At 63.0% G+C, this 56311-nt stretch carries 56 protein-coding genes and 1 tRNA gene (2 of these 57 cut by a window edge); 25 read left to right on the forward strand and 32 right to left on the reverse strand.

What is annotated here, in order from left to right:
• From FQV27_RS09980 to FQV27_RS10015, 8 genes are all read right to left on the reverse strand, one after another.
• Positions 1-638, reverse strand: the 5' portion of a protein-coding gene (locus FQV27_RS09980) for a carbohydrate ABC transporter permease (protein ID WP_246133062.1). The gene continues 235 nt to the left of window position 1, outside the view; only the first 638 of its 873 coding nucleotides appear in the window; it begins with the start codon at positions 636-638; its stop codon lies off the left edge, out of view.
• A 9-nt stretch (positions 639-647) separates the two neighbouring features.
• On the reverse strand, positions 648-1532 hold the full coding sequence (locus tag FQV27_RS09985; protein ID WP_147097932.1) for a carbohydrate ABC transporter permease: 885 nt from the start codon (positions 1530-1532) through the stop codon (positions 648-650).
• Positions 1532-2689 (reverse strand): Gfo/Idh/MocA family protein, encoded by a 1158-nt coding sequence (locus FQV27_RS09990; protein WP_147097934.1) that lies wholly within the window; start codon positions 2687-2689, stop codon positions 1532-1534. The genes FQV27_RS09985 and FQV27_RS09990 overlap by 1 nt, the downstream gene beginning before the upstream one ends.
• Positions 2690-2820: 131 nt before the next feature.
• Positions 2821-3735, reverse strand: a complete 915-nt coding sequence (locus FQV27_RS09995) for an ROK family protein (protein ID WP_147097935.1) — start codon at positions 3733-3735, stop codon at positions 2821-2823.
• Entirely contained in the window at positions 3732-4880 is a 1149-nt protein-coding gene (gene nagA / locus FQV27_RS10000) for an N-acetylglucosamine-6-phosphate deacetylase (RefSeq protein ID WP_147097937.1), read from the reverse strand. Before nagA ends, FQV27_RS09995 begins: the two co-directional genes overlap by 4 nt.
• Positions 4881-4886: 6 nt before the next feature.
• Positions 4887-5975 carry a D-TA family PLP-dependent enzyme gene (locus FQV27_RS10005; RefSeq protein WP_147097939.1) on the reverse strand — a complete coding sequence of 363 codons (1089 nt, stop codon included), beginning with the start codon at positions 5973-5975 and terminating at the stop codon, positions 4887-4889.
• Positions 5972-7480: a M81 family metallopeptidase gene (locus FQV27_RS10010; RefSeq protein ID WP_147097941.1), complete on the reverse strand. Its 1509-nt coding sequence runs from the start codon at positions 7478-7480 to the stop codon at positions 5972-5974. Before FQV27_RS10010 ends, FQV27_RS10005 begins: the two co-directional genes overlap by 4 nt.
• A gap of 2 nt (positions 7481-7482) precedes the next feature.
• Positions 7483-8022 carry a hypothetical protein gene (locus FQV27_RS10015; RefSeq protein WP_147097943.1) on the reverse strand — a complete coding sequence of 180 codons (540 nt, stop codon included), beginning with the start codon at positions 8020-8022 and terminating at the stop codon, positions 7483-7485.
• 145 nt (positions 8023-8167) lie between these two features.
• On the opposite strand from FQV27_RS10015, the gene FQV27_RS10020 reads away from it, so the two are divergent.
• From FQV27_RS10020 to FQV27_RS10045, 6 genes are all read left to right on the forward strand, one after another.
• Positions 8168-9079 (forward strand): MurR/RpiR family transcriptional regulator, encoded by a 912-nt coding sequence (locus tag FQV27_RS10020; RefSeq protein ID WP_147097945.1) that lies wholly within the window; start codon positions 8168-8170, stop codon positions 9077-9079.
• Between the two features lie 69 nt (positions 9080-9148).
• Entirely contained in the window at positions 9149-9919 is a 771-nt protein-coding gene (locus tag FQV27_RS10025) for an SDR family oxidoreductase (protein ID WP_147097948.1), read from the forward strand.
• Positions 9920-9941: 22 nt separating this feature from the next.
• A complete protein-coding gene (locus FQV27_RS10030) occupies positions 9942-11846 on the forward strand; it encodes a beta-N-acetylhexosaminidase (RefSeq protein WP_147097949.1) in 1905 nt (634 codons plus the stop codon).
• 14 nt (positions 11847-11860) lie between these two features.
• Positions 11861-13312, forward strand: a complete 1452-nt coding sequence (locus FQV27_RS10035) for a M81 family metallopeptidase (RefSeq protein WP_147097951.1) — start codon at positions 11861-11863, stop codon at positions 13310-13312.
• Positions 13309-14601 carry an MFS transporter gene (locus FQV27_RS10040; protein ID WP_147097954.1) on the forward strand — a complete coding sequence of 431 codons (1293 nt, stop codon included), beginning with the start codon at positions 13309-13311 and terminating at the stop codon, positions 14599-14601. The genes FQV27_RS10035 and FQV27_RS10040 overlap by 4 nt, the downstream gene beginning before the upstream one ends.
• On the forward strand, positions 14598-15347 hold the full coding sequence (locus tag FQV27_RS10045; RefSeq protein ID WP_147097956.1) for a copper homeostasis protein CutC: 750 nt from the start codon (positions 14598-14600) through the stop codon (positions 15345-15347). Before FQV27_RS10040 ends, FQV27_RS10045 begins: the two co-directional genes overlap by 4 nt.
• On the opposite strand, the gene nagB is transcribed toward FQV27_RS10045, so the two are convergent.
• The 5 genes from nagB to FQV27_RS10070 all read right to left on the reverse strand — a co-directional run bounded on the left by nagB (position 15317) and on the right by FQV27_RS10070 (position 19865).
• Positions 15317-16096, reverse strand: a complete 780-nt coding sequence (nagB, locus tag FQV27_RS10050) for a glucosamine-6-phosphate deaminase (RefSeq protein WP_147097958.1) — start codon at positions 16094-16096, stop codon at positions 15317-15319. The two genes, FQV27_RS10045 and nagB, sit on opposite strands and share 31 nt — an antisense overlap.
• Complete coding sequence (locus tag FQV27_RS10055; RefSeq protein ID WP_147097960.1) at positions 16093-16485, reverse strand: RidA family protein; 393 nt, start codon at positions 16483-16485, stop codon at positions 16093-16095. The genes nagB and FQV27_RS10055 overlap by 4 nt, the downstream gene beginning before the upstream one ends.
• 200 nt (positions 16486-16685) lie before the next feature.
• Positions 16686-18065, reverse strand: a complete 1380-nt coding sequence (locus FQV27_RS10060) for a Dyp-type peroxidase (protein WP_147097962.1) — start codon at positions 18063-18065, stop codon at positions 16686-16688.
• Positions 18065-18763 carry a hypothetical protein gene (locus FQV27_RS10065; RefSeq protein WP_147097964.1) on the reverse strand — a complete coding sequence of 233 codons (699 nt, stop codon included), beginning with the start codon at positions 18761-18763 and terminating at the stop codon, positions 18065-18067. Before FQV27_RS10065 ends, FQV27_RS10060 begins: the two co-directional genes overlap by 1 nt.
• Positions 18764-18785: 22 nt before the next feature.
• Positions 18786-19865: a catalase family protein gene (locus FQV27_RS10070; RefSeq protein WP_186827274.1), complete on the reverse strand. Its 1080-nt coding sequence runs from the start codon at positions 19863-19865 to the stop codon at positions 18786-18788.
• A gap of 346 nt (positions 19866-20211) precedes the next feature.
• On the opposite strand from FQV27_RS10070, the gene FQV27_RS10075 reads away from it, so the two are divergent.
• The 7 genes from FQV27_RS10075 to FQV27_RS10105 are packed head-to-tail and all read left to right on the forward strand — an operon-like array spanning position 20212 to position 28018.
• Positions 20212-21261, forward strand: coding sequence for a transporter substrate-binding protein (locus tag FQV27_RS10075; RefSeq protein WP_147097966.1), 1050 nt, complete (start codon positions 20212-20214; stop codon positions 21259-21261).
• Complete coding sequence (locus FQV27_RS10080; protein ID WP_147097968.1) at positions 21258-21854, forward strand: ANTAR domain-containing response regulator; 597 nt, start codon at positions 21258-21260, stop codon at positions 21852-21854. The genes FQV27_RS10075 and FQV27_RS10080 overlap by 4 nt, the downstream gene beginning before the upstream one ends.
• The gene (locus tag FQV27_RS10085) at positions 21851-22753 is read left to right on the forward strand and encodes an ABC transporter permease (protein ID WP_147097970.1); all 903 of its coding nucleotides are present in this window, start codon (positions 21851-21853) and stop codon (positions 22751-22753) included. Before FQV27_RS10080 ends, FQV27_RS10085 begins: the two co-directional genes overlap by 4 nt.
• Positions 22753-23673, forward strand: a complete 921-nt coding sequence (locus FQV27_RS10090; RefSeq protein ID WP_147097972.1) for an ABC transporter permease — start codon at positions 22753-22755, stop codon at positions 23671-23673. Before FQV27_RS10085 ends, FQV27_RS10090 begins: the two co-directional genes overlap by 1 nt.
• A gap of 16 nt (positions 23674-23689) precedes the next feature.
• Positions 23690-25309, forward strand: a complete 1620-nt coding sequence (locus tag FQV27_RS10095) for an ABC transporter substrate-binding protein (RefSeq protein ID WP_147097974.1) — start codon at positions 23690-23692, stop codon at positions 25307-25309.
• A 1-nt stretch (position 25310) separates the two neighbouring features.
• A complete protein-coding gene (locus FQV27_RS10100) occupies positions 25311-26270 on the forward strand; it encodes an acetamidase/formamidase family protein (protein ID WP_147097976.1) in 960 nt (319 codons plus the stop codon).
• Positions 26267-28018 carry an ABC transporter ATP-binding protein gene (locus tag FQV27_RS10105; RefSeq protein WP_147097978.1) on the forward strand — a complete coding sequence of 584 codons (1752 nt, stop codon included), beginning with the start codon at positions 26267-26269 and terminating at the stop codon, positions 28016-28018. The genes FQV27_RS10100 and FQV27_RS10105 overlap by 4 nt, the downstream gene beginning before the upstream one ends.
• 24 nt (positions 28019-28042) lie before the next feature.
• Here FQV27_RS10105 and FQV27_RS10110 read toward each other — a convergent pair whose 3' ends face one another.
• Positions 28043-29260, reverse strand: a complete 1218-nt coding sequence (locus FQV27_RS10110) for an MFS transporter (protein ID WP_147097980.1) — start codon at positions 29258-29260, stop codon at positions 28043-28045.
• 174 nt (positions 29261-29434) lie between these two features.
• Positions 29435-30691 carry a urate hydroxylase PuuD gene (locus FQV27_RS10115; protein ID WP_147097981.1) on the reverse strand — a complete coding sequence of 419 codons (1257 nt, stop codon included), beginning with the start codon at positions 30689-30691 and terminating at the stop codon, positions 29435-29437.
• Positions 30692-30791: 100 nt separating this feature from the next.
• On the opposite strand from FQV27_RS10115, the gene FQV27_RS10120 reads away from it, so the two are divergent.
• From FQV27_RS10120 to FQV27_RS10125, 3 genes are all read left to right on the forward strand, one after another.
• A complete protein-coding gene (locus FQV27_RS10120; protein ID WP_147097983.1) occupies positions 30792-31712 on the forward strand; it encodes a LysR family transcriptional regulator in 921 nt (306 codons plus the stop codon).
• Positions 31713-31751: 39 nt separating this feature from the next.
• Positions 31752-31901 carry a hypothetical protein gene (locus FQV27_RS18880; RefSeq protein WP_186827275.1) on the forward strand — a complete coding sequence of 50 codons (150 nt, stop codon included), beginning with the start codon at positions 31752-31754 and terminating at the stop codon, positions 31899-31901.
• Positions 31902-32055: 154 nt separating this feature from the next.
• Positions 32056-32544: an ureidoglycolate lyase gene (locus tag FQV27_RS10125; RefSeq protein WP_147097985.1), complete on the forward strand. Its 489-nt coding sequence runs from the start codon at positions 32056-32058 to the stop codon at positions 32542-32544.
• 2 nt (positions 32545-32546) lie between these two features.
• Here the strand turns inward: FQV27_RS10125 and bhcR are convergent, their stop codons facing one another.
• Positions 32547-33383, reverse strand: a complete 837-nt coding sequence (bhcR, locus tag FQV27_RS10130; RefSeq protein ID WP_147097987.1) for an HTH-type transcriptional regulator BhcR — start codon at positions 33381-33383, stop codon at positions 32547-32549.
• A 168-nt stretch (positions 33384-33551) separates the two neighbouring features.
• Here bhcR and bhcA point away from each other — a divergent pair, with 168 nt between their 5' ends.
• The 4 genes from bhcA (at position 33552) to bhcD (ending at position 37953) form a co-directional block, all read left to right on the forward strand.
• A complete protein-coding gene (bhcA, locus tag FQV27_RS10135; RefSeq protein ID WP_147097989.1) occupies positions 33552-34742 on the forward strand; it encodes an L-aspartate--glyoxylate aminotransferase BhcA in 1191 nt (396 codons plus the stop codon).
• The gene (gene bhcB / locus FQV27_RS10140) at positions 34742-35707 is read left to right on the forward strand and encodes a beta-hydroxyaspartate dehydratase BhcB (RefSeq protein WP_147098170.1); all 966 of its coding nucleotides are present in this window, start codon (positions 34742-34744) and stop codon (positions 35705-35707) included. Before bhcA ends, bhcB begins: the two co-directional genes overlap by 1 nt.
• 10 nt (positions 35708-35717) lie before the next feature.
• Positions 35718-36881, forward strand: coding sequence for a 3-hydroxy-D-aspartate aldolase BhcC (gene bhcC / locus FQV27_RS10145; RefSeq protein WP_147097991.1), 1164 nt, complete (start codon positions 35718-35720; stop codon positions 36879-36881).
• 106 nt (positions 36882-36987) lie between these two features.
• A complete protein-coding gene (gene bhcD, locus FQV27_RS10150) occupies positions 36988-37953 on the forward strand; it encodes an iminosuccinate reductase BhcD (RefSeq protein WP_147097993.1) in 966 nt (321 codons plus the stop codon).
• Positions 37954-38241: 288 nt separating this feature from the next.
• Here the strand turns inward: bhcD and FQV27_RS10155 are convergent.
• From FQV27_RS10155 to FQV27_RS10220, 14 genes are all read right to left on the reverse strand, one after another.
• Positions 38242-38317: transfer RNA gene (locus FQV27_RS10155), tRNA-Phe, on the reverse strand.
• Positions 38318-38383: 66 nt separating this feature from the next.
• Complete coding sequence (locus FQV27_RS10160; RefSeq protein ID WP_147097996.1) at positions 38384-38542, reverse strand: DNA gyrase inhibitor YacG; 159 nt, start codon at positions 38540-38542, stop codon at positions 38384-38386.
• Complete coding sequence (locus tag FQV27_RS10165; RefSeq protein WP_147097998.1) at positions 38542-39582, reverse strand: ribonuclease E/G; 1041 nt, start codon at positions 39580-39582, stop codon at positions 38542-38544. Before FQV27_RS10165 ends, FQV27_RS10160 begins: the two co-directional genes overlap by 1 nt.
• The gene (locus tag FQV27_RS10170; protein ID WP_147098000.1) at positions 39583-40179 is read right to left on the reverse strand and encodes a Maf family protein; all 597 of its coding nucleotides are present in this window, start codon (positions 40177-40179) and stop codon (positions 39583-39585) included. It lies immediately after the preceding gene.
• Between the two features lie 96 nt (positions 40180-40275).
• Positions 40276-40494 carry a translation initiation factor IF-1 gene (gene infA / locus FQV27_RS10175; protein WP_010397442.1) on the reverse strand — a complete coding sequence of 73 codons (219 nt, stop codon included), beginning with the start codon at positions 40492-40494 and terminating at the stop codon, positions 40276-40278.
• 228 nt (positions 40495-40722) lie between these two features.
• Positions 40723-41928, reverse strand: coding sequence for a FliM/FliN family flagellar motor switch protein (locus FQV27_RS10180; protein WP_147098002.1), 1206 nt, complete (start codon positions 41926-41928; stop codon positions 40723-40725).
• 60 nt (positions 41929-41988) lie between these two features.
• Positions 41989-44634 (reverse strand): ATP-binding protein, encoded by a 2646-nt coding sequence (locus FQV27_RS10185; RefSeq protein ID WP_147098004.1) that lies wholly within the window; start codon positions 44632-44634, stop codon positions 41989-41991.
• Positions 44624-44935, reverse strand: a complete 312-nt coding sequence (locus FQV27_RS10190) for a hypothetical protein (protein WP_186827276.1) — start codon at positions 44933-44935, stop codon at positions 44624-44626. Before FQV27_RS10190 ends, FQV27_RS10185 begins: the two co-directional genes overlap by 11 nt.
• On the reverse strand, positions 44932-45306 hold the full coding sequence (locus FQV27_RS10195) for a response regulator transcription factor (RefSeq protein WP_246133063.1): 375 nt from the start codon (positions 45304-45306) through the stop codon (positions 44932-44934). The genes FQV27_RS10190 and FQV27_RS10195 overlap by 4 nt, the downstream gene beginning before the upstream one ends.
• Before the next feature lie 50 nt (positions 45307-45356).
• Positions 45357-46649: a short-chain fatty acyl-CoA regulator family protein gene (locus tag FQV27_RS10200; protein ID WP_147098006.1), complete on the reverse strand. Its 1293-nt coding sequence runs from the start codon at positions 46647-46649 to the stop codon at positions 45357-45359.
• A 75-nt stretch (positions 46650-46724) separates the two neighbouring features.
• Positions 46725-47567, reverse strand: coding sequence for an ATP-binding protein (locus FQV27_RS10205; protein ID WP_147098008.1), 843 nt, complete (start codon positions 47565-47567; stop codon positions 46725-46727).
• A complete protein-coding gene (gene tatC / locus FQV27_RS10210) occupies positions 47560-48414 on the reverse strand; it encodes a twin-arginine translocase subunit TatC (protein ID WP_377768768.1) in 855 nt (284 codons plus the stop codon). The genes FQV27_RS10205 and tatC overlap by 8 nt, the downstream gene beginning before the upstream one ends.
• A gap of 1 nt (position 48415) precedes the next feature.
• On the reverse strand, positions 48416-48904 hold the full coding sequence (gene tatB, locus FQV27_RS10215) for a Sec-independent protein translocase protein TatB (protein ID WP_147098012.1): 489 nt from the start codon (positions 48902-48904) through the stop codon (positions 48416-48418).
• A gap of 24 nt (positions 48905-48928) precedes the next feature.
• Positions 48929-49183, reverse strand: coding sequence for a twin-arginine translocase TatA/TatE family subunit (locus FQV27_RS10220; protein WP_147098014.1), 255 nt, complete (start codon positions 49181-49183; stop codon positions 48929-48931).
• Positions 49184-49359: 176 nt separating this feature from the next.
• Between FQV27_RS10220 and FQV27_RS10225 the strand changes: the two genes are divergently transcribed.
• Together FQV27_RS10225 and FQV27_RS10230 are read left to right on the forward strand one after the other, a co-directional pair.
• Positions 49360-49974, forward strand: coding sequence for a MarC family protein (locus FQV27_RS10225; RefSeq protein WP_147098016.1), 615 nt, complete (start codon positions 49360-49362; stop codon positions 49972-49974).
• Positions 49971-50543, forward strand: coding sequence for a retropepsin-like aspartic protease family protein (locus FQV27_RS10230; protein WP_147098018.1), 573 nt, complete (start codon positions 49971-49973; stop codon positions 50541-50543). Before FQV27_RS10225 ends, FQV27_RS10230 begins: the two co-directional genes overlap by 4 nt.
• A gap of 1 nt (position 50544) precedes the next feature.
• Here FQV27_RS10230 and FQV27_RS10235 read toward each other — a convergent pair whose 3' ends face one another.
• Both FQV27_RS10235 and FQV27_RS10240 read right to left on the reverse strand, forming a co-directional pair.
• The gene (locus FQV27_RS10235; protein ID WP_147098019.1) at positions 50545-50997 is read right to left on the reverse strand and encodes a DNA polymerase III subunit chi; all 453 of its coding nucleotides are present in this window, start codon (positions 50995-50997) and stop codon (positions 50545-50547) included.
• A 7-nt stretch (positions 50998-51004) separates the two neighbouring features.
• Positions 51005-52633 carry a leucyl aminopeptidase gene (locus tag FQV27_RS10240; RefSeq protein ID WP_147098021.1) on the reverse strand — a complete coding sequence of 543 codons (1629 nt, stop codon included), beginning with the start codon at positions 52631-52633 and terminating at the stop codon, positions 51005-51007.
• Between the two features lie 146 nt (positions 52634-52779).
• On the opposite strand from FQV27_RS10240, the gene lptF reads away from it, so the two are divergent.
• The 3 genes in view from lptF to FQV27_RS10255 are tightly spaced (each overlapping or abutting the next) and all read left to right on the forward strand, a layout consistent with a single transcriptional unit that may run on beyond the window.
• Complete coding sequence (gene lptF, locus FQV27_RS10245; RefSeq protein WP_147098023.1) at positions 52780-53934, forward strand: LPS export ABC transporter permease LptF; 1155 nt, start codon at positions 52780-52782, stop codon at positions 53932-53934.
• The gene (lptG, locus tag FQV27_RS10250) at positions 53931-55031 is read left to right on the forward strand and encodes an LPS export ABC transporter permease LptG (RefSeq protein WP_147098025.1); all 1101 of its coding nucleotides are present in this window, start codon (positions 53931-53933) and stop codon (positions 55029-55031) included. Before lptF ends, lptG begins: the two co-directional genes overlap by 4 nt.
• A protein-coding gene (locus FQV27_RS10255; protein ID WP_246133064.1) for an LPS-assembly protein LptD crosses the window boundary here: on the forward strand, positions 55031-56311 show its 5' portion. It continues 1068 nt past the right edge of the window; the window shows 1281 of its 2349 coding nt (coding positions 1-1281); it begins with the start codon at positions 55031-55033; its stop codon lies beyond the right edge, outside the window. The genes lptG and FQV27_RS10255 overlap by 1 nt, the downstream gene beginning before the upstream one ends.

Here is a 56311-nt window from a genome sequence, read left to right on the forward strand (position 1 = left end):
ATCGCCACGACGATGATGCCCGGCCGCGCGATGGGCAGGATCACCCGGCGGAAGGTATAGAACTGGCTCGCGCCATCCATATAGGCGGCCTCGTTCAGCTCTTTCGGGATGCGCATCATATAGGTGCGCAGCAGCCAGATCGCCGCCGGGATCAGGAAGGCCGCACCGGGGACAATCATCGCCCAATAGGTGTTCAGCATCCCCAGCGTCCGCATCAGCCGGAACAGCGGGATCAGCAGCACCGCGCCCGAGAACATGCTGACGGCCAGAAACGCCGCCAGCACCAGACCCATGCCGCGAAAGCTGAACCGCGCGAAGGCATAGGCCGCGGGCACCACCAGCAGCAGCACGATGACCGTGGCGATGGTCGAGATCAGGAAAGAGTTGAAGATATAACGCGCAAAGCCCGGCACACTTTCCCACATGGTAAAATAGGCTTTGAACGACCCATTTTCCGGCCAGAAGCTGTAGGGCGTCGAGAAGAGCTGCGACAGCGGCTTCAGGCTGACCAGAAAACCCTCGATAAAGGGGGACAGCATGAAGAACAGGAAGACGAAGATCCCGGCATAGATGCCGATGATTTCCCACCAGCGATAGCGGTCGATCATGGGCGTGTCGTCATTGCGAAACAGGGCCATGTCTCTCTCCTATGCCTTATCCATGGTGTGGAGGCGCCGTGTGACGCGGAAATAGGCAAGGCAGAACAGCGACAGGAACAGGCAGATGACCACTGCGCGTGCCGCACCCTCGCCGTATTTCTTGGACCCGATAGCGACCTGATAGGTGTCGATGATCATGGTCGTGGTCTGCCCGCTGGGACCGCCCTGCGTCAGGATCCAGATGATGTCGAAGCTGTTGAAGGTCGCAATCAGCGACAGCATGGACATGGTGATGATCGCCGGCGCCATCAGCGGCAGGGTGATGCGGCGAAAGCGCGTCCAGCGGCTGGCGCCGTCGGTCCATGCAGCCTCGTACAGATCCTTGGGGATGGCCTGCATGGCCGCCAGGAAATAGATCGTCACCATCGGCACACCGATCCAGACATCGGTGATGATCGTGGCCCAGAAGGCGGAGCCGCCATAGGCCAGAAACGCCACCGGCCCATCGACGATGCCAAAGCGCTGCAGCAGGCCGGAGATCATCCCGAACTGGCCGTTATACATCCAGCCCCACATGAAGATGCCGATGGCCATGGGCACGATCCACGGCGGCATGGTCAGGATTCGGAACAGGTTGCGCCCCGGAACGGCCGCGTTCAGCATGACCGCCCCGCACATTCCGATGACCATTTTCAGCAGGACGGAAAAGAAGGTCCAGATGAAGGTCCGGGTAATGACGGTCAGGAACGTCTCGTTGAAGATCTTTTCATAATTGCGCCAGCCGACATAGTTCACCGTCTTGCGCAGCGAGGCGTCAGTAAAGGACAGGCGGAACGTCTCGACCAGCGGCCAGGCCACGATAATCAGGACATAGATGATCGCCGGGGCCAGCAGCAGCCAGGCGAATACCCATGCAGATCGGGAACTTGTCATCAGGCGGCCCTCCGCAGCAACGCCTCGTCATAGCGGTCCCAGATCGGCGCGAGGTCGACCACCCTGCCCTGACGGCGCGCATCGTCCATCGCCATTGCAAGAATGCCGGCTTCCAGCGCGTCCAGCGGCGAAACCGGCAGAGGGCCGCCACGCATCACATGGTCCACCACTTCCGCCGCCATCTTTTCGTCTGCGCCATAATGCTGCGACAGCGCGGTTGCCTGATATTCGCGTTCCACGACGCGGGCCTCGCTCATCACGTCGGTCACGTTCAGGAACCCGCGAATGAAGTCGCCCTCGGCCTGCCCTTTCGTGCCAAAGACCGCGAAACGCCGGAACTGGTCGGGCGCATTCAGATTGGTGTGGAAATTCATGCCGACGCCATTGGCATATTCGACGATTGCGACCTGATAATCGATAATATCGGCATCGGTATCGAAAACCTTGTCGGTTCCGTTCCAGCCAGACGGCTTGCTGTGGAACAGGCTCACATCATTGACGCCCTCAAGACGGGGATCGTTTTCCGGGATGAATGTCTTGCGCCCGCCAAAGCTGGCCACGCGCGCAGGCCGCGCCCCGATCAGCCCGTTATACAGGTCGAGGTCGTGGCAGCACTTTTCCAGCATGAAGCTGCCCGACCATTTTTCGTAACGCCGCCAGTCGCGCATGAAAAACGCGCCGTGATAGGGAAAGATATGCTCGGCCGCTTCGACCGAGACGATCTTGCCAAGCTGCCCCGCATCACGCGCCGCCAGCAGGTCGCGATACAGCGGCGCATAGCGCAGCACCAGCCCGACCAGCAGACGGTCATGGCCATACCGGCCCATCAGGCGGGCCAGCTCGACCGTCTGGTCGATCGTCGCGACGATCGGCTTCTCGGAGAAGATCTTGTCGCCCGCTTCCAGTCCCAGCCTGATATGGTCGAGATGCATGTGATTGGGAGAGCCGATCATCAGCAGGTCATAGCCACCTGCCTTCACCAGATCCTCGGCCGACGCATATCGCTTGCCGGGCGAAATACGGTGTTCTTCAAGCGTGGCAAGGCCAGCGGGTTCCGGATCGAAATACCCGACGATCTGAAAATCCGGGTCCATTTCCTGGAACACGTGGCCAAGATAACCCAGTCGATATCCAAGACCGATAATCGCGACTTTCATTGCCTTCCCCGTATGAGAAATTCTTTTTCTTCAAAATGCGTGAAACATGACGTTCAGTCAAGAAATATCCGCATTTTTCTGACGTCGGTGTAATCAATTTTCATGCAATAGGCATTTGAACGCCGTTTCCATCACCGCTGATCCTGCCGGAACGCCAGAATCGCTGCGCCGACAAGTCCCGGCTCGATCCGGCATTCAGCAGGAACAATCAGCGGGCGGGTGATTCGGCGCAAGATTCGTGCGCGGGTCGCGCGGTCGAGGCCCGCGATCAGCGGCGCGGAATTCGACAGACCGCCACCAACCGTCATGACGTCCGCGCCGATCAGGTTCTGTATCATCGAAAGCGGTCCTGCCAGCAATTCCGTCCAGATTTCGATGGTGCGCATTGCGTTGGGGTTGCCCGCCTGCCAGCCCTCGACAATGGCGCGGCTGTCCAGGGATTCGTTGTCGTGAAGGTGGCGGTGCAGCGCCTCCATCCCGCGCGCCCCGCAAAGCGTGTCCAGACAGCCGGACTGGCCACAGCCGCAGGCAAGCACGGGCAGGCTGACCGGCGGCTGACCGAGGGTGCGCTGCGCCACAGGTCCATGCCCCCACTCGCCCGCAAAGCCACCGCTGGCGTTTATCAGCTCTCCGCGGATGACCAGCCCGCCGCCGACCCCGGTTCCCAGGATCAGCCCAAGCACAACGTCATGCCCGCGGCCCGCCCCTGTCACGGCCTCGGCAAGCGCGAAGCAGTCCGCATCATTGGCCAGATCGACAGGCAGGCCGAGTTCGCCTTCCAGTTCCGCATGCAGCGCGCGTTCGTTCAGGCACGGGATATTCGCAACCTGCGCCCGCCCGGTATCGGGGTCGATCACGCCGGCGATGGACACAGCGACGCGGCGTGGCGGTTGCGGCGCATCCTGCAGCGCCTGTTTCAACACCGCCATGAATGCATCGCGGTCACGGCCCGGTGTGGGGCGGGTTCCCGTCGTGCGGATGTCGTCGACGGCATGAGCATGCGCGATCTTGATCGCGCTGCCGCCGATATCGAAGCAAAGGATCACGTGATCTGCCCCGAGCCCTGCCCGACACGCCGACCGCGTGACCAGACCTCGCCCACCGCGATGTCCGGGGTCAGGGTCAGAAAATCAGCCCGCGCACCGGGGCGAAGATGGCCGCGATCCGGCAGGCGCATGGCCTCTGCCGGGAAAAGCGACGCGAGCTGCAATGCCTCTGCCAAGGGCAGCCCCAGGCTGCGATGGACGTAGCGCACCGCGTCGATCAGCGCGATGTCGGCGCCGGCCAGCGTCCCGTCCGCCAATGTCAGGCGTCCGTCCTTGCGATAGATCCGGCGTCCGTTCAGCGAGAAGCCCTCAAGATCCGTGCCGATGGTGGACATCGCATCCGAGACGAGGAACATCCGGCCTGGGCCAGCCTTACCGCGCAAGGCCACGCGCATGGCCGCATCATCGACATGAAATCCGTCTGCGATCAGCCCGGCCCAGACCCGCCCGTCATCCAGCGCGGCGCCGACAAGGCCGGGGGCGCGATGCGCAAGCTGGCTCATCGCGTTGAACAGATGCGTGACCATGCGCGCGCCCGCATCGAAGGCCGTTCCGGCGGCAGCGGCGTCGCAATCGCTGTGCCCGAGGCTGACGGTTATGCCCGCATCGGCAAGCGCCGCGACCTGTTGAGGGGTAATCGCCTCGGGCGCGACTGTCACGATAAGATGCGGAACCCGCTTCGCCGCGGCGACCAGCAGCCCCAGATCATGTGCGGTCATGGGCCGGATCAGCGCGGGGTCATGTGTCCCCTTGCGCGAGGCGTCAAGGTGCGGACCTTCAAGATGCAGGCCGATAAGCCCGGTCGCGTCAGACGAGGCCGCGGCCTCGACCGCGCGGGCTGTCACTTCGGGCGTGTCGGTAATCAGCGTGGCCATGATCCCGGTCGTCCCGCAGGCCATATGCGACGCGCATATCTGCGCGATCCCGGATGGCGTCGGGTCGTTATTCAGCAATACGCCACCACCGCCATTCACCTGCAGGTCAATCAGTCCGGGCACGATCCAGCCCGGAACGCGCTTCCCTTCGGGCAGGCTGGCGGACGCTTCGATCGCATCGACCTTACCGTCGCGAAGGATCAGGGCCGCATCATCGTGCCAGGCATCGCCGTCAAAAATACGCTCTGCATGAAAAACCGTCTGCTCCATCCTGCCCTACCACACTGTTCCGCGCGCCAGCAGCGGCTCGACCCGCGTCACGATGCCGTCGCGGTGGAAGACGACCCTGTCGAACAGGTTCGAGACGACGCAGCAATGGTTCGGCACGATCCTGACCTGCTGGCCGACCTCTGGCGCATCGCCCGCGTGGGGGCCAAGATCGACGACGGCGTGTTCTTCGGACAGGGCGATAATCCGCGCATCGGGCAACCCCTCTATCGTGCCGTATTCGCTGAAGCCCAGCAAATCCGAGGTCAGCGCCTTCGATCCCGCGTCAAGCACCGCCCGATCCGGCGTCGGTCGCGACACGACGGTCGCAAGAACGTTCATGGCCAGATCGTCGGGGCCGCATTCGCCCGCGCGCAGCATCGCACGATCATTATAGACATAGGTGCCTGCCCGGTACTCGGTCGCTGCAGGCACCAGATGCGCGGACCACAAATCAGGGCTGCCCCCGGTAGAGCGGACGGGACACTCGATCCCCTGCGCTGACAGAAGCGCCATCGTCTCGGCCAGGAAATCCTGCACCTTTGCCGCGCCACCCGGCGACGGATAAGTCATCAGGCCGCGGAAAATCAGCCCCGGCACATCGTCGATCAGTGCCGCAAGTTCGGCCGCGTCGGCGGGCGTCTGCACCCCGCATCGCTGCCCGCCCGTATCGCATTCGACCATTACATGCAGCCGCTTGCCGGTTTCGAAAACCCCGGCATACCCGGATATCGTCGTGTGGCTGTCGGCACAGACCGTGAGCAAATTCAGCCGGTCGTTCAGCGCGCGCAGCCGCGACAGACGTTCCGCCCCGAGGATGTTATAGGTGACAAGGATATCGTCGAAACCCGCATCCGCGAAGGCTTCCGCCTCGGTCAGCTTCTGACAGTTCAGGCCGACAGCGCCGGCGTCAATCTGGAAGCGCGCAACCGAGGCGAGCTTGTGCGTTTTGATATGCGGCCGGAAAATCAGGCCGTGATGTTCCATATAAGCCTGTGCGCGGGTCAGGTTGTTGGCGAGCCGCGCCTCGTCGATCACCGGCATCGGCGTGATGACATCGGACAGCGGCGCGCCCAGCTGAGGCCAGGGAAAGGTCATGACACATCTCCGAAAGGATATTCGCTGCGCGGCCATATGTCGCTGCGCACAAGTCGGTAAGGATTGGTTGCGGGGTCGTTGGGATATGGCTTTCCCGCCGAGCAATAGATGATCTCGGACGCGATCGGCTGGAAGGCGGCATAGAAATGGTTGGTGGATTTGACCACCAGGATGCGCTTCTGCTCGGGCACGATTCCCATGACCGAGAAAAGCGACGGATCATAGCTTTGGGCGCGCACCGTATTCAGGATTACCTCGATGCCGAGATCTTCGCCCTCGGGCGTCAGCAGAGCAATGCGCGCCGCAGGACCGAAGGGCACGACACTTTGCCCGAACTGCATCTCTGCCCGAGGGGCGATGCGAAGCACGCGCACCAGCGCATCGAAGGGCTCTCCGGTCAGGGGTGCGGATTTGCCGCCGAAGCGCAAAAGCAGCTCTGCCCCCTCGCCCGCGACCATACAAAGCTGAACGGCGATAGGGTCCCATATGGTCCCGACCGCGACGCCCCTTGCGCCCCTCGCGACGAGTTCGCGCAGCAAAACGGTCGCGTCGCCCGCAGTCCCGCCGCCCGGATTATCCCACATGTCGGCGATGACGACCGGGCCAGACCGGTCCGATGCCATCGCCTTTTCAACCGCCTCGCGCTCATCAAGTGCGGGCATGATATGCCGCCCGCGATTGGCATACAGCGCTGCCCCAAGCTCCTCGGCGATCCGCTGGCCCAGTTCGGCATCATCGTCAGTCACGGCGATCATCCGGGTTCCCATTTCCGGAACATCGCCCGCCATGAAGCCGTGTATCGCCGAAAGCGACAGCAGCTTCGGCATCTCGGTTTCCAGTCGCATCATCCTGTCGACGAAGCTTCGCATCGGCTCTCGGGAGGTGGGGAAAACGTCGATCATCCGGCAATCGTAAACCGACATGACCGGCCGCACACGCCCCTCCAGCGCATCGACCGCAATGCGCCAGAGATCCTCGGCACGTTCGACGAAGTCGGTATGCGGAAACTCCTTGAATGCGACAAAGAAATCGGCGGCGCGGACCCGTTCGGCGGTCAGATGGCTGTGCGGGTCAAGGCTGGCACAAAGCAGTACATCCGGCCCGACGATCTGACGGACACGGCTCAACAGGTCGCCTTCGGGGTCAAGATAACCCTGCGCCACCATCGCACCGTGCAGCCCAAGCACCACGGCATCGACCGGCATCGCCTGTTGCAATTGCTCAAGGATTTCGTCGCGCAGCCCCTCATAAGCGCCGCGCGCGACCAGTCCGGCCGGATCGGCCCACGCGGCCGTCCCTTCGATCAACTGCCACCCCAGTTCCGCACAGACGCGCCGTCCGACGGTGATTGGCGCGGTGCACAGCGTCGGGGTCGGCGGATGCTGGCCCGGAGGCGCGTAAAGCGATGCCTCGAACCCCTGCCGGTCAATGACGATCGGCGAGAATGTATTTGTCTCGGTCGCGAGGGCCGCGACAAAGATACGTTTTCCACGCGCGCCCGTCATGCTCACTCCGGCAGATGCGGCAAATAGCCAAGGAAACCCGCGATCTTCCAGCGCCCGCCTTCGCAGCGGCACACGTAAAGCGTCTGCCAGTTCATGCGGTCGGAACTGCCGTCGGTCTTGGCCAGACTGCCGTCGAATTTCTTGCGGACAAGCGCGGTTTCGCCGTCGATCTCGATCTCCTCCAGCCGGGTTGCCGCGAAAATGCCGTCGCGCGGATTGCCGGCAAATTCACCGGCGTCGCGTGCTGCGGTGAAGTCCTTCGCCTGACGCATCCATTCACGGCGATAGGCATCAAGCGTCGGAAATGCGAGCGTGTAGCCCTGCGGGTCGGGCTGGAAATTGCCGCTGAAGCCGGTGAAATTCGTCGCGACAAAGTCATCTGCAACCGCTTCCCAATCGGCGCTGACGAAGGCATCAATGTCGCGTGTCACCAACATCTCCCACATCTCGCGGCGATCCGCGTCATCTGGGGCGAACGGGTTCTGAAAGGGATCGCGAGCTGACACCGGTATTGCGCCTTCCGTGAAAATAAATTTCTGCATTCTGCGGAATGCGCTAGAATATTCCAAAGAATCATGCCTAAATGTCAAGCTGAAACGAAAATAAATTTCGGGAGAGAGCTGTGAAGCAACGACAGAGGTCACGCGCCGTCAATCTGATCTGCAACGCAGCGCTTGGATTTGGCGCATGACGGACGCAAAGCCGAAGGGCGAAGATCAGGGCGCGGTCAATTCGACCGATCTGATCGCGGCGCTGAGCAATGGCGAGGGGCTGGTATCTTCGCTGGAACGCAAGCTTGCAGCGGTGATCCTGTCTGACGTGAATTTCGCCACCGCCGCCTCGATCACCGAAATCGCGGCCAAGGCGGGCGTCTCTCCGCCGACGGTGACGCGGTTCTGCCGCCGTCTCGGCTGTGCGTCCTTTTCGGATTTCAAGGTGCAGTTGGCCAAAAGCGCCTATGTCGGGCTTCGCTATCTGCATCCCGAAACCATTACCTCGACCCCGGCCGAGGTGGCCGAGGACATCGTGACAAAGGCGCAGAACGCGCTTTTCGAACTGCATCGCGGTCTGGATATGGCCAGCTTGTCCAGGGCTGCGGAGCTTTTGGCCGGGTCGAGCATGATCTATGCCTTCGGTGCCGGCGGGAATTCGTCGCTGATCGCGAACGAGCTTCAGAACAGGTTGTTCCGTCTGGGCTGCCGCATCACGGCATCGACCGATCATGCCTTTAACCTGATGCTGTCCGCCGCGGCAGAGCCGGGCGCGGTCGTCATCGGATCGTCGCTCAGCGGCCGAAATACCGAGATCGTGCGCTGCTTCGATCTGCTCCGGGAAAGAGAGATACCGACAATCGCATTGACCCGCGCTGGCTCTGAGGTCGCGGCGGCGGCTGATATCGTCATCGCGATCGACCTGCCCGAAGGCAAGAACATCTTCCGCCCGACCTCGACGCGCTACGCGTTTCTGGCGGCGGTCGATATCCTTGCCAACCTTGTCGCCTATGCCGACCGGGAAAAGTCGCGCCGATTGCTGCGCAGCATCAAGGAACAGCTCGTCAGACACCGCGACGGCGACGACCGCCAGCTTCTCGGGGACTGAGACAGGTGGCGCGCGGGCCTGCGGCAGCCCGCGTGCCGACGGATGGCCGCGGGATCGTGAAGGAAGAAGATGACGAAACGACTGGCCATCGTGACCGGCGCCGCCGGCGATATCGGGGGCGCGATTGCGCAAAGACTGCAGGCGGATCACGACGCGGTCGTGATTGCGGATCTGGATCTGGCTGCGGCCGAAGCCGTCGCCCGAGATCTGGGCACGGACTGCATAGCGGTCGAACTTGACGTCACCGACCCCGAAAGCTGCGCGCGACTGGCACGGGTCGTGCATGCCTTGGGTCGCCCCGTCACCCTTGTGAACAATGCCGGCGCAGCCGTTGCGCCAAGCCTGCAGTCGACACGGATCGAGGCGTGGCAGGCGGACCGCGCGCTTAATCTCGACGCCGCCTATTATGTCTTCGCGGCGCTTGTCGATCAGATGAAGGAAGGCGGTGGATCGGTCGTCAATGTTGCCTCGGTCAATGGTATGGCGGTCTATGGCCACCCGGCCTATTCCGCCGCGAAGGCCGGCATGATCCATCTGACGCGGCTAATCGCGGTCGAATACGGCGCCTTCGGAATTCGCGCCAACACCGTGGCACCCGGGACCGTCCGCACGCGCGCCTGGGAAAAACGCGCCGCTGACAATCCGAAAGTTTTCGACGAGGCGGCTGCCCATTACCCCCTTGGCCGCATCGTCCGCCCCGAGGACGTCGCCGAGGCTGTCGGCTTTCTGGCCTCGCCGATGGCTGGGGCGATTACCGGGGTGACACTGCCGGTCGATTGCGGACTGACGGCCGGCACGCCCGCGCTCGCGCGGACCTTCAGCCAATCACAGGACTACTGAGCAATTCCGAGGGAGGCCCGCAATGACCCTGTTTCTGGAAAACGCATGGATGCCCGATCCTGCGCCTGACGGCACATGGACGGTCACACTGCACAATCTCGGCACCGAGACGCTTGCTGATTTCACGCTTTCGATCACGACGATCACCCGGATCATGCCCGAACATGTCATCACGGGCGCGCGGCTGCTTCGCAGGGTCGCGAATTTCCACGAATTTGCCCCGCCAGAGGGTATGCGCCTTGCCCCAGGTGCGCGCTGGCAGTTCAGTGCCGACGGTTTGTTCCGCATGCCGTTCCATCGCAACGATGCGGCAAAGACGGCATGGATCACGACTGCGGATGGGCAGCATCACGAGGTGCAGATCGGCGACCTGATCCGTGCGGATGGCATACCGCCCGCGCCGCCACCCCGCCTGCCCGAGGGACGCCTGACCCTGCCATTCGCGCTGCTGCCCTGGCCAAACGAGATCACTGCGACACCCGGCCCCGCCCCGGTATTGATCCACGCCGAAAGCGGCACCTCGGACGATGACCGCCGACTGATGCTTTCGGTCGATGCCCTGCATCGGCGCCTGTTCCCTGCGGCGCGCAGCCTGTTCCAGCTTTCGCCCGCGCCGGGAAGCCGCGCGCTGGCATTCGCCGAAGACCCGGCTCTTCCGGCCGAGGGCTATCGGCTGGATTTCGGCGAAACGATTACGCTGTCGTCCAGCACCGCCAGCGGCCGCCGCTTCGGACTGGTTGCGCTTGCCCAGATGCTGCATGGCGCGTTCACCGACCCGGCTTTCGCCTTCCCCGCCACGGGGCATATCAGCGACGCGCCCCGCTATGGCTGGCGCGGATGCCATCTGGACGTGTCGCGGCATTTCTGGGGGGCCGATCAGGTCAAGCGCGTCATCGACATTCTGGCCTGGTACCGGATGAACCTGTTTCACTGGCACCTGACCGATGACGAGGGCTGGCGCGCCGAAATCCGGGCCTATCCCGAACTTACCTCGACCGGGGCGTATCGTGGTCACGACTGCGAGGGAATGCTGCCGCAACTGGGCGACGGGCCGTCGCGACGCGGGGGGTTCTACACCCAGGACCAGATGCGCGACGTGGTCGCCCATGCCGCAAGCATCGGCATCGAGATCATGCCAGAGATCGAAACCCCCGGCCACGCGGCTTGCGTTCTTGCCGCGCTGCCGTTCCTTGTTGACCCTGACGAGGTGCCGAACAGCTATGCGCCCGTTCAGGGTTATCCGAACAATTCCTGGAATCCGGGCATGCCAGCCACGTTCGAGGTCCTCGACACGATCATCGGCGAGCTGTGCGAAATCTTCCCGTCCAGGCTGTTCCATATCGGCGGCGACGAGGTGGCAGGCAACGCCTGGCTGCAATCACCCAAAGCACGCATTCTCATGCAGCGCGAAGGGCTGGCGGGCACGTTCGAGCTGCAAAGCTGGTTCGCCCGTCGCGTCAAAGACATGCTGACCCGGCGCGGAAAGATCATGGTCGGCTGGAACGAACTGGCCAATGGCGGCGGTGTCGACCCCGAAAATACGGTCCTGATGGCATGGGAAACGCCCCAGGTCGGGATAGAGCTTGCGAGGCAGGGCTATGACGTCGTCATGACGCCAGGTCAGGCCTATTACATGGACATGGCGCAGGGTGCGGACTGGCTGGAAAATGGGGCCGCATGGGCGGGAGCCGTTCCACCCGAAAAGACCTATGATTACGAAGCCGAGGGCGATTTCCCAGACGATTTGCGCCCGCAGATGCGCGGCGTTCAGGCCTGTATCTGGTGCGAACATTTCACCACGGATCACTGGTTCAACGATCTCGTGTTTCCGCGCCTGCCCGCCGTAGCGGAATCCGGCTGGACGCAGAAGGCGGAAAAGGACTGGCAGCGTTTCGCGGCGCAGGTCCGGCTTCATCCTCGGCTGTAGAAAAGGGACCACGAATGCCACGTATCGCCGTGGGCGGCATTCATACCGAATGCTCGACCTATTCGCCGCTTCTGATGCAGATGGAAGATTTCAGGGTTCTGCGCGGCAGCGGTCTGTTGTCGCACGACCACTTCGCGTTTCTGAGGCAGTTTGATGCCGAATTCGTGCCGCTTCTTCATGCGCGCGCGGTTCCGGGCGGGCCAGTCTCGGCGCAGGTCTATCAGGCACTGAAGGCGGAGTTTCTGGATCTGCTTCGCGCCGTGTTACCGGTCGACGGGGTTCTGCTGGCCATGCATGGCGCGGTGAAGGTCGACGGCATGTTCGACGCCGAGGCGGACTGGATCGGTGCCGTCCGTTCCCTTGTCGGCCCGGATATTCCGGTCGCCGCCAGCTACGACCTGCATGGCAACGTTTCGGACGGCGTGGTTGACGCGCTCGACATCTTCGCGGCCTACCGCACCGCGCCGCATGTTGATACGCAGGAAACGATGGCCGCGTCTGCCGCGATGCTGCTGCGCGCGCTGGAATCGGGCGAACGCCCCGGCATCGTTTATGTTCCCGTGCCGCTGCTGCTGCCGGGCGAGCGATCCTCGACCGAGGATGAGCCGGCCCGCCGCCTTTACAGGGCGCTGCCTGCGCTGGAAGGGCCCACGGTCTGGCGCACGGATCTGATGATCGGCTATGTCTGGGCGGACGAGCCGCGCGCCACCGCCGCCGCAATCGTGACCGGAACCGATCGTGTCGCGGCCTCGGCCGCCGCAGAAGGGATCGCATCCGAGTTCTGGGCCGCGCGCGACGAATTTGCCTTCGGTCCCGTGACAGGCCCCCTCGACGAAATGCTGGATATCGCGGAACGGACCTCGACCCGGCCCGTCATCCTTGCCGATAGCGGCGATAATCCGACCGGCGGCGGCGTCGGTGATCGCGCCGATGTGCTGGCCGCGCTGATCGCGCGCGACTGGTCCGAGGCGATTGTCGCAGGCATCGCGGATCGCCCCGCGACCGAGGCGTGCTTTGCCGCCGGCGCAGGTGCGCAACTCGACTTGCGGATCGGTGCCAGCCTCGATCCTGCAGGCGTTCGGGTGCAGCTGCGGGCAGAAGTGGTCACGCTGGATCACGGCGAAAGCCCCGCGGACCGGCAGGCGGTTGTCCGAAGCGGTGGACTGATCGTGGTTCTGGCAGCACGCCGAAGGCCCTATCACGACATTGCGGATTTTACGCGGCTTGGCCTTGACCCTTCCGGGACGCGGCTGCTGGTGGTGAAGTCAGGTTACCTTTCGCCGGAACTTGCGCCGCTCGCCAATCCCAACCTCATGGCCCTGACAGACGGCGCGGTCAATCAGGACATCCGCCGTCTTGAAAACTGCCATCGACCTGCCGGAACCCTGCCCTTCGACAAGCGCGACAGCTTCACCGCGACGGCGCGGCCCTCGCGGCGCTTCGCAGGACGAAAGCCCGGCGCATGAACCCCTGGGTCGCCATTCTGCGCCGGCATCCGGTGGTGCGCGCCTCGGCTGCGGCAATCTTTCTCTATGGATTGGCCGGTGCCGCGACCTCCCCCTATCAGTCGGTGATCGGCATTCGCGAGCTTGGGCTTTCCGACGCGGAATATGCGACCATCGCGCTGGCGGCCTCGATCACCAATGTCTTCATGGCAATCGCTATCGGTGCGCTGTCGGATCGCTTTCAAAGCTATCGCCGCCCGCTGATCGTCGCCGCCGCTTTTGGCATTCTCGGCTATGGCACGATCTGGGCCGCTCCTTCGGCGATTGTCTTTGCGCTGGCCACGGTCGGGCCGCTCGCGCTGTTTCACGCGACGAACTCGTTGCTGTTCGGCAATGTCAGCGCCCAGACCGCGCGCCTTCACGCAGATGACGCGCAGATCGTCAATGCGCTGATGCGAATGGCGATTTCGCTGTCATGGGTGCTTGTGCCGGGGGCTGTCGGGCTGCTGATGATCGGGCGTGACAGCATGATCGGCGCTTATCTGATTGCGGCGCTGGCAGCGGCCGCCTGTCTTGCCACCATCGTCCTAGGACTGGCACCGGATCATCCGCGCCGCCCGCTGAGACGAAGCGAAACCACCCCCGATGCCATCCCCGAAGGCGGCACCGGCACGGCAAGGGTCGCGCCCAGTTCGGGACGCGCCGACCGGCCGGTGCAGGTTCGTCTGCCCGGATCGGTGATCGGCGACATGGCGCAGATTTTCCGCCCGAGCCTTCTCGCCCCGGTCATCGGCATCGCCCTGATAAGTCAGGTTCTGCATGTCAACGGCGCGGTGCTGCCGCTTATCATGACCGGACAGGCAGGCGGCCAGACCGGCGATGTGGGCTTTGCGGTCGGCATGGTTGCGCTGCTTGAGGTTGTGTTCATGTTCGGCTGGACCTGGTCGCTTCGCTATCTGCGCGTCACCACGGCGCTTGGCCTGTCGATTGCGATCTATATGGGCTATCTGGTCGGCCTCGCGCTTGCGAGCGACCCGGCTCATATTTTTGCGGCCAGCCTGCTGGCCGGCATCGGGGCGGCGGGCATCATCTCGATCCCGATTTCCTATCTGCTCGATCTCATTCAGGACCGGCCCGGCCTGTCCGCCTCGCTGATCGCGGTCAACATGTTCCTTGGCGGCGCGATCGGCGCCGGAATTTTTGCGATGGGCACAGCGCTTCAGGGCTATCCCGCGGCCGCGATCCTCAGCGGCATCGGGGGGCTTGCGGGGGCCGGGTTGCTGATCTTGCTGGAAAGGAAATCGCGATGAACCGCATCACGCTTGAAATCTGCGTGGACGATGCCGACGGCATACGCGCGGCAGAGGACGGCGGCGCGGACCGTATCGAACTTTGCGCCGCGCTTGGCCTTGGCGGGCTGACGCCGTCCGCAGGGCTCGTGGCACTTGCGGCCAGATCGCGCCTGCCTGTCATGGCGATGATCCGCCCGCGTGCCGGCGCCTTCGTCTGGAGCGCGGATGAGTGCGGCGCGATGCTGGCCGAAATCGACGCCATGCGGGACGCAGGACTTGCCGGTGTGGTGATCGGGGCATCCCTGCCCGACGGACGGCTGGATGCGGCCACGCTGGCCAGGCTGATGCGCGCCGCAGAAGGGATGGAGGTCACATTGCATCGCGCCATAGACCTTGCGCCAAATCCGGCAGAGGCAATGCAGGTCGTCGCGGGGCTGGGGATCAGACGTGTTCTGAGCTCGGGCGGCGCGCCGAATGCGCTTGCGGGATTGGACCGGCTGGCTGCCATGCAGACCGCCGCACCCAACGTCGCGATCATGCCCGGTGGCGGCGTATCGGCCGAGAACGCAGCGCAGATCGCGGCGCATCTTCCCGACCTTCAAGAGCTTCACGCCTCTGCTTCTGTCGCGGCAGACCGACCGGCACTGGACAAGGTTGAAAGCTTCGGCTTCCTGCCGCCTGGCGCAAGGCGCACCGATGCGGGCCGCGTCGCCGCCCTGCGCGCGGCGCTGGATCAGATTGCCCTTTCGCGTCCGCCCGGATGAACCTCGGCGTAATAGTCGCGAAGCTTCAATCGGCTGGCGGCGGCACCATCCAGGATGACGGTCGCCTTGCGATGCATCTGCAACGCCGAGGCGGGGCAGACAGCTGACACCGGCCCTTCGATCATCGCTGCGGCGGCGTCAGCCTTGTCGTCACCATAGGCCAGCAAAACCACTTCGCCGGCGCGCAGAATGGTTCCGATCCCCATTGTGATCGCAAGGCGCGGAACCTGTTCGGGATCGTCGAAGAACCGCGCATTCGCATCCCGCGTCGACCGGGTCAGCGTCTTGATACGCGTCAGCGAGCACAGGCTCGATGTCGGCTCATTGAAACCGATATGCCCGTTTTTCCCAAGGCCGAGAAGCTGGAAGCCAATATCGCCGGCATCAAGAATGGCCTGTTCATACGCCGCAGCCTCTGCTTCGGGGTCTGGCGCGTCACCGCGCGGCAGCATGGTCGCGCCAACGGGGAAATCCACGTGGTCGAAAAGCTGTTCCCGCATATAGCGCCAGTACGAGCAGGCGTGATCGGGCGCGAGCCCGACATATTCGTCAAGGTTGAAGGACCGTGCGTCGGCGAAGCTGACCCGCCCCGCGCGATGCGCGTCGATCAGGCGGGTATAGACGGCCTCCATCGTGCCGCCAGTCGCAAGACCAAGCACCGTTTCCGGCCGGGATCGAAGGCGCGCAGCGATCAGGTCGGCGGCATGGTTCACCGCCTCGGCGCGATCTTCGTGGATCAGGACCTTCACAGCGGCTTCCAGGCGATGGCGTCGATTTCAACCTTGGCATCCACCATAAGCCGCGATTCGACCGTCGAACGTGCGGGAGGATTGTCGATGAAATGCTTCTCGAAAACCGCGTTGAAGCTGGAGAAATCGCGGGGATCGTCAAGCCAGCAGGTGACTTTGATGACATCTTCCAGCCCGCAGCCGGCAAGCGAGAGAACGGCCTTGATATTCTCGATCACCTGCTCTGTCTGGGCGACGATCCCGCCGGTGACCACCTCGCCATTCACGGTCGGCACCTGCCCCGAGACATGGACATAATCACCCGCCCTGACCGCTTTCGCAAAAGGGCGACGCTGGCCGCCAGCCTGCGGATCGGCTGTATCGTAGCGGATGAGTTGTTTCCCGGTCATTCGATGCACCATATGTTATTTATTTTCTCAGAATGCCGTATATTCTGTGAAAATTCAAGAAACAAGGCGTGAATTATCGAAGTAAAGAAAACAATTTTCATGTCGGGTGTTGGCGATAATCGTGGCAAGCGCGAACCAAATACGCCTCGCGCGCTGCCTTTCGCTGTGGCAAGCCCCTCATCGGGGGCTGAATACGCGCGTCAGGATTCCGACTGCCAGCCGCCACGCCCGATCCATTTCAGCGCCGAGATCGACGGCATGAACATATATTCGCCGCCGCGAAGGCGGTTGAAGGTCGTTATGCCGTTCACGCGCTTGCGGACGGGTTCCGCCGGAATGGTAAACCTGCCCGGTTGCTCATGCAGACCCACGATGGGGTCGCGCTCTTCCCCGAGATCGAGGAAATTGCCACGATTGATCCATTCCTGTTGCAGAAATTCGATCGTGTCATAGGCCCGCGCACTGATGAAGATGAAGAACAACCCGCGATCGCCCTGGTCGCCGGCAGCACTCACGTCCCGGTCCCATTTCGGCCCGAAGGTCGAAGAGCGCCGGATGATCCGGTGAATGTTCTGATCCGTCAGGATTGTCAGACTGGACCCGCGCGGGTTCATCCGCCGCATATGCGCTGAATGCGGACAGATCAGCCCCTTCGCGTCGTCCTGATAGGTGAAATCGTTGTTGCGGCCGGGGTCCGCACCCAGGGCTTCGTCATCCTGGTCGGGCGATAGGGTCAAGGGTGCACCGGACCGCCAGCGGCCGAACATCTTGGCACCCAGACTGTCCTGCGCGGCATCATCCTGCCCGTGTTCGCGCAGGAAATCGTTGAACGCGCCGACGCGGCTTTCATATTTGCGTAGGACGACGAAGGAGCCGTTGCGCCCCAGCACGTCGGGCGCGGGCATGGCGACAGGTGCGCCGGCCTCGCTGTCTTCGCCCAGAATGAACTCGCCCGCCGCAATGGCGCGCTCGTCACCGTCATTGGGTTCAACCCCTGCACCCGCCACCGTCGGCTGAGAGATCGAGTCGCGATAGCCGAAAGGGTTCTTTGCCTGTTCATCCGCGCCGAATTCATGCGTGCCGATCAGGGTCACGCCGCTGGCGCTTTCCAGTTCGGCCATGGCCTTCTGCTTCACGCGGTCCAACTCTGCCGCATCCTGCGCAAAGATGGACAGCGCGATATGGCAGTTTTCGTCCTGATAGGCGGGCTCCCATGTCTCGGGCGCGTTCTCGCCTTCGTCCCGAAGCTGGGGCGCGCGGGCCGCCATGCCCTGCTGAAACGCCAGTGGAAAGGATTTCAGCGAAGCATCCGGCAGGCCAAGCGCTTTCAGCCCGGCATGGCTGATCGCGACGCCCAGCCATGCCGGCATGTCATCGGTCCAGCCCTTGGCAGACGGGACATGATCGGCCAGCCGCGCGATAAGGTCGCGCCCGCCGGCCGCGTCATCGACATGCAGCATGGCATGGATGCCGACATAGGGCTCGGGGCGCGCGCGCAGGATCAGGCCCTGAATGTCATCAAGCTGAAGCGTCACGCGCTTGCTGTCGAAGCGCTTGCGAAGATTTCCAAGAAACGACATCAGTAATCCACCCCCTCGGGGACTGACACGGCGTCGGACAATTCGGCAAGCGCCTTGCGACTGGCGTCGTCCATGCCGCCGTTATCGGCCATCTTGTCCATGAAATCGTTCAGTGCCGTTTCCATGCGCTGCATGCGCCGCACATCGACGACTGTCACCTGCGGGTTGGCCACGAACCAGCCTGCCGCGTCGATTTGATGATCGGCAATGTAGTCCTTGACCTCGGGACTGTCGATGCCGGGCCAGCCCTCGACATTAGCGAATAGCAGGTCCATCAGTCCCGGAATCTTCGTCGCGAAATCGTTGATATAGGTGTCCCAGTCACCGTCATAAGTGGTGGCGAAGATGATCCGGGTATCGTCGTCGAAGAACACGAAGCGCATGTCGTGCAGGGTCGAGACCCGCTGCGCGCCGTCGAAATTCCCGCCCGTCAGGTTGAAGATGCGGCGCAGGCGTTCGGCGCCGCCCGGTTTCACCGTGGCAATCGCGGTCAGTTCGGACACATTGCCCGACTGCCGCCCTGCCCGGCCCGCCTTGTCCGCGGTGCCATCGAACAATTTGTTATGATCGCGGATCAGACCTTCAATGGCGATCTTGGCCAGCTGCGGGGCGTCGGCTGCGACCTCCTTCGCGACGCGGCGGAATTCCTGCAGACGGCTTTCGTCGTCCAGACGCGGGTCATTGTGCTTGTCGGTCATGACAAACTCCTTCTGTATCAGGTCAATCGGGAAGATCGGCCAGCTTCTGCGGTTCCTGACGCGGCAGATCGTTCAGCCGGTGCCGCTGCGCTGACGAGGATTCATAGGCTGCCTTGCGCACCCGCATGATCGACCCAAGCGGGCGATGGGCGGCCACGCCATTCCACGGGTTGAAGGCCAGATGGTCGTCGCCGTGAACCTGCCGCGCGGGGGAATAGGCGTCCTGCGCGTCAAAATGCAGGCGGGCGACGGGGCGGTGCGGCGACTGATCGGGATCCCAAAGCACCGCCGCATCCTCGACCGGCATCGCGTCCGGATCGGTGCAAAGCTGCGCGCGCAATGTGTAATCCGCGCCGTTTTTCGCGAAGTAAGCGCCGACCGCGTCGCGCATCGCGGAAAAGCCGCCTTCGACCTGCTGGCCGGTCAGGTCAGCCACATCGCCTTCGGGCGCAAGCGACAGCTTTGCGATGAAATCGCCATAGCGGATCGCGGCCTGCGTATGGAACGTCTCGCCCAGCATGTTGGCATTGTCGCGGGCCAGTCCCTGCAGCGTGGCACCGGGCGTGCCGCCAAGCGCCTCGACCACATCTTCGGCGCCTCGCGCCGCTGCCGCGACCAGTTTCTGGAAGGCGTCAGGGGCGTTGGCGTTCTTTTCCAGCAGCGCCAGCATCTTCTTGTATTTCTGCACCGTGCCAAAGGCCAGCACAGGGAAATTGACCATCAGAAAATCCTGATTCGCGCCACCGAGCGCCGGGGTCAGCCTGTCGCCGGGCACGCCGATGATCTTCAGCGCAAAGCCGCGCGGTGCCGGGATGTCGTCGCTGTGGATGTCGCCGGGGGCCGATGACAGCCGGGCGATGACCGGATATTCCGCGCCGGGCACGAAAACCCCCTGCGCCAGCTCGGGCGGCAGATCGTCCAGCACCGTCATTCGGCCCTTAAGGATCGCATGGCTTTTGGCATGGGCGTCGCGATGGGCGTGGCGGTGGCGTTCCGCGTTGCCGGCCTGCGTCGCGGCCATTTGCGCGACAATTTCGCGAACGATACCGCCTTCATGAGGCTGCAACGTCTCGATGTCGTCAGTATATTTGATCGGAGGCATAACCACCTCGCTTGTTGTCAGAAGTTGAATGCTGCACCGGAAAATCAATCTTCTGTCCGGTCGCAGTCTACCGCCAGAACCCCCGAAGCTCTGCGCGGGTTGCGCGTTATTTTCATGACGTCGCGGAATGACTTAACGAAACGCCCAAAGCTGAAAGGGATGCCTGCCTTAGTTTTAGGCAGACGACTTATCAGTTGATTTTCTGAACGATATGCGACGAAACCTTCTTGACCGGCGCATGCGCAATCCGCAATCCTTGGGGAAATAGCGATGTGCGACCGGCAACAAGGCCCCATACCTGCTTCTGGCGGGGTGGGGTCTTTGTCGTCTGGGGAACAGGGAAAAGATGAAAAGACGTATTGAGATCGGAATCCTTCTGTCCCGCTCGGGCGGCTACAGCGCGATTTCGAATGCAAAATACAAGGGCGCGATGGCCGCGATTGCACAGGTGAACCAGAACCCGGCCCTGGCGGTCGAACTGATCCCGGTAGAGCGTGATCCGCTTGGCCAGATCGACCTTTACGCCCCGCTCTGCACCGAGATCCTGCGTGACAGCGAGGCACGGCATATCCTTGGCTGCGTGACCTCGTGGAGCCGGAAGGAGGTTCTGCCCGTCCTTGAACGCGCGGGCGCGGCGCTGTGGTATGCCGTTCCTTACGAAGGGTTCGAGGCGTCGGCACATGTGGTCTATATGCATGCCTGCCCGAACCAGCATCTGCTGCCTCTGCTTGACTGGGCGATGCCACGTTTCGGGCAGCGCATGCATCTTGTGGCTTCGAATTATATCTGGGGATGGGAGATCAACCGCCTCGCGCGCGAGGTCGTGACCACACGCGGCGGAGAGATCACGGGAGAGCGGCATCTGTCGCTTGGTGAGACAGGCGTGGACGGCATGGTCGAGGAAATCGCCGCGATCCGGCCGGATTTCGTGATGAATTCGCTGATCGGGCCGTCGCAATATGCATTTGTCGCGGCGATGCATGAGCGCATGCCCGGCGTTCCGATCCTGTCCTGCAATCTGACCGAATGCGAATTGCCCCTGATGGGCGCGGCCTCGGACGGGCTGATTGCCGCAGGCCCGTATTTTCATACGCCGGGTGCCGCATTCGAAAGCTCTCATGAGGCGGCGGGTCATGCGGCGATCATGGAAATGGCAAGGCTGTTCGACGCGCATCCCGGCAGCGAACGGCTCTCGCTGGCAGAGCTTCTGTCACTGGATGCCAACGAAGGCCCGATTGATCCGCAGACGCATCATACCTCGCTTCCCGCGTTGATAGCGCAGGCAGAAGGCGGTGCATTCCGTGTCCTGCACAGCTTACCCGCCAGACCCGGCGACCCTTATCTGACCCGCCCCGACCGCAGCCAGACCCGCCAGAAACTGCGGCTGGTGACATGAGCGGGCAGCTTCGAATCCTCGACCTTGCGGGCGCAAAGGCGGCGATCCTGCACCGCCCCCACGCGACCGCTGCTGCAATCGAACGCCAGTTGCGCGCCATCGGGCTGTCGGCCGAAACCCATTGGCCCGAATTGCCGGACACGCTCGCCGTAGATTTCCTGTTTTTCGATGTGGATATGGGCTTCGATGCGCAATTCCCGTGGCCGCCCGGCCAAAGCCCGATGCCGATGATCGCGCTGATCGGGTCAGAGGCGCCGGGCCGTATCGAATGGTCGCTGTCGCACGGGGCGCATGCGCAGCTTCTGAAGCCGGTCGGCGATAACGGCGTCTATTCCGCATTGCTAATCGCGCGCGCCGCCTTTCAGGTCCGTCACGGCTACACCGCCCGCATCGGCGAACTTGAGGGGCGGCTTGCGGCGCGCGAAACCGTGGTGCGCGCGGTCATGACCCTTGTCGCGCAGGGGATGACCGACGAGGACGCTTTCGCCAGCCTGCGCCGCATGGCCACCGACCGTCGCGAAAGCTTCGAAGCTGTCGCGGCCCGGATCATCGCCCGTCACGACACCACCAAAACCAACGGAGGCGGTCGATGACCGACACCACCCCGCCCGACCATGCCGCGCCCCTCGCCGCGCCGACCGAACGCGGCGCGTTTGCGCGGATGCTGCGCCGTCCGCTGGCCGTGCTGGGGCTGGCGCTGATCGTCCTGATCGTCGGCGCCGCCATCGCTGCACCCTGGCTGGTCAGCTATCCGCCCGACCAGCAGAATTTCGACGGGCTGACGCTGGAAGGCGCGCCGATGCCGCCGGGCGGGCAATGGCTGATGGGCACCGACCTTCTGGGCCGCGATCTGTTCTCGCGGCTGCTTTACGGGGCGCGCACGTCGCTGATTATCGGGATTGTTGCCAATGGTATCGCGGTCGGGCTGGGCACGGTCGTCGGGCTGACAGCGGGCTGGATGCGCGGTTGGATCGGCACCGTTCTGATGCGCTTCACCGATTTGATGATGGCTTTTCCGGCCCTGCTTCTGGCGATCTGTCTGGCGGCTATCTTCCGGCCCTCGCTTTGGATCGTGGCGCTTGTCATCGCGATGGTGAACTGGGTCCAGACCGCGCGTGTCGTCTATACCGAAACCACCGCCCTGACCGAGCGCGATTTCATCGCGGCCGAGCGAACGCTGGGTGCGTCGGGCGCGCGCATCCTGTGGCATCACCTGCTGCCGCATCTGTGGCCGACGATCATCGTCTGGGCGACGCTTGGCATTTCGACGACAGTGCTGCTGGAGGCGACGCTGTCATATCTTGGCGTCGGCGTGCAGCCCCCGACCCCAAGCTGGGGCAATATCATCTTCGAGAACCAGACCTATTTCCAGTCGGCGCCGTGGCTGGTCTTTATCCCCGGTGCCGCGATCCTGCTGCTGGCGCTTGCCTTCAACCTTGTCGGCGACGCGCTGCGCGAGGTGCTGGACCCGACGCAAAGGGGGCGGCGCTGATGGCGGCTTACCTGATCCGGCGGCTGATCCAGTCGGCGCTGATCCTTCTGGGCGTCAGCGTCATCACCTTCCTGCTGCTGTATATCCTTCCTGCCGACCCGGTGCGCCAGATCGCGGGCCGATCGGCCACGCCCGAGGTGGTCGAGAATATCCGCCGTCAGTTGGGTCTGGATCAGCCGGTCTGGGTGCAATACGGCAATTACCTGTGGGGGCTGCTGCATGGCGATATGGGCCGCAGCTATCTGCAACGCTCCGAAGTCGCGAGCCTGATCGCCGCCCGCCTGCCCGCGACGCTGCAACTGATGCTGGGCGCGATCATCGCGGAACTGGTGATCGGGCTGACGCTTGGCGTCGTGGCCGCGCTGAATCGGGGCAAACCGCTGGATACCTCGCTGATGGTTGCCAGCTTCGCCGCGGTATCCGCGCCGCAATTCGTGGTCGCGCTGCTGCTTCTTTATGTCTTTGCGGTCAAGCTCGGCTGGTTTCCCATCGGCGGCTACGGGACATTCTCACATCTGGTTCTGCCCTCGATCACCATGGGGATCATGGGGGCCGGCTGGTATTCACGGATGATGCGGTCATCCATGCTGGACGTGCTTCGCGCCGATTATATCCGCACCGCCCGCGCGAAGGGGCTGGGACGGATGCGCGTCATCCTGCGCCATGCCCTGCCCAACGCGATCCTGCCCGTCATTGCCATGATCGGCATGGATATCGGCATCTTCATGGGCGGGGTTGTCGTGGTCGAAAGCGTCTTTGGCTGGCCCGGCATCGGGCAGTTGGCGTGGCAGGCGATCCAGCGCGTCGACATCCCGATCATCATGGGCGTCACCATTACATCGGCGGTGGCCATCGTTCTGGGCAACCTGCTGGCCGATCTGATTACCCCATTCATAGATCCGCGCATCAAGCTGCGGTAACAACAGGAGAGGATAAATGAAAAAACTCATGATCTCGACGGCACTCGTGGCCGCACTGGCCCTGCCCGCAGCGGCGCAGGAGACGCTGGACCCGAACGCCAAGGCGGGTGGCGACATCATCATCACCTACAAGGACGATGTCGCGACGCTCGACCCCGCGATCGGCTATGACTGGCAGAACTGGTCGATGATAAAGTCGATCTTTGACGGGTTGATGGATTACGAACCCGGCACCACGACCCTGCGCCCTGGCCTTGCCGAAAGTTATGAGATGTCCGAGGACGGGCTGACCTATACCTTCAAGCTGCGTCCCGGCGTGAAATTCCACAATGGCCGCGAGATGACGGCAGAGGATGTGAAATACTCGCTGGACCGTGTAACCAACCCCGAAACGCAATCGCCGGGCGCGGGCTTCTTCGGGTCCATCGCAGGTTACGATGCTGCTGCGGCGGGCGAGGCCGAGGGGCTGTCAGGCGTAAGCGTGATCGACCCGCAGACGGTGGAAATCAAGCTGAGCCGCCCAGACGCGACTTTCCTGCATCTGATGGCGCTGAACTTCGCGTCGGTCGTGCCGAAAGAAGCGGTGGATGAATACGGCGCGGATTTCGGCAAGAACCCGGTCGGGACCGGGGCCTACAGCCTTGGCGAATGGACCATCGGGCAGCGCGTCGTGCTGACGAAGAACCCGGACTACTGGCGCGATGGGTTGCCCTATCTTGACAGCATCACCTTCGAAATCGGGCAGGAACCCGTCGTGGCCCTGCTGCGCCTTCAGAATGGCGAGGTTGACGTGCCCGGCGACGGCATCCCGCCCGCCAAGTTTCAGGAGGTGATGAGCGATCCCGATCAGGCCGCGCGCGTCGTCGAAGGCGGGCAGCTGCACACCGGCTATATTACCATGAATGTCGGAACCCCGCCCTTCGACAAGGTCGAGGTCCGCCGCGCCGTCAACATGGCGCTGAACAAGGACCGGATCGTGCAGATGATCAACAACCGCGCCGTTCCGGCAACGCAGCCCCTGCCCCCGTCGATGCCCGGATATACCGAAGGCTATGAAGGCATCGCCTATGATGTCGAGGGCGCGAAAAAGCTTATGGCCGATGCGGGCTATGCTGACGGTGTGGATACCGAGCTTTATGTCATGAACACCGACCCAAACCCGCGCATCGCGCAGGCCATTCAGCAGGATCTGTCGCAGATCGGCATCAACGCCGAGATCCGCGCGCTTGCGCAGGCCAATGTGATCGAGGCAGGCGGCAATGGCAGCGCCCCGATGATCTGGTCAGGCGGGATGGCATGGATTGCCGATTTCCCCGATCCGTCAAACTTCTACGGCCCGATCCTAGGATGCGACGGGGCCGGGGATGGCGGCTGGAACTGGTCGAAATACTGCAACGAAGACCTCGACGCCGCAGCGACCGAAGCGGATTCGATGGCCGCAGAGGATCAGGCCGAGGCACGCCTTCAGGCATGGTCCGACATCTACATGAAGGTGATGGAGGACGCACCCTGGGCGCCGGTCTTCAACGAACAGCGCTTCACCATGAAATCGGCGCGAATGGGTGGCGATGACGCGCTTTACGTCGATCCGGTCTCGATCCCGGTCAATTACGACTACGTCTATGTGAGCGAATAAGATGTGCAAGAATTGCGACTATACCATCCACGGCGCGCAGCATCATTTCGGCTGGGACAACGCCCTTGCCCCGGTGCAGCGGGTCGAGCCGGGCCAGTCGGTCTATTTCGAATGCATGGATTCATCGGCGGGCCAGCTTGGCCCGTCTTCGACGGTCGATGATGTGGCGGTGCTGGATTTCGGCAAGATCAACCCGGTGACGGGCCCGATCTGGGTCGAAGGGGCAGAGCCCGGCGATGCGCTGAAGATCACCATTCAGCAGTTCTTCCCGAAGGAGGCGGAGGGATCGGCCTCGGGCTGGACCGCCAATATTCCGGGCTTCGGCCTGCTGGCGGATCAGTTCACCGACCCGGCGCTGACGATCTGGAAATACGATGGCGCCACGCGCGCGCCGGCGCTGTTCGGCAAGGAAGGCCGGGTTCCACTGAAGCCCTTCGCCGGAACCATCGGTTGCGCCTTGGCGGAACCGGGGCTGCATACGATCGTGCCGCCGCGCCGGGTTGGCGGCAATCTCGACATCCGCGATCTTGCCGAGGGAGCAGAGCTTTACCTGCCGGTCGAGGTCGCGGGCGCGCTGTTCAGCGTCGGCGACACCCATGCCGCGCAGGGCGACGGAGAGGTCTGCGGCACCGCCATCGAAAGCCCGATGGATGTCGCGCTGAAATTCGATCTGGTGAAAGGCGCAAATCTGAAAATGCCGCGCTTCACAACCCCCGGCCCGGTCACGCGCCATCTCGACGCCAAGGGCTATGAGGTCACGACCGGCATCGGTCCCGACCTGATGAGCGGGGCGCGCGACGCTGTGGCAGGCATGGTTGATCACCTTTGCGCAACGCGGGGGATGTCTGCGGTGGATGCCTATATGCTGTGCTCGACCTGCGGCGATCTGCGGATCTCGGAAATCGTGGACATGCCGAACTGGGTTGTCAGTTTCTATTTCCCCCGCGCGGTCTTCGAATGACCGATCCGGTGCTTTCCGTCCGCGACCTGACGGTCGCGGTCGATACGCAGGCAGGTCCAAAGCCGTTGGTTTCGGACCTGTCCTTTGCGCTTCATCGCGGCGAAACCCTGTGCATCGCGGGCGAATCCGGATCGGGCAAGTCGATCACCTCGCTTGCGGTCATGGGTCTGCTGCCGACGGGCGTGAACGTGGCCAGCGGCGCGATCACGCTGGACGGGCAGGAACTGACGAAGCTGCCGGAACGCAGGATGCGGGATATTCGCGGCGCGCGCATCGCGATGATCTTTCAGGAACCGATGACCAGCCTGAACCCGGTGCTGACCATCGGCACCCAACTGGCCGAGGCGATCCGCACCCATGATCCGAAGGCCGATGCGAAGAAGCAGGCGCTCGACGCGCTGCGGGCGGTGCGCCTGTCGCAGCCAGAGCGGCGCATGGGTCAATACCCGCACGAGCTTTCCGGCGGGATGCGCCAGCGTGTCATGATCGCCATGGCGCTTGCGCTGAAACCCGATGTGCTGATCGCCGATGAACCCACGACAGCGCTTGATGTGACCGTGCAGCGCGAGGTTCTGGATCTGCTGCGCGACCTTCAGCGCGACACGGGGACCGCAATCATCCTGATTACCCATGATATGGGCGTGGTCGCCGAAATGGCCGACCGCGTCATTGTCATGCAGTCGGGGCGCATGGTGGAAACAGCGCCCGTCGCGCAGATCTTTGATACCCCGGCCCAGCCCTATACCCGCGCCTTGCTGGCCGCCGTTCCGCGCATGGGCGACGGCGGCGGTGCCGCGCCAATCACCGCAGACCCCATCGCGCAGCTCCAGGATGTGCAAGTAAGCTATGACATCCACGGGGGGCTTCTGGGCCGCACCACGCATCGCGTTCATGCGGTCGAACATGTCAGCTTCGACATCCTCGCGGGCGAGACCTTCTCTCTCGTCGGGGAATCGGGGTGTGGAAAATCCACCATCGCGCGCGCGATCACCGGGCTGGTCCCGCATGAGGGGCAGATCACGGTCGCGGGCCATTCCGTCCCGCATGACGGGCTCAGCGCGGGCCCGGGACTGCGTCGCGATGTGCAGATGGTGTTTCAGGACCCCGCTGCTGCGCTGAACCCACGCAAGAAGGTGGGCGAACTGGTGGCAGAGCCGCTTGTCATCCATCGCATCGGCACCGCGTCCGAGCGGCGCGCCCATGTGCGTGACCTGTTCAACCGCGTCGGGCTGTCGGCCGATCAGATTGACCGCTATCCGCATGAATTTTCCGGCGGCCAACGTCAGCGGATCTGCATCGCCCGCGCGCTTGCCCTGCAACCGAAGCTGATTATCGCGGATGAAAGCGTCTCGGCCCTTGATGTATCGGTTCAGGCACGGGTTCTGGAACTGCTGGCCGAACTGAAAGCCGAATTCGGCATCAGTTACCTGTTCATCAGCCATGATATGGCCGTCGTCGAAAATATCAGCGACCGCATCGCGGTCATGTATCTTGGCCAGATTGTCGAGATGGGAACCCGCGCCCAGATCTTCGGAAACCCGCAGCACCCCTATACCCGCCGCCTGATCGAATCCGTCCCGGTCCCCGATCCGGCCTTCATCCGCGCCCCGTCGCCGCGCATGGCGACCGAGGTGCCAAGCCCTGTCTGGGCGGTCGGATCAGGCCCGGCGCGGGTCGTGCTGACAGATGCCGGTGGCGGTCATCTTGTGGCAGAGGCCGCGGCAACAGACGACGCCGCGGTTTCTTAAACCGAGGGCGCCTGCCCCGGCACGTTAATGCGCGGTGGCAATCACGCCGGTCGGGCGCAGATTCTCGCCACGGCTGCGGGCATGAAGCCATACAAGCGACAGGCTCAGCAGGCCGACGACGGTGAAACCGATGGCAACCACCCCCGATGAACGCCAGCCCCACCCGGCGTCAAGCGCCCAGCCAGCGATCAGCGGACCCAAACCGTTCGCGGCATTGAAGGCGGCGTGGTTCATCGCGGCGGCCATGCTTTGCGCGTCATCGGCAATATCCATCAGCCGGGTCTGAAGCGGCACGAACACGCCAGAACTCAGCCCGAGAAGCAGTGCCGACAGGATCATGGCGGGCCAGCTTCCGACCGCCCAGGCCGCGAATGCCTGCGTCAGGATCATGAACAGAAACAGCCTTGCGCAGGCCGCAATCGGTCCCAGGACGATTGTCATGCGTGCCGCGAGGATGCTGCCAAAAGTGCTGCCGATCCCGAACGCAGAAAGCATTGCAGCCACCGCCCAGACCGGCGGGGTCGTGGTTTCCAGCATGGCTTTCGACAGGAAAGCGTAAACCGCGAACAGTCCGCCGCAGCCGATCGTTCCCACAAGCAGCGTCAACAGTACCGCCGGATTGCCAAGGGCCTTCAGCTCTGCCATCGGTCGGGCGTTCGGATCGACACCGACGCGTGGCGCAAGCTTCAGAATCAGTACCGCCGCGATCAGCGCCAGCACGCCCGGCAGCGCAAAGCCGCTTCGCCATCCCAGCACATCGCCCAATATCCCCGCAAAGGGGACGCCGACGATATTTGCGATGGTCAGGCCCAGCATGATCTGCGTGACGCCCTTCGCCCTTTTCTCGCGCGGCAGGGCGTCGGCCGCGTAAAGCATGCCGACCCCCAGAAACCCGCCATGCGGTAGCCCGGCAAGAAAGCGCATCCCGACCAGCGAAGAATATCCCGGCAGGATAGCGGCCAGAAGGTTGAGCACGCCGTACGCCGCAATCAGCGCCGCCAGATAGCGACGCCGCGGCAGCCGCGCCCCGAGAAGCGTCGTGATCGGCGCCCCCACGACAACGCCAAAGGCATAGGCCGAAATGACATGGCCTGCCTGCGCCTCAGTCAGGCCAAGATCGTCCGAAAACCACGGAAGCAGCCCCATGGCAGCAAATTCCGACGTCCCGATGGCAAACGCACCAAGGGCAAGCGAAAGGATGACCAGCGTCATGCTGGCCGGATTGGCATCGTTGGCGGTCATGGCGTCAGATTCGCATTGAAGAGGGTTGGTTCAGCGCTAACAGAAACGCGCCTGCGCCACCATCGCCTGCTGCGAAGACCCGCCATGCATTTCAAGCAAAGCTGGATATACCACTTGCGCCGGGCAGTCGGCCGCCGCGTCCTGCAAGCGTGCGGGCCGAACCATCGTGCCGTTTCAGTTCGAAACCTGCGCAACTTCGGTTGCGCGCTTGGCCGCTCTCACCCAGGCCACGATCGATGCGCGGGCCTCGGCGTCCATTTCGATCGCATTGGGTGGCGGCATCGCCTCGCTGAGCCCGGCCTGAACGTAAATCTGTTCGGCATGGCGTGCGATATCGGCGGGCGTTTCCAGATAGACGCCCTTCGGTGCCCACAGGATATTCGTCCATGAGGGTTCGCGCGCGTGGCACATGGAACAGTTGCCGATCACCACATTTGTCGCCTCTTCAAAGCCGGGCGCCGCCGCGAATTGCTGCTCGTAGCGGGTCAGATCGCGCGTCGAAGCCTCGTCATAGGTTTCGCCTGCCCGCGCGGTCGACAGCCACGCGATCACCACCATCAGCAGCACGGTCACGGCCCAGGTCCAGTGCGGACCCTTCCCGGTCGCGTGCATGGTGTTGAAATAGTGGCGGATGGTGACGCCGGTCAGGAAGATCAGTGACGCGATGATCCAGGAATATTCCGTCGCGAACGCCAGCGGATAATGGTTCGACAGCATAAGAAAGACGACGGGCAGCGTCAGATAGTTGTTATGCGTCGAACGCAGCTTGGCGATCTTGCCGTATTTCGGGTCGGGCTTGCGGCCTTCCTGCAGGTCCTTCACGACGATCCGCTGATTCGGCATGATCTGGAAAAACACGTTGGCCGTCATGATCGTCGCGGTAAACGCGCCAAGATGCAGAAGCGCCGCGCGGCCGGTGAATATCTGATTATAAGCCCATGACATGAAAACCAGAATCCCGAACAGGACCAGCATCAACACCGTGGGTCTTTCGCCAAGGGGGGATTTGCAAAGCTGGTCATAGGCGAGCCATCCGATGGTCAACGACCCGCCGGAAATCAGAATCGCCTGCCACAGGCTAAGGTCCATCTTGCTCGGGTCGATCAGGAACAACTCTCCGCCGACCCAATAGACGATCATCAGCAGCGCCGCGCCTGACACCCACGTCATATAGCTTTGCCATTTATGCCAGACGAGATGCGACGGCATGTTTTCCGGCGCGACCAGATATTTCTGGATATGGTAGAACCCGCCGCCATGAACCTGCCATTCCTCGCCATGACAGCCCTTAGGCATCTGTGCAGCAGGTCTTAGTCCCAGATCGAGCGCGATGAAAAAGAACGAGGCGCCGATCCAGGCCATGGCCGTGATGACATGCAGCCAGCGCACCGAAAAGGCGATCCAGTCCCAGATGATTGCCAGATCATACATCCCGTTCCTCCTGTCGCGTGTTGATCTGCCAAGACTATGAGAGCGGGATTTCTTCTGGTATCTCTGCTAATGACCAAGCTGCATCAAAATAATCAGAAGAATGTCCTATCTCGACAATATCCGCACCTTCGTCCGGGTCTATGAGCTGGGCAGCATGTCCGCAGCAGGCCGGGATCTGCGTATTTCGCCCGCTGTGACATCGTCGCGGATTTCACAGCTGGAGGCACATCTGGGTGTCCGGCTGTTCCAGCGCACCACCCGCAATCTTAGCCCGACCCAGCAGGGGAAAGCCTTCTATAACGGCGCCGCCGAGATATTGGAGGCCGTGGCAAGCGCCGAGGCGCAGATCGTCAACCTGACGGACAATCCGCGAGGCTCGCTTTACGTTTCGGCACCGCTTGGCGTAGGCCGCCGCCTGATCGCGCCGCAGGTCGCGGATTTTCTGGCGACCTATCCCGAGGTCAGCGTCCGCCTGCGCCTGAGCGACAGGAAAGTCGATCTGACAAGCGAGGGGCTGGATCTTGCATTTTTCCTTGGTCAGCCAGAGGACAGCAATCTGCGCATCCGCAAGATAACCGATGTCGAGCGCGTTCTCTGCGCCTCGCCAGCCTATATCGCGCGACGGGGAAAGCCGGCGAATGGCGAAGACCTTGTCTCGCTCGACCATGAATGCCTGAACCTTCGCTTCCCCGGCGCGACGGAATTCCAGTGGATGCTCAGCACCGAGGACGGACCGCGGCGTTTCCGCGTGTCAGGCCGTTTCGAATGCGATGACGGCGACGTGCTGACCGACTGGGCGCTTGCCGGGCATGGCATCGCGCTGAAGCCGTTGTTCGAGGTGGCAGAGCATCTTGAAAGCGGCGCACTTGTCCCGGTCGCGCAAGAAACCCCGCCAGTGCCGATCCAGATGGCCTGCCTCTTCACCCATCGAAAGCGCCAGGACCCGAAATCGCGGCTGTTCATGGACTTCATGGTCGAGCGGATCGGCACCCGGATCAGGGAAGCAGGCCGCGCGCGCTAAGGCTCAACTTTTGCGGACTGCGGCAGGCGCGTATGGTGCATGCCGCGCCAAGCGGCGGCGACCGGAAACAGCTTATCTATAATTTTGAAAAAATCTTCTGATCTTCTGCTTTATCAGGAAGACGGCAAGAAGAGCGCGGATCATGGTTATCCGCGCAATCTGGCCGGCGATGCTTCTGCCCGAGGATGAAGCGCGCGACCTCGCAACCCGCGACACACAGCAAGGAGCCATTCATGACTGCCTTTCAACACCACATTCGGAACGACCGGGATACGAATTTTTCCAAAGCCAGCCGACGGGCCGAACACGTCACGCATTTGCGCCAGATCGAAAGGACGGGCGCATGAGCCAGTCCATCAGAATCCAGACCCTGACCGCCGAGGCATTTGCCGATTTTGGCGACGTTCTGGAAACCGCGGGGCAACCCGACCGCCTCCTGAACGACGGCATGTGCGGACGGTATCATGACCGCGCCAGTCTCGATTTCACGGAAGGCCGCGCCGGTATCAGCCTGTTCAAGGCTAAGCCCCGCGCCCTGCCCCTGAAGCTTGAGATGGTCGAACGTCATCCACACGGCAGTCAGGCCTTCGTCCCGATGAGCGAAGCGGGATTTCTGGTCGTCGTGGCCCCTGATGAAGACGGCAGGCCCGGACAGCCGCAGGCCTTTCTGACCCAGCCCGGACAGGGTGTGAACTATCACCGCGGGGTCTGGCATGGGGCGCTCGCGCCGCTGTCCGATCCGGGTCTTTTCGCCGTGGTCGACCGCATCGGGGCGGGCGCGAACCTTGAAGAACACTGGTTCGACCGCGAGATCCTGATCGTCGAGGCGTGATCTCAGCGCGGCTCGCCGCCGATGGCCGATGTAAGCTGCCGGGCCGCCTCGATCACGGGGCGGCTTAGCTTTTCGATGCTGTCATCGCGGATACGGCTGGTCGGGCCCGACACCGAAATTCCCGCCACAGCTTCATTGTTCATGTCAAAGACCGGCGCGGCGATGCAGCGCATGCCTTCGTTCTTTTCCTCGTCATCGAAGGAAAAGCCGCGCGCGCGGATCAGCGCTAGTTCCCCGATCAGCCGTCCGCGGTCGGTGATCGTTCTGGCCGTGAATCTTTGCAGGCGCGATCCGCGTAGCAGTTTCTGCAGCCGGTCTTCCGGCATCTGCGCGAGCAGCGCCTTGCCGATGCCCGATGCATGCATGGGCGATGCCGTTCCGGGCGGGAAGAAGGCGCGGATGCTGGCATGGGTTTCCACCTGACTGACGAAAAGAACCGCCGTTTCCCGTTCGATGCCAAGGTTTGCGGTTTCCCCGGTCGCGTCCATCAGGCCCCGCAGGATCGGCCGCGCGCGTTCGACAAGGCTGCTGCGGCGCAGGAAACGCGCGCCGATGATGAAAGCGCGTGGCCCGATATGCCACAACTGCGCGCTTGGGTCGAATTCGACCAGATCACGGCCGGCCAGAGTCACAAGAATGCGGTAAACTGTCGCCGGCGACTGGTCCATCTGATCGGCAATGGCGGTCAGCGTCAGACCCTGCGACTGGCTGAGAAATTCAAACACCTGCATCGCCCGGTCCAGCGATTTGATGGTGTTCTGTTCGGTCTTGTCATCCCAGTCACGCGGCCTGCCACGGGCCTTGCGCGCGCCGGAATCCGCATTGTCTTGGAATTTCATCTAATACCTTTTGCTTTATATGAAAGCTAATTTCACATTATGAAAAATTCAACCATTTGACAAGGCTGCATAATCTTTCTCCCCACGCTACCGCACACCCACAATCAAAAAAATATTCGCGCTCGATGACATCCGTTACCGTTGGGTTAACGATGGAAGGAGACCCCCATGAGCTTTCAGAACCCAGTCTTCATTCCGGGCCCGACGAACATCCCGGAAAACCTGCGCAAGGCCTGCGACATGCCGACGATCGACCACCGTTCGCCGCTGTTCGGCCAGATCCTGCACCCCGCCCGCGAAGGCGTGAAGAAGGTGCTGAAAAGCGACGCAGCCGAGATCTTCATCTTCCCCTCCACCGGAACCGGCGGATGGGAAACCGCGCTCAGCAACACGCTGTCGGCAGGTGACAAGGTTCTGGCGGCCCGCAACGGCATGTTCAGCCACCGCTGGATCGACATGTGCCAGCGCCACGGGCTGGACGTTCAGATCGTCGAAACGCCCTGGGGCGAAGGTCTGCCCGCAGAACGCTATGAAGAGATCCTGACCGCCGACAAGAACCACGAGATCAAGGTCGTTCTGGCCACGCATAACGAAACCGCGACCGGCGTGAAATCCGACATCGCCGCCGTCCGCCGCGCGCTGGATGCGGCAGGCCACCCGGCGCTGCTGTTTGTCGATGGCGTCAGCTCTATCGCGTCGATGGATTTCCGCTTTGACGAATGGGGCGTTGATATCGCCGTCACCGGCTCGCAAAAGGGCTTCATGCTGCCGCCGGGCCTTGCCATCCTCGGCTTCAGCCAGAAGGCGATGGAGGCGACGAAATCGGCCACCCTGCCCCGGACCTTCTTCGATGTCCGCGACATGGAAAAAAGCTATGCGAATAACGCCTATCCTTACACCCCGGCGGTTGGCCTGCTGAACGGGCTTAATCAGGCTTGCGGGATGCTGCTGACCGAGGGGCTGGAAAATGTCTTTGCCCGCCACCACCGCATCGCCGAAGGCGTTCGCGCCGCGACCGAAGCCTGGGGGCTGAAGCTGTGTGCCGCCAATCCGTCGGTCTATTCCGACACGGTCAGCGCGATTCGCACGCCGGACGGGTTCAATGCCACCGAAATCGTCACCCATGCCGCCAAGATCTACGGAGTCGCCTTTGGCGTGGGCTTGGGTGAAGTCGCGGGCAAGGTCTTCCGCATCGGCCATCTGGGCAGCCTGACCGATGTCATGACGCTGTCGGGTCTGGCCACGGCCGAGATGTGCATGGCCGATCTGGGGCTTGAGATCCGGCTGGGTTCGGGCGTTGCGGCGGCGCAGGAATATTACCGCGCAAATCCGGCGAGCGCCCACAAGGCCGCCGCGTGATGAAGGACGTGGCGATGCAGATCCCCAGCTATCAGGACATGCTGGACGCGCATGACCGGATCAGGCCGCATATCCGCCTGACCCCGGTTCGCGTGTCGGACTACCTGAACGAGTTGACCGGCGCGCAGCTGTTCTTCAAATGCGAAAACTTTCAGGAGCCGGGGGCCTTCAAGGTCCGCGGCGCCAGCAACGCGGTTTTCGGGCTAAGCGAGGAACAGGCGAAGCTGGGTGTTGCCACCCATTCGTCGGGCAACCACGCGTCCTGCCTGTCCTATGCCGCGATGCTGCGGGGCATTCCCTGCAATGTCGTCATGCCGCGCACAGCACCGCAGGCGAAGAAGGACACCGTGCGCCGTTACGTTGGCAGGATCACCGAATGCGAGCCGTCGACCTCGTCGCGAGAGGAGACATTCGCGCGCGTGCAGGCCGAAACCGGGGGCGATTTCGTCCACCCCTATAACGATCCGCGCGTGATCGCCGGTCAGGGGACGTGCTCGAAAGAACTGATCGAGCAGACGGACGGGCTGGACATTGTCGTGGCCCCCATCGGCGGCGGCGGGATGATTTCCGGCACCTGCCTGACGCTGTCGACGCTGGCACCCGAAACGCAGGTGATCGCGGCGGAACCCGAAACCGCCGACGACGCCTATCGCAGCTTCAAGGCGGGCCGGATCATCGCTGACGACGCGCCGAAATCGGTGGCCGATGGGCTGCTGGTGCCGCTGAAGGACCTGACATGGCATTTCGTTTCGAACCATGTTGCGCAGATCTATACGGCCTCCGAGCAGGAGATCGTCGAGGCGATGAAGCTGATCTGGAAGCATCTGCGCGTGGTGGCGGAACCCTCAAGCGCCGTCCCGCTGGCGACGATCCTGAAGAACTCCGCCGCCTTCAGGGGCAAGCGCGTCGGCATCATCATCACGGGCGGCAATGTCGATCTGGACCGCCTGCCCTGGAATAACTGAGGACAAAGCCATGAACGCACCTGTCAACCTCGAAACGCTGGATGTCGGCTTCGACGTCCCCGCCCTGCCCGGTATGGACGCGGCGGATATCCAGACGCCCTGCCTGATCCTTGACCTGGACGCGCTGGAACGCAACATCAAGAAGATGGGCGATTACGCCAAGGCGCATGGGATGCGCCACCGCGTCCACGGCAAGATGCACAAATCGGTCGATGTGGCCAAGCTGCAGGAACGTCTGGGCGGCGCTGTCGGCGTCTGCTGCCAGAAGGTGTCGGAAGCCGAGGTCTTTGCCCGTGGCGGCATCAAGGATGTTCTGGTGTCAAACCAGGTCCGCGACCCGGCCAAGATCGACCGACTGGCGCGGCTGCCGAAACTGGGCGCACGCATCATCGTCTGCGTCGATGACGTCGACAATGTAGCGGACCTGTCGGCTGCCGCTGAGAAGCACGGGACCGAGATCGAATGCTTCGTCGAAATCGACTGCGGCGCGGGGCGCTGCGGGGTCACCTCGACCGAGGCCGTGGTGCAGATCGCGCAGCCCATCGACGCCGCGCCGGGTCTGAAATTCACCGGCATTCAGGCTTATCAAGGTGCGATGCAGCATCTGGACAGCTATGAGGCGCGCAAGGAAAAGCTGGATATCGCGATTGCAATGGTCAAGGACGCCGTGGCCGGTCTGGAAGCGGTGGGGCTGAAGCCGGAACTTGTGTCCGGCGGCGGCACCGGGTCGTACTACTTCGAATCGAATTCCGGCGTTTTCAATGAATTGCAATGCGGATCTTATGCGTTCATGGACGCAGATTATGGCCGCATTCTGGACAAGGACGGCAAGCGCATAGATCAGGGCGAATGGGAAAACGCCTTCTTCATCCTGACCCAGGTGATGAGCCACGCAAAGCCCGACAAGGCGATCTGCGATGCCGGGTTGAAGGCGCAATCGGTCGATAGCGGCCTGCCCTTCATCTATGGCCGCGACGATGTCGAATACGTCAAATGCTCGGACGAACATGGCGTCATCGCTGACCCGCAGGGCGTGCTGAAGGTGGGCGAAAAGCTGCGGCTGGTCCCCGGCCACTGCGACCCGACTGCAAATGTCCATGACTGGTATGTCGGCGTTCGCGGCAACAAGGTCGAGGTGGTCTGGCCGGTTTCGGCCCGCGGCAAAGCCTACTGACATCCCTCAAGGAAGGCCGTTGCCGCGAGGGCAGCGGACGCCGCCCATGTGCTGCTTACCTTCCGGCACAGGCACATGGGCGCACGAAATCCATACGGAGACTGACATGCTGATCGTGCCAGAGCGCGAAATTGCTGAGCTGATGACGCGCGAGGCCGCTTTCGACGCGGTCGAAAAAGTGTTTGCCGCCATGGCCGCAGGTGACGCCTATAACTTCCCCGTCGTGCGCGAGGCGATCGGGCATGAGGATGCGCTTTACGGCTTCAAGGGTGGGTTCGACCGGGCCGGTCTGACGCTGGGGCTGAAGGCGGGCGGCTATTGGCCGAACAATCTGGAAAAGCGCGGGCTTATCAACCATCAGTCGACGGTTTTCCTGTTCGATCCCGATACCGGCAAGGCGATTGCCATGGTCGGCGGCAACCTGCTGACGGCTTTGCGGACCGCTGCCGCATCCTCGGTGTCGATCCGGCATCTAGCGCGCAAGGATGCGAAGGTGATCGGCATGGTCGGTGCGGGGCATCAGGCGAAATTCCAGTTGCGTGCGGCGCTGGAGCAGCGCGATTTCGAAAAGGTCATCGGCTGGAACCGGCATCCAGAAATGCTGAAAAATCTGGAAGACATCGCGGCAGAGGCCGGCCTGCCCTTCGAGGCGGTCGAGCTTGACGGGATGCGTCAAGCGGACGTGATCGTCACCATCACCTCGTCCTTCGCGCCGATCCTGATGAAGGATCACGTCAGCCCCGGTACCCATATCGCCTGCATGGGTACCGACACAAAAGGCAAACAGGAAGTTGACGCCCAGCTTCTGGCCGGTGCCAGAGTCTTTACCGATGAGATCGCGCAATCTGTCACCATTGGCGAGTCGCAGCATGCGATTGCGGCGGGTTTGATCGCCGAAACGGATATTGCGCAGCTTGGCGCGGTCATCAACGGCACCGATCCGGGGCGGAGTTCTGACGATCAGATCACGCTGTTCGACGGCACAGGCGTCGGGTTGCAGGACCTTGCAGTCGCGGCTGCGGTCGTCGAACTGGCGGCCGAAAAGGGTGTGGCGACTGAGGTCGAGCTCTGACCTGAACCCCGAACACCAAAACGAAAGGCGACCCGAATGAGGCCGCCTTTTTCGGCGTATTGCGTCTGCGCCACCTGACCTTCATCGCCTGCCCGGCAACCTGAACTGCGCAATGGACCGGTTGTCGCCAAGGAGATGATTCGCAAGTATGCAGGCGAAGCGCGTCAGGAAATGCACGCCCGTCAGGCGAGGAACAAAGCGCAGGTCAACGGAACAACATCAGAGCACGAAACTGATGCCAAAAGTACTACCCTGCAAGCGCGCGGTACAGCCATGTCTTTGAAAAGATGGTGCCCGGAGGCGGATTCGAACCACCGACACGCGGATTTTCAATCCGCTGCTCTACCAACTGAGCTATCCGGGCACATCAGCCTCTGCTGAGGTGTGAGGGTGTTTACGCAAGCCAGACTGCAGTGTCCAGAGCGAAAAACTATTCTTTCTGATCGTCATCCTCGGGTGTCGCGCGTTCGCCCGGAATGACGTAGTCGCCACGCAGCCAATGTGCGAGGTCCAGGTCGGCGCAGCGCCGCGAACAGAAGGGCCTGTAGGCCTTGATGCCGGGCTTGCCGCATATCGGACATTTCGCCATCACAATCCCTCCAGCAGGCGATTGATCGGCATTCGGTCGCGCTTGCGGCTCAATTCGAATAGTCCCATCGCTGTCCAGCCAGACAGAACCGCATCGCTGCCGTCCGCGCGGAATGCCTTCTTCAGTTCTTGTTCGAGAGTACCGCGCTCGCGCTTGGGGATCGGCGCGAAATCCACGACGACCTGTCCGCCGAGACCGCGCAGGCGAAGCTGGCGCGGCAGGTCGCGCGCAAGGGCGATGTTCGCCTTCAGCCCGGCAGCGGCCGAGCCGTCGCTGCCTGTGTTCACGTCAATGGCGACAAGCGCGCGCGTCTGCTCGATATAGGCAGACGCGCCGGCAGGCAGCGGGACCCGCGACGACAGAAGCGCGGACAGGGTGTCCTGCGCATCCGGCGACAGGATGTCATGCTCCGTCACGACATCAGGTGGCGGCACTGCCCAGTCGCGCCACGCGGTTTCGGATGGGCTGGCCGCGTCCAGCAGCAATTCGGGCGCGCCGTCCAGATCGGCGGCAATATCATTCGCAATCGCTGCCAGATCGGCGAGTTCTGCGGCGATGTCGCTGTCTTCGGCCCCAACCGAGGCACTGCGCAGGATCAGACCCGTCTCAGCTCCGCCAAGCGCCGCATTTCCAATGTCCTGCAGCTCGGACCTGCGGTCGGCGTCGCGTATCGCCCGCGAAACGTTCACGCCCGGCACTCCGGGGGTCGCAATGCCGTAGCGGCCACGAATAAGGACGCGAGACGAAAGTGGCACGGCTTTGCCATCCTCGGCTACGCCGCTCACCTGCACCAGAACCGGTTGACCCTCGCTAAGACCACTGCGATCACGGAGATAGCCGCTTGCACCGTCCGGCAGGGTGACGAACACACCGCCCTGCCCCTTCATCAGCCGGTTGACGCGGCCACGCAGGATCGCACCAGGCGCAAATGCAACCAGATCAGATGCATCAATCGCGACATCCTCAAGGCGGCCATCGACCATCAGCAGCGCGGCCTCTCGACCGGCGACCTTGCCAAGCAGTATTTCGCGTCCCTTCATCTAGGCGTCCTCTTGCGTGCAAGTCGATTGCGCAGCGCGCAGCAGGACCTGTGTCTCTGCCAGGGGCAGGCCGACGACAGCGCTGAAAGAGCCTGACATCCAGTCGACAAACGCCCCCGCTCGGCCTTGAATCGCGTAACCACCGGCTTTGCCCTGCCATTCGCCACTGGCGAGATAGTCGTCAATCTCGCCTTTGCTCAGGGCGCGCATACGCACAACGGTTTCCACCACGCGAACCCATTCGCGGTCCTGACGGCGCACAGCGATGGCGGTCATGACCCGATGTCGGCGGCCTGCGAGCAGGCGCAGAAAATCGCGGGCCTCGGACATGTCATTCGGCTTTCCAAGAATCCGGCGACCCGCAACGACGGTCGTGTCGGCAGCAAGGACGATCTCGCCGGGCCCCGCAGGAATGGCCGCCGCCTTTTCAGCCGCCATCCGCCTGACATAGTCGCGCGGGCGTTCAGATTTGGCGGGCGTCTCGTCGATATCGGCGGGGCGGACGTCGTCGGGTACGATCCCGATCTGGCGCAGCAGATCAAGCCTGCGCGGGCTGGCAGAGCCAAGGATCAGCCGGGATGTCGGCACGCTGGTCATATCAATCGACGTTTTCTTTCGACAGCGCTCCGCGTCGCGAAGTCACATATACCGACCCCGCCGCTTCGCGACACCGCGATGTGCCGCGCCGCACGGTCACTTGAAGCGATAGTTGATCCGTCCCTTGGTCAGATCATAGGTGTTCATTTCCACCTGAACCTTGTCGCCAGCCAGAACACGGATGCGGTTTTTTCGCATCTTCCCTGCCATATGCGCGATGATTTCATGGCCGTTTTCTAGCTCGACCCGGAATGTCGCATTGGGCAGGAGTTCCTTCACGACGCCGGGGAATTCGAGCATTTCTTCCTTGGCCATGGTCACTCCTAGACAGCATACCCGCATCAAGCTGCGGGGCGCTGGTTAAATGCGTCCGTGCCGCCCGGTTTTCAAGGGAAAAAGCGCGCATAGCATCGTTTCGCGGCAGTCGCGTGACAAAAGCGGCGCGGAGAGAGGCATGCAGACCTTCGTCAGTGAACCCCAAAAGTGATCTGCATGGCGGTCCAATGAGGCACACGTTTTTGCCGGAATAAAGCGCCTGCGCCGCTAGTTCGCGATCAGCATATTCTCATCCTCTTCGGGATCATCGCCCGTTTCGCGGAACGGGTCAGGGGCATCTGCGTCGCCAAGAGGAAGCATCGCGACCGTATCGTCGTCGTCGCCGCCGGCAAGAGCGGCGCCGGTCGTGAAGATATTGTCGCGGTATGTATCTGTGGCCTGCCGGTCATCATCACGAAGCCCTGTCCTCGCGGTTTCAGCATCTTCGCCCGAGGCATGAAACCGGTTGCCTCCCGCCATGCCGCCGATACGCAAAGCCCTCATTCCGTGGAACGCGCCGAGCTTTCCCTGCGCCAGAAGCTGGCTCGCGCCGGTTTCCAGCCGAACCGCACCCATTGCCCCCGCAGGAAGATTAAGCTCCGCGCCGGGCTGAAGCGCGCGAAGTTCGCGCAGCGAAATCCGACGGCGGCACAGCACGACATGCAGCGAAATCGGTGCGCGGCGCACTGCGCTGGCAAGGCTTTGCTGGACATGCGGGGCATGCCGCGAAATCCCGGCACCAACTTCGTCCCGGCCCCGTCTTGCATCGGTTTCGCCACCCGGCAGGAACAGAAGCAGGCTTGCGTCGCGCACACCACCATGACCAAGCCGCAGGTCCACGCGCATCGAGCGGTAGGCGAGGTCTTCAAGCATCAGCTCAAGTGGTTTTGGATCGTCAACGAAGCTTGCGAAGCGATAGGCCGTAACCTCAACGCCCTGGCCTTTGGTTTCGGCGGAAAGCTCTGCAAGCATCGCATTGACGAATTCAGCAGAGATCGAGGCATCGGTGCGCGTGGGGCGACGCTCTCTCGGGGGGGTGCGTGTTACGCGGCCGATCGACTGCATTTCGATTATGGCGGTCAGGAACTCCGGGCAAAGCGCCACGATCCCCAGCAGACCCTGCGCATCTTCGACAATCATGATAAGCGCCCGCTCTGGCAAACGCTCTGACAGTTCCGCGAGGCTCGCAGTTTCGATGTAGGTCCGCGACGGATAGACCGGCATTGCGCATGATTTCTGCGCCGCCCGCCCTACCGCAAGCGTCAGCGCACGTTCCGGGGTCGATGCCGCTGGCATGTCGGACGCGCGACTTGGCACAACATCTGCCCCTTCGGCAGCCCCCTTGCGTGCGAGATAGCGGCGCAGAACCGCCACGGTTCCGCGCGCGGTGGCATCCTGCGCCGCTGCCGTTTTCTTGCCCGCTGCCCTTGCCATTGCCTGCCCGAATCATCTCTGCCTTGTTGCAGACTTGCACGCTCAAGGTTGATATTCGGTTTACGCGGGCGCGTTGTCGTCGCCGAAGCCCGGCGGTCGGTGCGGCAGAACCAGCCGGAATGCCGCGCCCTCATGCCCGGGCAGATAGGTGATAGAGCCGCCAAGCACCGTCATCACCTCGCGGGATATCGAAAGCCCGAGGCCCGCGCCCCCGGCCCGCGACGGGTCGTTCAGGCGCGAAAATTTCTCGAAAATGAGATCCTGCTTTTCGGGGGGAATGCCCGCACCATTGTCCATCACGTCGATCTGTGTCGTTCCGCGATGCTGCTGCGCCCGAATGCTCAGCACCGGGCGCGCGACATCGCAATATTTGCGGGCGTTTCCAATCAGGTTGATCAGCACCTGAAGCAAACGGTCCGCGTCGGTCAGCACCATCAAATGCTCTGACGGCTGGTCGCGGTCTATGGTCAGCGCTCTGCCACGGCCAAGCGCCGAACTCGCCTCGATCGCGCGCGAGATGATGTCATGAAGGTTGGCCACGGACGGCGAAAGCCGCGCGCGGCCGCTTTCCAGAACGGAAATATCCAGAAGATCGTCCAGAAGCCGGGTCAGTCGAGAGGCTTCCTCGTGGATGATCCCGGCAAACCGGGTCCGCTCCTCGACCGAAATGTCGGGAAGTTTCAGCAGTTCGGAAAATGCCTGAACCGAGGTCATGGGGGTGCGCAATTCATGGCTGATCTGACCAAGAAACGCGTCCTTCTGCACCGAAAGCGCGGTCAGGCGGTCATTCGCTTCCTGCAGGCTGCGCGCTGTACGCGCCAACTCGTCCGAATCGTCTTTCAGCCGCCGCGCCCGTTCCTGCGCCCGCTGCGCCTCGCCGGCGACAGCCATCAGCTCGGCCATCGAGGTCGGGCGCTGTCCCGCCACCTGGGCCAGCATGGCATGTGCTGTGGCGGTCCCGACGGCCCCCGCCAGCCGACGTTCCAGACGCGACAGAAAACCGGCGCTGACATCGGGCAGAAAACCTGATTTTCCCTGCCGTTCAGCCTCGGCCCGGAAAAAGCGCAGCGCCTCGTCTCCACCCCAGATCCTGCGGGCGAGCGTCAGAAGAGCCTCGGCGCGGGCGGCACCATCCGCGCGGGGCGGCGTACTGACCGCTGCCGCTTCGGGGGCGACGGCGTGAACGAATGACAGCGCCTGCAGACGTTCCTGCGGATCGGGAAGCGTGATCAGCGACACCCCGACAAACAGCGCCACATTGAGCCCGAGCGAGATCAGCACTGCCGCCGCCAGTGCGTCGACGCCGCCCCAGTTGATATCGGGAACCCAGCCGAGCGAGGGCAGGAATACCAGCGCCAGCCAGACCGCCGAACCCGCCGTGATGCCGCAATAGGCACCAAGCCGCGTTGCCCCGCGCCACAACAGACCGCCCAGCATTGCCGGCAAAAGCTGCGCGACGCCGACAAAGGCGACGGTTCCCATCGCCGCCAGCGCCTGACCGCCGCCATATGCCTGATAGACAGCCCCCGCCCCGATCACCGCAAGGATCGCGAAACGGCGCGAGATCAGAAGCGGACTGCGAAGGCTAGCCGGCGCCGCGTCGCCCGGCTCTGTCCGCTTGAGCGCCAGATAAAGCGGCACCAGCCAGTGATTCGAGATCATCGTTGCCAGCGCGATCGCGCTGATAATGACCATCGACGTGGCAGAGCTGAGCCCACCAAGAAAGACCAGCAGCGCCAACCCGTTCGCGCCCTGCGACAGTGGCAGGTGCAGGACATAGAGGTCCGGCGACACCTCGGCAGGCAGCATCTCGCGGCCGATCACGGCGATTGGCAGCACGAAAAGCGACATCGCCATGAGATAGGCCGGAAACGCCCAGGCCGCTGAATTGAGGGGGGTTTCGTCAGCGGGTTCAATGACCAGCACCTGAAACATGCGCGGCAGCGTGACGATAGCCGCCGCAGACACAGCGATCAGGGCGGTCCAGCGGTCGGGGCGCAGCATCCAGCCCGCAGCATCAGGATCGGCGGCCCGCGCAGCGATGCGCCCGATCACATCTGCTGGCCCACCGGCAAGCCCCCAGATCACCCAGACACCAAGCGCCACAAAGGCAATCAGCTTGACCACGGCCTCGACGGCGATGGCCATGACGACGCCGTGATGACGCTCATCTGCCGCGAGATTGCGGGTGCCGAACAGAATTGCGAAAACCGAAAGTCCGGCTGCGACCCAAAGGTCGAGCGGACCGGGCAGCACGTCGCCGGGTCCGAAGGCAGCAAATGACAGCGAGATCGATTGCAATTGCAACGCCAGATATGGCGTCGCGGCAACCAGTGAGATCAGGGTAATCAGCGCGGCGAGCGGGTTCGACTTCCCGAACCTCGCCGAGATGAGGTCGGCGACCGAGGTTACGCGGTGCATCTTGGCCACGCGGACCAGCCTGCGAAGCCCCCACCAGCTTCCGGCCAGCACCACCGTCGGCCCCAGATAGATTGTTACGAATTCAAGCCCGGATCGGCTCGCATAGCCGACTGCGCCGTAAAATGTCCACGCCGTGCAATAGACCGAGAGCGAGAGGGTGTAGACGATCGGGCGCTCGGTCCAGCGGGTGCGCCCGCGCGACGCGGCGCGGTCCGCGGCCCATGCGACCACGAACAGAAGGCCGACATAGACAAGCGCTGCGAAGACCAGCGTGTCAAAGCTCATCCGGCGCAGCTCCTCCGCCTGGTGCGATCTGCGCCGGCGCGGGCGGTGCGGGTGGCAATGACCGGGCGGGTTTTGCGGACAGCCGGCGATGCAGCACCGCAGAGACAGCGATTACCAGAAGCCAAAGCGCGAAAAGCCAGATCATTCCGCCTGCGCCGGACAGCGCATCCGGCATCAGCCAGACCGGCAGCAGCAACGCGGCAAGTGTCACGATGGGCAGGATGCGCGCCGCATCCTTCAGGCGGCGACGGCGATAAGCGGCGCGTTCCAGAAATATGGGCCTGTCATTTGGCAGGCTCATCCCGGCGCGCCCAGCATTTCGACAACTGTTCTGCGCAATTCGTCATTGTCGAAGGGCTTCGACATGATCCTGTCGGCATCGGCGGGTGCGATCCCACTGCGCCCCGCCGTGCCGCGCGCGGTCAGGATCAGCACCGGCGTCGCGGCCAGCGATGGATCGGCGCGCAGGCCAGACAGAACCTCCAGCCCGGATTGCGCGGGCAGCATGATGTCAAGAATCACCAATCGTGGCCGCAGACGCGCGATATGATCCAGCGCCTGTCCACCTTCGCCCCAGTGATCCAGTCGCCAGCCGTCACGGGTCAGGATGAAGCGCACCGCCTCGGCGATGTTTGGCTCGTCCTCGATCAACAGGATGTCGGTGTCTGACACCTCGCCCCCTCTCGCCCTGCCTTCACGGATAAGCAGGGTCACGACGCTTGTCAAAGCCGGGTTGCTCCTGAACTGCGTCTGCCGGTCGCGCCAGCCGTATGCAGGATCGAACTGACGCGGCGCGCCGGGCATGAATTGCGCGGGCATATGCGACAACTCGGGCCGACGGGAACCGGCTGACCCGGCGCGACGGGCGCGTCTGCCGGCGCAGGGCGCATCAACATCACGGAATGGCTGAGGAAAGGGCCGGAAAGACCGCCGGCACTTTGGCGTGTCGCAAGCGCGATTGCGTTCAGTCGCTGCCCTGTCTCAAGCTCGATCAGGCGTGACACGGCGGTGCCGGGCTGGCCAATCGCCTCGAAGATGGGAAGCATCGCACAGGAATCGCCGGGCCGCCCGAATGACATGCCACGCGCGGCGCGTCGAAAGATCAGCCCCCCCGCACCGTCGCAGATCAGCAGTCCGCTGTCAGGCTCGGTCATGCCCAGGCGGCGCAGCACCAGATCCGCGGGCAGCCCCAGATCCTGCGCCAATTGCAGCGGATCGGGCGATGGATCAGTCCCGGTCGCGGCGGCCAGAACCTCGGTCGGCAAGTCAGCCAGATCGCGTCTTTCGCGATCCTGCCAGTCCTGCGCCAGATCGCGCGCTGCGTCGGATGCGGGCAGGTCCTGTGGCGCGCCCTCGGCCAGCCATGCCTCGAATTCCTCGTGCGGGGTCAGCAGGCCTGCATCATCCTCGAACCCGTCGAGATAGGCGACAAGGGCCTGGGCCGTTGTGGACAGGCGCCTGCTGTCCTGATCGAGATTTCCATGAAAGCGCGCCCGCCATTCCCGATCCATTTCTGGTTCCTGCACCAGAATGGAGGCGGTCGAGCGCAGCGAGGTCGTGGCCGACAGCACCTCGTGCAGCGTGTCCAGAAGATACGGGTTCTGCGTCATGCGATCTGACAGTTCCGTCAGACGCCTGCCCTGCGCCTCGTTCATCTGCGACAGCGCAACGACCAGCCGCGCCCAGCCGGGCAGGCGCGCGGCAAATTCGGCGATCCGGTCTTCCTCGGCCGCCGCATCCGTCGCGGCCTCACCGGCGGCCGCAATGCGCAAACCCTCCAGAATAGCCTGCGCGCGCCCCCCCTCCAGTTCCTCTTCGGAGATTTGCAGCGCGGCGGCCAGCCGGGCGCGCATCGCATCAGTCAGATTGCGGCGATCATGCTCGATCAGGTTCAGATAGGCGGGGGAAATGCCGACATCGCGTGCCAGATCGGCCTGCGCCCGCCCCAGCGAAAGTCGCCTTTCGCGGATGCGCGTGCCCGCAGAAACACGGTGAGGGCTTGTGCGTTCATTCATCTTTACATGAAACGCCCGAAACAAACGGCGCGCAAGCACATGTTTCAGAAGATGATTTACAAAAGGTCCGGCATTTTACAGCGCGAGGCCGTGGCGTCCGGCCAGATCGGTAAAGAACTGCCACGCGACCCGGCCAGAGCGTGCGCCACGCGTTGCCTGCCATTCTATCGCCTCGGCCCGCAGGGTATCTGGGTCGATATCCAGACCGTAGGCGTCGCAATAACCCCGGATCATTTGCAGATACTCGTCCTGCGCGCAGGGGTGAAAGCCAAGCCACAGCCCGAAGCGGTCAGACAGCGATACCTTTTCCTCAACCGCTTCGCCGGGATGGATCGCGGTCGAGCGTTCATTGTCGATCATGTCGCGCGGCATCAGATGGCGGCGGTTTGACGTGGCATAGAGGATGACGTTGTCAGGCCGACCGGCCAGACCGCCGTCCAGCACCGCCTTCAGCGATTTATACTGCGTATCGTCGTGGCTGAAGGACAGGTCGTCCGCGAACAGCAGAAACCGCCGGTCGCTGGCCTGCCCCAGCAAAGCCAGCAGGCGGTCTACGCTGGCAAGGTCTTCGCGTGCGATCTCGACCAGCACCAGCGGCAGACCCTGCGCGCGCGCCTCTGCATGGGCGGCCTTGACAAGAGAGGATTTGCCCATGCCCCGCGCGCCCCAGAGCAGCGCGTTATTGGCAGCGTGGCCAGACGCGAACTGCAGCGTATTGGCCAGCAATATGTCGCGCGCGCGGTCTATGCCGACCAGTTGCGCCAGCTCGACCCGGTTTACCCTCGCCACCGGCTCCAGCCGGTCCGGGCGCGTGTGCCAGATATAGGCATCGGCCTCGGCAAAGCTGGGGGGCGGCGCTGGTGCGGGGGCCAGACGTTCCAGCGCGTCGGCGATGCGGCTGAGCGTATCGTCACTCATCTTCGACCGGCAGACCCTGCGCGCGCAGTTCTTCATTGCGGCGTGTCTCGATATGCCGGACAAGCTGGATCGAGATTTCGTACAGGCCATAGACGACCGAGAACAGCACCACCTGACTGATGACGTCCGGCGGGGTCACGATCGCCGACAGAAGCAGGATCAGGACGACCGCATATTTACGGACGCTGCCCAACCCCTTGGACGAGACCAGCCCCGCCTTGCCCATCAGCGTCAACGCGACGGGAAGCTGAAAGGACAGCCCGAAGGCAAGAATGAACTTCGTGGTCAGCGCAAGATATTCGCTGACCGATCCCTGAAAGACGATCCCCGCCATCGCGGTCGATGCCGTCGATGCCGTGTCGGCATCGTCAGGCAATGCCAGCGGCCCCTGCTGAAATCCGAGGAAGAAGTCATAGGCCATTGGCAGAATTACATAATATGCAAATGCTGCGCCCAGAAAAAACATCGCTGGCGAGGCGATAAGGAAGGGCAGGAAGGCCTGCTTCTCGCTGCGGTACAGCCCCGGCGCGACGAATCGCCACATCTGAAAGGCAATCACGGGAAAGGCGAGGATGAAGCCCCCGAAGAAGCTGATCTGAATGGCGACGAAGAAACCTTCCTGAAGTTTCAGAAGGATAAGCCCGCATTCCTGGCCGCGCGTCTCCAGCGCCTGACATATCGGACGCGTCAGAAAGTTGTAGACCGGGTTCCAGACGGCATAGCAGATGACCATCGCGATCACGAAGGCAAGGACCGACCAGATCAGCCGGGTCCGAAGCTCTGCCAGATGCTCGATCAGGGGGGCGGAGCTGTCTTCGATCTCGTCCCGCGCGTCGGTCTTGCTCACCTCAGATGTCCTTTGAATCGCTGCGCCGAACGGCATGCAGGCGTCGCTGACCGGATGCGGGTGGTGGCGTTTCCGCGTCGGCGGATGGTGCTGCAGGGGCTGGTGCCGTGGCGGCCGGTGCAGATGCCGGCGTCGCACCATCCGCCGGCGCTTTGTCGGATGCGGCCGGATCGGGCTGCGCAGATGCACGCGACGACGGGATCTTGGGGTCCCACTTCTCGAACCGGTCGGCAGCACGATCAAGCGCGTCAATCCCCAGCGAGCGCTTCGAGGTGACGTTGCGGATGTCGTTCAGCGACTTGGTGGCCTCATCCAGCCCTGAATCGCGAGCGGCATCCTCCATCGCGGACGAGAATTCGCGCGCCATTGAACGAACCTTGCCCGTGATCCGGCCAAGCGCCCGGAACATGTGCGGCAGGTCGCGCGGACCGATCACGATCAGCGACACCACCCCGATGAGCAGAAGCTCGCTCCAGCCGATATCCAGCATCTGGCGCCTCTAATGCGACGTGTTTCAGACCCGATTCTGGTCGTCAGGCGTCACGTCGCGCAGCTTTTCGTCGCGACGGGCCTCCTCTGACTTCATCTCTGCAGTCAGTTCCCGGCCCGAATCCTCGACCTCTTCGCTGCCTTCCTTGACGCCCTTCTTGAAAGAGCTGATCCCCTTGCCGACTTCGCCCATCAGCGAAGAAACCTTGCCCCGCCCGAACAGGACGAGCACGACAACGGCGATCAGAAGCAGGCCAGGAAGGCCGATATTGTTCAGCATGTCTTCATTCCTCCTCGGGCAGGATCGCCCGATGACGGCACATATCTATGCCTTCGCCGGCCCATTTGCAAAGCCTCGTTTGCAGCTTGCGCGGATGTGATCGCACCGGGTCCGCGCGGGATCATGCCGGCGGCCCGCATCTTGGCAGCGGGCTTCGGCTCGGTCATAAGCGGGGCATGGACATGGCCGCCATCATTACATCCTTTGTGACGCTGTTCGTGGTCATCGACCCGGTCGGGCTGGCACCGCTGTTTATCGCGCTTACGCCGGGGATGAACGACCGGCAGCGCCTGCGCATCGGCTGGCGCGCGACGGTGATCGCGGCGGTTCTTCTGACGCTGTTCGGGCTGGCAGGCGAAAACATTCTGGAATTCATCGGAATTTCGCTGCCCGCTTTTCGGATCGCCGGGGGAATTCTGCTGTTTCTGACCGCGCTCGACATGCTTTTCGAGCGCAGGACAGAGCGACGTGAGGGTCAGTCCGCCGATCAGGACCATGACCCTTCGGTCTTTCCGCTTGCCACGCCGCTGCTGGCCGGTCCGGGCGCACTTGCCACGATGATCCTTCTTGTCGGCGAAAATCAGGGGGCGGTGCATACGCTTATCATTCATCTGGTAATGCTGTTCGTGCTTGGCCTCTGCATGGTATTTTTCGTGCTGGCAGGGCCGCTGTCGCGCCTGCTGGGACGGACGGGCACAATGGTTGTGACGCGGCTTCTGGGAATGCTGCTTGCGGCATTGTCGGTGCAGTTCATCATCGACGGGCTGCGCGGAACCGGGCTTTACGCATGAACGATCAATGGCCCCGCATCGCTTATCTGGTACTGCTGCTTCTGGCGGTCGGCGGCTACCTGCTGACAGAGATGCGACAGGATTTCAGCAAGTCGCTGCGCCAGATGCTGGCCTGGGGGCTGATCTTTCTGGGGCTGATCGCGGGCTTCGGGCTTTGGGACGACATCCGGCGCGACGTCGCACCGCCGCAGATGGTCGAGGGCAACCGGATCGAGCTGCCCATGTCCGGCGACGGTCACTTCTATATCGACCTTCGCCTGAACGGCACGAATGTCGAATTCATCGTCGATACAGGGGCGTCCGATATTGCGCTGACACGGCGCGACGCGGAACGGATCGGGCTGGAGCTGGATGAGCTCAGCTATTCCGGCATTGCCTATACCGCGAATGGAGTCGTTTCGACCGCGCCCGTTTCGATCGCGCTGATCGAGATCGGCGAGATCACCGACGAGAACGTGCGCGCCGATGTCGTGGAGGGCGATCTGGACACCTCGCTACTTGGGATGTCCTATCTGCGCCGCTTCGCCCGTGTCGGTTTCGAAGGTGAAACCATGGTGCTGGAACGCTGATCTAACGCTTTTTTTCCCAACGCCCGCCAGCTTCTGACCAGTATTCCGCAGCGATGCCCGCGCCGGTCAGTTGCCGCCACTGTTCGCGCGCCCGCTCGACCGCCGACTGATCGTTACCGTCAAAGATGATGCAGACGCGGGCAAGGCGTTCTGCCTCCTCTGCCGAGACGCCCGCATCGTCAATCGCGATCAGGCAATCAGGCGCATTGCCGGCAGGCGGGGCGTCAGCGCTGCGCAGGATGATCGGCTGGCGATTGTCATGCGGCCCGCCCGCGAGGCCATGCGGCAGAAAGCCTTCATCCAGCCACAAGGCTGCGTCAAGCGCCGCCAGCCGTTCGGCGGAATCACTGCGCAATTCGACACGCCAGCCCGCGCCGAGCGCCTTGCCGAGAAGCTGCGGCAGAAGCCCCTCGGGCCGCGAGCGTGTCAGGTGATAGAAAAGCGCGTTGCCCATTCGGGCCTCAGCCCTCGTAATTGTCGCGGATCATGCGGTTCAGGGTCATCACGCCCCACCCCGACGCGCCACGAGGGGCCAGATCGGTCGCGCCGGGCGGCAGGGCAACGCCTGCAATGTCGATATGCGCCCAGGGCTGACCGTCGCGAACGAAGCGTTGCAGGAACTGCGCCGCCGTGATCGACCCAGCCGGTCGCCCGCCGGTATTCTTCACATCAGCCAGACGGCTGTCGATCAACTGGTCATATCCCGGCGAAAGCGGCAGGCGCCATGCGCCCTCGCCCTCGGCCTTGGCAGATTTCAGCACCTGATCGGCAAGCTTGTCGTCATTCGCAAATATCCCGGCATTTTCGTGGCCAAGCGCGATGATGACCGCGCCGGTCAGCGTCGCAAGGTCGATCACGGCTGCCGGATTGAACCGCGTTTGGGCATACCAAAGTACATCTGCCAGAACCAGACGGCCCTCGGCATCCGTGTTGATGACCTCGATCGTGTCGCCCTTCATGGACCGCACGATGTCGCCCGGTCGCTGTGCGCGACCATCGGGCATATTTTCGACCAGCCCGACAAGGCCGACCACATTCGCCTTGGCGCGGCGAAGCGCCAGCGCGCGCATGGTGCCGGCGACGACGCCTGCACCGCCCATGTCCATCGTCATTTCTTCCATTCCGGCGGCGGGCTTGATGGATATGCCGCCGGTATCGAAGACGACCCCCTTGCCGACCAGAGCGACCGGAGCGTCGTTCTTCTTGCCGCCATTCCAGCGCATCACGACCACCTTCGACGGCGATTCCGACCCCTGCCCCACGCCAAGAAGCGCACGCATGCCAAGCTTGGCGAGGTCATCCTCCTCCAGCACCTCGACGTCCAGGCCGATCTCCTCCATCGCCTTCAGCCGGTCGGCAAAATCGGTGGTGGTCAGGACGTTCGCGGGTTCGTTGACAAGATCGCGGGTAAAGAACACGCCTTCTGCGACGGCGGCCTGATCGCGTGCGGCCTTGGCCAGCGCTTCCGGCTTCGCGGTCATGAAGGTGACGCTGGCGCGCGCAGGATCAGGACGGTCGGCAGCCTTGCGTCCCTTCCCTTTGCCTTTGCCTTTGCCCTTGTCCTTTGCGGTCCCCGCGGCATCGCCCAGAACGGCATCGTCACTCCCACCGGCAAGCGCCTGCGCAGGCACGCCCGCGTCGTCGCCGCCATTCCCGCCGCCCGACGTCCCATCGTCTTTCCGGGTCTTGTAGACCGAAAAATCGTATCCGCGCAGCGCGAGCCCCAGTGCAACCTCGTCTGCCAGGGGGTGATTTCCCGAGAGAACCAGCGTCTCTGCCTTACCGAGTGCCGCGCCGATCGCGGCGCCGGCCTTTCTCGCCTCGGCAACCGACGCCTTGCGGGGCAGCTTTACCAGCATCAGCGATTCGGCCGCCCAGCCGCCGGGCCAGGCGAGCGTCAGCGCTTGACCGGGCTTCAGCTGCTGAAATTCCCGTGATGAAATCGCGCGCCCGACCCCGTCCCGCGCTGCCTTGGGAAGACGCGACGGAAGTTTGGCGCTATCATCCAGAACAATCGCGATCCGCCCCTCGCGCGCGGCAAGGCCTTCGGTTGCTGTTTCGGTGAAGCGGATCTCGACCGGATGGGTCATGCGGATACTCCTGTTCATATCGCTGCAAATCTATCCCGCGGTCCGACGCTTGGCCAGAGCCGCCGCCCGAGACGCCTTGCGCGCGCGGGCTTTCCCCAAGCCGCATCAAAGGCTAATCAGGTGCAGGACCGAAGAAGCGACCGCATATGAACCGCATCGACCGATATATTCTCAAGACGATGCTGATCCTGTTCGGCTTCTTCGCATTGGTGCTGGTCGCGGTCTATTGGGTCAATCGCGCGGTCGCCCTGTTCGAGAACCTGATCGCCGATGGTCAGACAGCGCTGGTGGTGCTGGAGTTCACGCTTCTGACTCTGCCGCTTGTCATCTCGGTCGTGCTGCCCGTCGCGGCCTTTGCAGCGACGGCTTATGGTACGAACAGGCTGTCGGGCGAATCAGAGCTGGTGGCAATGCAGGCCGCTGGCCTGTCTCCGTGGCGCATGGCGCGGCCAGTGCTGGTTTTCGGGCTGGTCGTTTCGGTCATGGTTGCGATCCTCGTGAACGGGCTGGTGCCGATGGCGCGCGCACGCCTTGCAGACCGGCAGGCGCAGATCGCCGAGAACGTGACCGCACAATTCCTGAATGCCGGCGTATTTCAGTATCCGGTCGCCGGCGTCACGCTTTTCATCCGCGAAATCACGCCACAGGGAGAACTGGAGGGCGTTTTTCTGGAAGATGCCCGCAAACCGGAAAGCGTCAGCAGCTACAGTGCGGAACGCGCGCTTATGGTGAAATCCGATGCCGGGCCGAAGCTGGTAATGGTCAACGGGGTGATCCAGACGCTGCGTCCTGGCGCGGACGGCCCGAACCTTTCGGTGACGCGATTCGCGGATACGACCTATGACCTCGCCAGTCTGATCGGCGGGTCCTCAAGCAAGGGACGCGATCTGCGCGACTATTCGACGCTGCACCTTTTGCGACCCGGCCAGGCGCTGCTGGACGCCACCGGAGCGACCGCAGCCGAGGCGCGGCTAGAGGCGCATTCCCGCATCGCCCAGCCATTGTTGTCGCCGGTCGCCGCGATGCTGGGCTTTGCCACGCTTCTCGTCGGCGGCTTTTCCCGATTTGGTGTCTGGCGGCAGATCGGATGGGCAATCGTTGCCCTGATCGTCGTTCAGCTGCTGTCGAACCTCGCGGCGAATCGTGCGGGCGACAATCCGTCGCTTTGGCCGTTGGTGTATCTGCCAGCGCTGATCGGTGCCGCAATCTGCATCTGGCTGCTTTGGCTGGCAGGTCGCCCCCGACGCCCGATCCTGTCGCGCAAGGCAGAGCCGTCCAGCTTCAGCGGGGACGCGGCATGATCCTCGGTCGTTATCTCGGCATCCGCTATCTGCGCGCCTTCCTGCTGCTGGCCGGGGTCTTCATGGCGATCCTGTTGCTGATCGACATGGTCGAACAGATCCGCCGCTTTTCCGATAACGGGATCAGCCTGGGCGGGGCGGCGCGCCTGTCAGCGCTTTCCGTCACGGGCAGCTTCTACAATATCCTGCCGCTGATCGGGTTGCTGGCCGGGATCATGTTGTTTCTAAGCCTGTCCAGAACCTCCGAAATGGTCGCGATCCGGGCCTCGGGGCGGTCGGGGCTGCGCAGCGTCATGGCGCCTGCGATCATGGCCGCCCTGATCGGCATATTTGCCGTGGCGATCCTGAATCCCATCGTCGCCGCGACCGAGTCGCATTATTCGGCCGCCGTGGCGCGGATCGAAAACGGAAGCGCCCAGACTGTCAGTCTTGGCGACGACGCGGTGTGGCTTCGTCAGGCGATCGGCAGCGATGGCGGCCAGATGATGATCCGCGCCGCGCGCACCAGTCCCGATGCAACGACGCTTTATGACGCGAGCTTCGTGATCTACGACCCAGAAACCGGACCCACCACCCGGATCGAGGCGACAGAAGCGGTTCTCAAGCAAGGCGAATGGGAACTGAGCGGCGTCAAGCAATGGCCGCTCAACGCCCCTAACCCGGAAGCGGAAGCAACCCGCGTCGATGCGATGCAACTGCCCACCGAACTGACCGCCGACCGCATCCGCGATGGCTTCGGCAGCCCTCAGGCTATTCCGATATGGGAACTTCCCGCCTACATCGCCGGACTGAAACGGGCAGGCTTTTCCGCACTGAGACACGAGGTCTGGCTTCAGATGGAGCTTGCATTGCCGCTGACGCTTGCGGCGATGGTGATGATCGCGTCGGTTTTCACCATGCGCCATATGCGCGGCCGCAAGACCGGCGGGCTGGTGCTTGCGGCCTTTGCGGCAGGGTTGGGCCTGTTCTTCCTGCGCAACATGGCGAAGATCCTTGGCGACAGCGCGGGCGTTCCCCCTTCCTTTGCAGGATGGGGTCCGCCCATAATCGCCATATTGTTCGCCATCGGCGTTCTGCTTCAACTTGAGGACGGATGATGAGCCGCCTGATCTTCGCATCCATCTGCCTCGCGGCGGCACCTGCCTTCGCGCAGGATTTCGCGACAGGAACCAACAACACGCCGTGGTGGGAGGCGGAGTCCGCGTCCGACACTGCTGATGGTCCGGCACTCGCCCCCACTGAAAGCGCGGCAGGCAACAATGCCCCCCTCTCGGACGGAACAGAGCTAAGCCGGCTTACGCAGTCGGTCAGCAACCGACCCGCCGATGTCACAGTCTCGGGCGAGGGTGTCCCGGACCAGGGCGGGGCCGCGACACTTCTGGCAGATTACATCACACTTGAAGGCGACCGGACCTTGACGGCATCCGGCGGGGTCGTCGTCTGGTATCAGGGCTCGCGCCTTGTCGCGAACCAAGTCCGCTATGATGGCTCAACCGGCGATATGACTATCACGGGCCCTGTGCATCTGACCCGCCCCGGCCTGTCGGGAACCCGTGACGATGCCATTCTGATCGCCGACGAGGCGCAGTTGTCGCAGGATATGAGAGAGGGAATGCTGCGCGGCGCGCGCCTTGTGCTGGCGCGAGAGATGCAACTGGCCGCGACAGAGGTTACGCTGACCGGCAATGGCCGCTTCACGACACTGAATCATGTTGTCGCCTCGTCCTGCCGGATCTGCGCCGAAGATCCGACGCCTTTGTGGGAAATCCGTGCCCGGCAGATCGTCCATGATGACGAGAAGAACCAGCTTGTCTTCGACCATCCCCAATTGCGCGCGTTCGGCCTGCCCGTCGCAGCCTGGCCGGGGCGTGTCACGGCACCCGACCCGACGGTCACGCGCATGTCGGGCTTTCTCAGGCCGCGCTTTCGCACAACGTCGAGTCTCGGCTTCGGGATCATGGTTCCTTACTTCAAGACACTGGGACCCCATGCCGATGTGACGCTTACGCCGTATATCTCGGCCTCGCGGACGCATACCCTGATGATGCGGTATCGGCAGGCTCTCTGGAATGGCGCGACAGAATGGAATGGCGCAATCACGCGCGACGACATCCGAGAGGGCGATACCCGCGGCTATCTGTTCGGCGCGGCCGAATGGGATCTGCCGCGTGGCTATACGCTGGGGCTTCAGGTGCAGGTCGTGTCGGATGACGGCTATCTGCTGGACTACGATGTGTCCGATGCAGACAGATTATGGAGCGGGCTGACCCTGCAACGGGTGACGGCCGATAAGCTTGTCTGGGCGCGCGCCGGCAATTACCACTCGCTGCGCGATGACGAGGATAACTCGACCTCGCCGGCGCAGGTCGCCGATGCG

Source organism: Paracoccus aurantiacus (genome assembly GCF_007993065.1).
Lineage (GTDB): Bacteria > Pseudomonadota > Alphaproteobacteria > Rhodobacterales > Rhodobacteraceae > Paracoccus > Paracoccus aurantiacus.

Excerpts from the sequence above, each read along its gene's own strand:
- bhcC (WP_147097991.1), top strand. The coding sequence starts at position 35,718 with ATGAACGCACCTGTCAACCTCGAAACGCTGGATGTCGGCTTCGACGTC.
- FQV27_RS10235 (WP_147098019.1), bottom strand. The coding sequence starts at position 50,997 with ATGGGCAACGCGCTTTTCTATCACCTGACACGCTCGCGGCCCGAGGGG.
- FQV27_RS18880 (WP_186827275.1), top strand. The coding sequence starts at position 31,752 with ATGCCGCGCCAAGCGGCGGCGACCGGAAACAGCTTATCTATAATTTTG.
- FQV27_RS10045 (WP_147097956.1), top strand. The coding sequence starts at position 14,598 with ATGAACCGCATCACGCTTGAAATCTGCGTGGACGATGCCGACGGCATA.
- FQV27_RS10100 (WP_147097976.1), top strand. The coding sequence starts at position 25,311 with ATGTGCAAGAATTGCGACTATACCATCCACGGCGCGCAGCATCATTTC.
- FQV27_RS10080 (WP_147097968.1), top strand. The coding sequence starts at position 21,258 with ATGAGCGGGCAGCTTCGAATCCTCGACCTTGCGGGCGCAAAGGCGGCG.
- bhcD (WP_147097993.1), top strand. The coding sequence starts at position 36,988 with ATGCTGATCGTGCCAGAGCGCGAAATTGCTGAGCTGATGACGCGCGAG.
- FQV27_RS10015 (WP_147097943.1), bottom strand. The coding sequence starts at position 8,022 with ATGCAGAAATTTATTTTCACGGAAGGCGCAATACCGGTGTCAGCTCGC.
- FQV27_RS10115 (WP_147097981.1), bottom strand. The coding sequence starts at position 30,691 with ATGTATGATCTGGCAATCATCTGGGACTGGATCGCCTTTTCGGTGCGC.
- bhcA (WP_147097989.1), top strand. The coding sequence starts at position 33,552 with ATGAGCTTTCAGAACCCAGTCTTCATTCCGGGCCCGACGAACATCCCG.
- FQV27_RS10020 (WP_147097945.1), top strand. The coding sequence starts at position 8,168 with ATGACGGACGCAAAGCCGAAGGGCGAAGATCAGGGCGCGGTCAATTCG.
- FQV27_RS10075 (WP_147097966.1), top strand. The coding sequence starts at position 20,212 with ATGAAAAGACGTATTGAGATCGGAATCCTTCTGTCCCGCTCGGGCGGC.
- nagA (WP_147097937.1), bottom strand. The coding sequence starts at position 4,880 with ATGGAGCAGACGGTTTTTCATGCAGAGCGTATTTTTGACGGCGATGCC.
- FQV27_RS10055 (WP_147097960.1), bottom strand. The coding sequence starts at position 16,485 with ATGACCGGGAAACAACTCATCCGCTACGATACAGCCGATCCGCAGGCT.
- FQV27_RS10220 (WP_147098014.1), bottom strand. The coding sequence starts at position 49,183 with ATGCTGAACAATATCGGCCTTCCTGGCCTGCTTCTGATCGCCGTTGTC.
- FQV27_RS10105 (WP_147097978.1), top strand. The coding sequence starts at position 26,267 with ATGACCGATCCGGTGCTTTCCGTCCGCGACCTGACGGTCGCGGTCGAT.
- lptG (WP_147098025.1), top strand. The coding sequence starts at position 53,931 with ATGATCCTCGGTCGTTATCTCGGCATCCGCTATCTGCGCGCCTTCCTG.
- bhcB (WP_147098170.1), top strand. The coding sequence starts at position 34,742 with ATGAAGGACGTGGCGATGCAGATCCCCAGCTATCAGGACATGCTGGAC.
- FQV27_RS10065 (WP_147097964.1), bottom strand. The coding sequence starts at position 18,763 with ATGACCGACAAGCACAATGACCCGCGTCTGGACGACGAAAGCCGTCTG.
- lptF (WP_147098023.1), top strand. The coding sequence starts at position 52,780 with ATGAACCGCATCGACCGATATATTCTCAAGACGATGCTGATCCTGTTC.
- FQV27_RS10090 (WP_147097972.1), top strand. The coding sequence starts at position 22,753 with ATGGCGGCTTACCTGATCCGGCGGCTGATCCAGTCGGCGCTGATCCTT.
- FQV27_RS10005 (WP_147097939.1), bottom strand. The coding sequence starts at position 5,975 with ATGACCTTTCCCTGGCCTCAGCTGGGCGCGCCGCTGTCCGATGTCATC.
- FQV27_RS10185 (WP_147098004.1), bottom strand. The coding sequence starts at position 44,634 with ATGAGCTTTGACACGCTGGTCTTCGCAGCGCTTGTCTATGTCGGCCTT.
- FQV27_RS10200 (WP_147098006.1), bottom strand. The coding sequence starts at position 46,649 with ATGAATGAACGCACAAGCCCTCACCGTGTTTCTGCGGGCACGCGCATC.
- FQV27_RS10085 (WP_147097970.1), top strand. The coding sequence starts at position 21,851 with ATGACCGACACCACCCCGCCCGACCATGCCGCGCCCCTCGCCGCGCCG.
- FQV27_RS10205 (WP_147098008.1), bottom strand. The coding sequence starts at position 47,567 with ATGAGTGACGATACGCTCAGCCGCATCGCCGACGCGCTGGAACGTCTG.
- FQV27_RS10110 (WP_147097980.1), bottom strand. The coding sequence starts at position 29,260 with ATGACCGCCAACGATGCCAATCCGGCCAGCATGACGCTGGTCATCCTT.
- FQV27_RS10030 (WP_147097949.1), top strand. The coding sequence starts at position 9,942 with ATGACCCTGTTTCTGGAAAACGCATGGATGCCCGATCCTGCGCCTGAC.
- FQV27_RS10225 (WP_147098016.1), top strand. The coding sequence starts at position 49,360 with ATGGACATGGCCGCCATCATTACATCCTTTGTGACGCTGTTCGTGGTC.
- infA (WP_010397442.1), bottom strand. The coding sequence starts at position 40,494 with ATGGCCAAGGAAGAAATGCTCGAATTCCCCGGCGTCGTGAAGGAACTC.
- FQV27_RS10190 (WP_186827276.1), bottom strand. The coding sequence starts at position 44,935 with ATGAGCCTGCCAAATGACAGGCCCATATTTCTGGAACGCGCCGCTTAT.
- FQV27_RS09985 (WP_147097932.1), bottom strand. The coding sequence starts at position 1,532 with ATGACAAGTTCCCGATCTGCATGGGTATTCGCCTGGCTGCTGCTGGCC.
- FQV27_RS10010 (WP_147097941.1), bottom strand. The coding sequence starts at position 7,480 with ATGACGGGCGCGCGTGGAAAACGTATCTTTGTCGCGGCCCTCGCGACC.
- FQV27_RS10035 (WP_147097951.1), top strand. The coding sequence starts at position 11,861 with ATGCCACGTATCGCCGTGGGCGGCATTCATACCGAATGCTCGACCTAT.
- FQV27_RS10095 (WP_147097974.1), top strand. The coding sequence starts at position 23,690 with ATGAAAAAACTCATGATCTCGACGGCACTCGTGGCCGCACTGGCCCTG.
- FQV27_RS10165 (WP_147097998.1), bottom strand. The coding sequence starts at position 39,582 with ATGAAGGGACGCGAAATACTGCTTGGCAAGGTCGCCGGTCGAGAGGCC.
- FQV27_RS10160 (WP_147097996.1), bottom strand. The coding sequence starts at position 38,542 with ATGGCGAAATGTCCGATATGCGGCAAGCCCGGCATCAAGGCCTACAGG.
- FQV27_RS10125 (WP_147097985.1), top strand. The coding sequence starts at position 32,056 with ATGAGCCAGTCCATCAGAATCCAGACCCTGACCGCCGAGGCATTTGCC.
- FQV27_RS10060 (WP_147097962.1), bottom strand. The coding sequence starts at position 18,065 with ATGTCGTTTCTTGGAAATCTTCGCAAGCGCTTCGACAGCAAGCGCGTG.
- tatB (WP_147098012.1), bottom strand. The coding sequence starts at position 48,904 with ATGCTGGATATCGGCTGGAGCGAGCTTCTGCTCATCGGGGTGGTGTCG.
- FQV27_RS10240 (WP_147098021.1), bottom strand. The coding sequence starts at position 52,633 with ATGACCCATCCGGTCGAGATCCGCTTCACCGAAACAGCAACCGAAGGC.
- FQV27_RS10070 (WP_186827274.1), bottom strand. The coding sequence starts at position 19,865 with ATGCCTCCGATCAAATATACTGACGACATCGAGACGTTGCAGCCTCAT.
- FQV27_RS09990 (WP_147097934.1), bottom strand. The coding sequence starts at position 2,689 with ATGAAAGTCGCGATTATCGGTCTTGGATATCGACTGGGTTATCTTGGC.
- FQV27_RS10180 (WP_147098002.1), bottom strand. The coding sequence starts at position 41,928 with ATGGCAAGGGCAGCGGGCAAGAAAACGGCAGCGGCGCAGGATGCCACC.
- FQV27_RS10025 (WP_147097948.1), top strand. The coding sequence starts at position 9,149 with ATGACGAAACGACTGGCCATCGTGACCGGCGCCGCCGGCGATATCGGG.
- FQV27_RS10120 (WP_147097983.1), top strand. The coding sequence starts at position 30,792 with ATGTCCTATCTCGACAATATCCGCACCTTCGTCCGGGTCTATGAGCTG.
- bhcR (WP_147097987.1), bottom strand. The coding sequence starts at position 33,383 with ATGAAATTCCAAGACAATGCGGATTCCGGCGCGCGCAAGGCCCGTGGC.
- FQV27_RS10230 (WP_147098018.1), top strand. The coding sequence starts at position 49,971 with ATGAACGATCAATGGCCCCGCATCGCTTATCTGGTACTGCTGCTTCTG.
- FQV27_RS10170 (WP_147098000.1), bottom strand. The coding sequence starts at position 40,179 with ATGACCAGCGTGCCGACATCCCGGCTGATCCTTGGCTCTGCCAGCCCG.
- FQV27_RS10040 (WP_147097954.1), top strand. The coding sequence starts at position 13,309 with ATGAACCCCTGGGTCGCCATTCTGCGCCGGCATCCGGTGGTGCGCGCC.